This is a genomic window from Methylorubrum subtropicum (assembly GCF_038442325.1).
Classification (GTDB): Bacteria; Pseudomonadota; Alphaproteobacteria; order Rhizobiales; family Beijerinckiaceae; genus Methylobacterium; species Methylobacterium subtropicum.
This window is the reverse complement of the sequence record NZ_JBBXMW010000003.1, coordinates 337,311-392,450: the sequence shown is the minus strand read 5'-3', so window position 1 is coordinate 392,450 and position 55,140 is coordinate 337,311. Positions and strand designations below refer to the sequence as shown.

Here is a 55,140-nt window from a genome sequence, read left to right as displayed (position 1 = left end):
CCATGACGGGGGCGCTTCCGCTGCCGCGCAAAGCCAGCGGGGCAGCACGCTCCGGCACCGGTATCGGATCGAACCGGCGCGAGGCCGGCACGCTGGTGCCGACATCGAGCTGGCCCACGGCCGCCGCGAGTTGCAGGCTCAGGGCGTCGCGCTCCGTCGTCACCGCCGCCACCGCGACTTCCGCTTCGGCGAGTTCGGCGCGGATGTTCAGCTCATCGAGCACGGTGCGGAAACCCGCGCCGCGCTCGATCTCGAAGCCCCGCATGGTCGCCCGCAAGTAGCCGACCCGCTCGGTCAGCCGGGCGAGCTGCGCGCCGATGCCCGCCCGCTTGGCGTAGGCGGTGCGGGCGGCGGTGACGCGGGTCAGTTCCTCGTCCTGCACCTCGTAGCCGCGCTGGCGCGCGACAGCGGAAGCCTCGGCGAGCCTGGGGAAGGCGCCGGGCTCGTAGAGCGGCATCCGGGCGATGACGCGGGTGGTGGTGTCGGCGAGCCGGTCGAGCGCCGGGCTGTAGCGCGACTGCGCCGTATGGCCGAACACGAGATCGACCTTCGGCATCAGCGCGCCGACGCTGGCCTGCGCCTGCCACTGCGCCGATTCCGCGTCGAGCCGGGCGGCGGCGAGCGCCGGGTTGTTGGCCAGCACGAGGTCGGCATAAGCGTCCTCGCTGCGGGGCACTTGGTCGGGGAGCCGCGGCGGCACCATCCGCTCGGGCTCGATCCGGGTCAGCCGTTTCAGCTCCAGCCGTGCGGCGGCGAGTTCGATCCGGGCGCGCTCGCGGGCGGCCTCAGCCTCCTGCACCCGCGACAGAGTCAGGGCCACGTCGGTGCGGGTGGCGTCGCTGAACTCGAACTGGCGCGTCGTCGCCTCGTTGATCCGCCGGATCGCGGCGACCTGCGCCTCGCGCGCCGCGAGGATGCGGGTGTCGCGCAGCACCGCGATATAGGCCACCGCGGTGTCGAGCAGCACCTGCTGGCGCTGGCTCAGGGTGATGAAGCGCCCGGCCTCGCTCAAGGTGCGGGCGGATTTGAGGTTGTTCCAGCGCTGGAAGCCGTCGAACAGCGGCAGCTCGGCGGTGAGGCCGAACTGGTCGGGCGCGCGCCGGGGCGTCGCGTCGAGGCCCACTTGGATCGGCTCGATCTGCGGCGAATAGGTGTAGCGGCTCTCCAGCGGCCGATCGATGACGACGCCGACCTTCGGCATGAAGGCATCGATCGCGCCGCGCAGCCGCGCATCGACGGCATCCTGCCGTGCCTTGTCGGCTCGCAGCACGAAGCTCTGCTCCAGCGCGGAGGCCGAGGCCTCCTCCAGGCTCTGCGCCGCGGCGGGACCGCCGAGCACCGGCATCAGGCACAGCCACGCGGCGGATCGAGCCGATATCGGACGCTTCGATGCCACAGCCGCCGGCCGCCTCCCGCACCGCATCCGAATCCGGCGCGGCAACGGCATGGTTATCGGCGGGTTATGCTTAACATTGATTTACCCGGTGCCGCGCGGTGCAGCACTCACCCGAGCTGCGCCGCCCCGAACGCCCGCAGCGCCGCGTCGCCGGCCGAACCCGCATCCTCCGGCGAGGCGTAGGATTCCGGCGAGACGCGGACGGAGACGCCGTCGCCGTCGGTCAGGTGCCAGCGGTAGCGCTCGAGACTGTCCGGACAGGTCTCGACGGTGACGGCGACGGGGGTAGGATCATCCATGGGGTGCGGTCTCGGGGTGCGGGATGGAGGGAGCGGCCGTCCCCGGCCGCTCCGGTCGGCATTGATGGACTGGGCCTCAGCTGTCCGCCTTGGCGCCGCTGAGCGTCAGGTCGAGGTAGGTCTTCGTCACCGGCTCGATCAGCGCGGCGATCTCCTCGGCGGCCTTCGTCTCCTCCTCGACCGCGGCGTGGAAGAAGGCGACCTGATCGGACCGACCGGCCCGCTCCGCGATCACGGCGAGCGAGCGGTAGGCCGCCACCTGATCGTACTGGTAGGCGTAGCCCGCGTAGAGGTTCTTCAGCGTCTCGTCCTGGGCGGTGGCGTGGACGGCCGCGCCGATGGAGCCGGCCACGCTCGTGACGGCCTCCTTCAGCGTCGAGCGGCTCTCGCCGATCGCCTCCAGCGCCGAGTCGAGCCGATCGAGCTGCACCTTCGTGGTCTCGACATGGCGGCGGAGAACCGCGGCGTAATCGGGATAGCGCTCGAGACCCGAGAGCTGGCGCTCCATCTGCTCCAGGCCCTGCTTTTCGAGGGCGCGCGTGTTGCGCAGAGCCCCCGCGTAGATCGTGCCGATATCGGTCGTGGCCATGCCGTCGTCGCTCCAAATGATGGTGTGATCGGGCGGCAAACCCGGGCGACGGGGAGCCGTTTCCCGCATGTCCCTGCGACGGAAGCGCCTCATTCCAAGAGAGCCGCCGGCCGGCCATCCGGCGAAGCCGCCATGCGTCAAGTGGCGCGGCAACCGGACCGCCGGAGCGCCGGTTGCCGCCCGACACCGACCCCATCGACGCGAGGCGCACCGCATGTCCGAGACCAGCCACAGCCGATCCGCCAAGGCCCAAAAGGCCGAAGAGGTGCAGGCCGCCGGCAGCGCCAAGGCCGGGGCCGGCCATCCGGTCGTCACCGAGGGCGGCCCGGCCCCGTCGCCGACCGATGGCAAGGGGCACCCGAAGCCCGCCGCCTCCACCGCCGACACCGACGGCTCGTTCGAGGCCGGCACCTCGTCGGCCACCGCCGGCAAGGCCGAAAAACTGGCCGCCGCCGAGAACGCCGCCCTGACCAAGGACCAACACGGCCGCGGCCGCCGCAAGGCCGAGGAGGCGTGAGCCGGATCGTCCGGCTCGGCTTCGGGCCGGAGGAGCGGGTCGCGTGACGCGTCGCGTGCTGATCGTCGGCGCCTCGCGCGGGCTCGGCCTCGGGCTGACGGCGCGGTTCCTCGCCCGCGACTGGGATGTGACCGCCACCGTCCGGCAACCCTCGGCGCCCCTCGCCGACCTCGCCACGGGCGGTCGCCTGCGGATCGAGGCCGGCATCGACATCGACGACGACGCGGCCGTCGCCGACCTGCGCGCGCGGATCGCCGAGGTGCCGGACTTCGACATCGTCTTCGTCGTGGCCGGGGTCGCCACCCAAGCCGGCACGCCTGCCGCCCTGCTGCCGCGGGAGGTCGTCGGCGCGGTGTTCCAGACCAACGCGGTCAGCCCGATCCGCTTCGCCGAAGCCTTTCACCGCCGGGTCGCACCGGGCGGGCTCATCGTGCTGATGACCTCGAAACTCGGCTCGGTCTCGCTGAACCGCGGCGGCGGCTGGAGCAGCTACCGGGCGAGCAAGGCGGCGCTCAACACCCTGGCGCGCTCCTTCGTCGGCCAGCACAAGGGCGCGGATTGGGGCGTCGTGCTCATGCATCCGGGCTGGGTGCGCACCGATCTCGGCGGACACCGCGCCACCCTCGATGTCGAGACGAGCGCCCGCGGCATGGTCGGGGTGCTCGAATCCCGACTCGGCCAGCGCGGCTGCGTCTATCTCGACTACACCGGGGAAACTGTGCCCTGGTGAGGCGGCCCACCTGCGGCATCGGGGCCCGCGAACCCGAGCAGGACCCGCCGGTTGATCGTCCATGAGCGCATCGGACCCGACCCAAACCCCTTCCGCCACCGCCGAGGTGATCGCCGCCCGCCGCCGCGAGATGGCGGTGGAGCACATCCTTTTCGGCGCCCTGCGCCATCTCGCCGGCCGCCATCCCGAGATGCTGGACGAACTCGACGCCAGCCTTCCACATCTCTGGGATCGGTCGGAAGGCACGGAGCGCGACGACGAGGCGGTACGCGAGATCGCGCGGCGGTTCATCAAGAGCCTACGCGCCGAGGCGTAGACGGCAAGCCGCCCGCACGCGTGTTCGGGTAGAAGACGCAGCTTCTACCGGCGCGACACTCGCCAGCCCGCGTCTCCTGCTTATGCCGCCCGCACCGTCCCGAGGAAGCGCCCCACCTCGCTCGCGAGATGCTCCGATTGCCGGGACAGTTCGGACGCCGCGCCGAGCACTTGGCTCGCAGCCGCTCCGGTTTCGTCGGCGGCGCTGGCGACGCCCGCGATGTTGCTCGTGACCTCGCCGGTTCCCATGGCCGCCTGAGCGATGTTGCGCACGATCTCCTGCGTCGCCGCGCCCTGCTCCTCCACCGCCGCCGCGATGGAGGTCGCCACCTCGTCGATCTCGCGAATCCGCCCCGTCATCCCGGTGATCGACGTGACCGCGAGCGTCGTCGAAGACTGGATCCGCGCGATCTGGCCGGAAATGTCGCTCGTGGCCCGGGCGGTCTGCTCGGCGAGCATCTTAACTTCGCTCGCCACCACGGCGAAGCCCTTGCCGGCGGCGCCCGCGCGGGCCGCCTCGATGGTCGCATTCAGAGCCAGCAGGTTCGTCTGGCCGGCAATCGTCGAGATCAGGCCGACCACGTCGCCGATGCGCGACACCGCGACGTTCAGGTCCTGCACGAGGGCGCCGGTCCGGTCGGCCTCGCCGACGGCGAGGCGCGCCAGTTCCGCCGAACCACCCACCTGCCGGCCGATCTCCTGCACCGACGAACCCAATTCCTCGGCCGCCGCCGCCACGGTGTTGACGTTCGAGCCGGCCTGCTCGGCCGCCGCTGCGACCGTGGTCGATTGCGTCGCGGTCTCGGTCGCCGTGGCCGTCATGGTCTGGGCCGTGGCCTGCAACTCCGTGGCCGAGGCGGACACCATGGCGATGATGCCTCCGACCGCCCCCTCGAAGCGATCGGCCAGTTGCCCCATCTCCACGCGCCGACGCGCTTCCGACGCCTCCCGCATGGAGACGACCTCCCGTTCCAGTTCGACATTCCGGACGAGGTCGTCCTTGAAGCCGGAGATGGCCTTGGCCATGGCTCCGATCTCATCGCCCCGTGCGGTGAAAGGAATGGTGACGGCGAGGTCGTCGGCGGCGAGCTTCGTGACGGAGGCGGTGAGAGCCTGCAGCGGGCTCACGATGATCCGGCGCAGCACGACGGCGATCGCCAACGATGCGAGCAGGGCCGCAATGGCGGCCATGGGCGCAACCGTCCGCTGCCGGTCGAACGTCTCGCTGGCGATGAGGGACGCTTCCGCCAATCGGGTCTTCTGATAGTCGGTCGCCGCGTCGGTCGCCTTGATGACTTTTTCAAGCAGCGGCCAGCCCTGTCCCGAGCGCTCGATCTGCACGGCTTCGGCGCTCTTGGTCGAATCGAGGGCCAAGGCGACCTGACGCGCGTAAATGCCTCCGGTCAGATCGTGGATGGACGAACGCAGCTTGGCGCAAACGGACAGCATGGTCGCGTCGTCGGCGCTGATCCTTTGCAAATGCTCCAGCTTGTCGTTTATTTTATTGAGGCGATCGTCATAGATTGCCTTGAGATAATCGCTGCCCGTGATGGTCATGCCGCGAACGAGCGCCTGCAGATCCACGCTGTACATCTGGACTTCGCGCAGGAGCACAGTTCGCTCCCACTGGAGGCTCTGCGTCATCGCGACATCCGCAGCCTTGTACTGTGAATGAAAATTGAAGGCTGCATATAGCGCAATCAAGGCAACCAGAACGAGATTCGCTACCGCAAATTTTTTGAAAATGCTGAGGTTGCGCATTGAACTGCCGTGCCTGAATTCGGATTGTCTCCACGATACGTCTTTAGCGTTAAAATTGGATTGATCGTGGATTGTCGATGTATATGCAAATGAATTCGCTTGAATTCGGCATAGGGGCATTTTATTTTAGCTCGATCAATCAGAAGGTCTTCATCAAAAAATCGATCAATGATGGCGGAGTCGTTGATCTATGATGGGTCGCTAGCGACAAGAATGAATTCGCCAGTCGGGGTGCAGCTCACGAACGGCCGTACCAGCGCCCGCCGACCTCGCCCGTCGCGAACCTCGATCAACCAGCCCGACTCATCGGTCTTCGGCGCCCCCAACCGGCTGCGGCAGTCGACGGGATGCACGAAACGGCTGCAGATGATCGCCTGGGTCGCCGAACGGATTCCCGCGACGCGGATCACCCATGAGGATCGGTGTAGGCAGCGAGTTACGGTTGCCGAGGCGGACGCGGTGGGGAGCCCCCCGAACGGTCGCTATGGACCGTAGCGGCCGGTTTTCAGCTCTCGCACCACAGCATCGATGTCGTGACGAGAAAGGCCGATGGCGCGCCCTGCGGGAATCGAACCCGCCTTTTCAGCGTGAAAGGCTGACGTCCTAACCGATAGACGAAGGGCGCTGGCGCTGGGCCTGCGGCTCTATAATCGGCTCTAGGCCTGGGGGCAACGGCCTCGTTGCGCTCTTTCGACGTCGGAGGCTGAAAATCCGGGTGGCCGCGCCCTTGCGCCGGGGCCGTCCGGGCGCGCAGATGCCGCATGAGCTCGCGGGCAGCGGGGCGAAGGGCGGGGAGGAACGATGCGGATTCTCGTGGTCGGGGCCGGGGCGACCGGCGGCTATTTCGGGGCACGGCTCGCCGAGATCGGGCGCGACGTGACGTTTCTCGTGCGCCCCGCGCGGGCGGACAAGCTCGCCGCCGAGGGCCTGCGGGTGAAGAGCCCGGTCGGCGACGTGCACATCGCCGCGCCGAAGACCGTCACGGCCCACACGCTCGCGGGGCCGTTCGACCTCGTGATCCTCTCGGCCAAGGCCTACGACCTCGACGGCGCCGTAGCCGACCTGCGCCCGGCGGTGGGGCCGGGGACGGCGGTGCTGCCGATCCTCAACGGGATGCGCCATCTCGACGTGCTCGACGCCGCCTTTGGGCCGGAGCGGGTGCTGGGCGGCACCTGCGCCATCGTGGCGACGCTGACGAGGGCGGGCGAGATCCGCCAGATGAGCGAGCTGCACAGCCTCACCTACGGCGAGCGCGACGGCACGCGCTCGGAGCGCGTCGCGGCCATCGAGGCGCAGATGGAGGGCGTGCGCTTCCAGGCCCGGTCCAGCGACAAGGTGGCGCTGGAGATGTGGGAGAAGTGGGTGTTTCTGGCGACCCTCGCCGGTGCCACCACGCTGATGCGCGCCGGCATCGGCGACATCGTCGCGGCGCCCGGCGGGCCGGCCTTCATTGAGGGTCTGCTCGACGAGTGTCAGGCGGTGGCCGCGGCCAACGGGTACGGGTCGCGGGAGAAGGTGCTGGCCGGGGCGCGCAAGACCCTCACCGCTCAGGGCTCGCCGATGACCGCCTCGATGCTGCGCGACATTGAGGGCGGTGCGCGCATCGAGGCCGACCACATCGTCGGCGACCTGATCGAGCGCGGGCGGAAGGCCGGCATCGAGACGCCGATCCTCGCCCGCGTGCTGACCGGGCTGAAGGCCTACGAGAACCGCAAGGCCCGCGAGGCGGCGTGACTCAGTAGCGGCCCGGCGGGGGCGGGGGCGGGTTGCCGTATTCGAGCTGGGTCTTGGCGTCGGGGCGGCGCGCCGGGGGCGGGGCCGGATCGTAGGCGGGCGCGGCCGGTGCCGTCGCGCAGGCGGCGGTGGTGACGGCGATCAGGGCGGCGCCCGCGAGCAGTTTCAGGGTCGGCATCGGCGTTGTCTCCGGGGGCGTCCCACAAGGCTCTTCTTGACGGACGGCGCCATCCTGCCGTTCTGAGGGGCCAACCCGCCGGAAGCTCGGCCGTATCGTGACGGCCCTCGGGTCGAAGCGTGGCCGTATGGTGGCATGTTGAACGAACAGTTTCGGAGCCGATCCTGACCCCCTCCGCCCGCATCTCCGCCGCCATCGAGATTCTCGACGACATCCTCACGCGTCGCCGCCCGGCCGCGGATGCGCTCAAGGATTGGGGCCTCGCCCACCGCTTCGCCGGCTCCGGGGACCGGGCGGCCATCGCCAGCCTCGTCTATGACGGGTTGCGGCGGCGCGCCTCCGCCGCCTTCGTGATGGGGGCCGAGACCGGGCGCGCCGTGACCATCGGCATGCTGCGGCTGCAGCGGGGGCTGGCCGAGCCGACGATTGCGAGCCTGTTCGACGGCGCCCGCTTCGCCCCCGAGCCGCTGACCGAGGACGAGCGCGCCCGGCTGAAGGAGGGAAGCCTCGCGGACGCCCCGCCGGAGGTAGCGGGCGATGCCCCGGCCTTCGTGCTGCCCTCGCTCCGGGCGACCTTCGGCGACGACCTGATGGAGGAGTTGAAGGCGCTCGGGCGCCGGGCGCCGCTCGACATCCGCGTCAACGCCCTGAAGCGGACCCGCGAGGCCGCCGCCGCCGCGCTCGCCGATCTCGGCGCCGAGCCGACGCCGCTCTCGCCGCTGGGCCTGCGCGTGCCGATGGGCGAGGACGGGCGGGGCCCGGCGCTCCACGTCGATCCGCTGTTTCTGGAGGGCGGCTTCGAGATTCAGGACGAGGGCTCGCAGCTCGCGAGCGTCCTCGCCGGCGTGAAGGCCGGCGAGACCGTGGTCGATCTCTGCGCGGGCGGCGGCGGCAAGGCCTTGGCGCTCGCAAGCCTCACCGGCAACGGCGCCCGGCTGATCGCCACCGACGCCGACCCGCGCCGCCTCGCGCCGATCCACGAGCGCCTGCGCCGCTCGGGCGCCGCGGTCGAGGTGCGCACGCCGCGCACCGGCAAGGCGCGGGCGGACGTGCTGGTCGATCTCGACGGCACGGTCGATCGCGTGCTGGTCGATGCCCCCTGCACCGGCACCGGCACGTGGCGGCGCAACCCCGACGCCAAGTGGCGCCTTCGGCCGGGAAGTCTGGCCAACCGCACCGCCGAGCAGGCCGAGGTGCTCGACCGCGCGGCCAAACTCCTGCGACCGGGCGGCACCCTCGTCTACGTCACCTGCTCGGTCCTGCCCGAGGAGAACGACGCGGCCGTCGATGGCCTGCTCGCCCGCAGCAGCGGCGCCGTCGCCTCGGTCGCGACCGATCTCTCGGCGGTGCCGGGCCTCTCGGAAAAGGTCCGGCGGACGGGGCGCGGGGTGCAGATGAGCCCGGCGCTCACAGGCACCGACGGCTTCTATGTCGCGACGATGACACGCATTTCGTGATCGTCGCAGCGGGATCGGCCCGGCCCTTGCCTCGTTGATGGCGTGACGGCGCGCCCTGCGGACGATCCCGCGCGGCTGTCGCCGAGACGGGACCGACCATGACGAGGCTTCTTCCATGACGCTGCACCGGCGCGCGCTGCTCGCGGGCACGGCGGCGGCCCTGGCCGGCGAGCGGGCGCTCGCCCAAGGCACCCTTCAAGGCACCCTTCAGGCGCGACCGCCCGTGCGCGTCTCCGACGACGTGGTCCAGCCCCTGCCGAAATCGGCGCCGGGCGCGGACCTCGAAGTCATCGATCTCTGGCCCGATCTGCCGCCGGGCGGGGGCGGGCCCTACCGCTCCGAATACCGCTTCGACGAGACGCTGACCGGCGTCGTCACCGGCGTGGTCCGGCCCTGCCTGCTGGTGATCCGCCCGGAGCGCCCCAACGGCGCCGCCATGGTGATCGCGGCGGGCGGCGGCTACCGGCGCATCGATATCGGCAACGAGGGCCTGCCGGTCGGCCACTGGCTCGCCAAGGGCGGCATCACCGCCTTCGTGCTGATCTACCGTCTCCCGCTGGAGGGCTGGCGCGACGGCGCCGACGCCCCGCGCCAGGACGCGCAGCGCGCCATGCGGCTGGTGCGATGGCGGGCGGAGGAGTTCGGGCTCGATCCCGACCGCATCGGCGTGCTCGGCTTCTCCGCGGGCGGGCATCTCGCCGGCACCACCGCCACGGATGCCGAGCAGGACCTCTACGACGACCTCGACGAGGCCGACGGCCTCAGCGCGCGGCCGAGCTTCGCCGGACTGATCTACCCGATCATCACCATGCGGGCGCCCTACGACCGCACCATCTCCAGCCGCAAGGTGCTGGTCGGCGACGATCCGCCGGATGCGCGCCGCCGGGCCTATTCGGTGGAGGTGCAGGTGAACGCGCGCACGCCGCCGATCTTCATGGTGCAGGCCTCCGACGACAAGATCGCGATCACCGACCATCCGCTGCTGATGCACGCGGCGCTGCGTGCGGCGGGCGTGCCGGTGGAGATGCATCTATTCGAGCGCGGCGGCCACGGCTTCGGCCTCGGCGTGCCGGGCAGCCCGGCCGCGGCCTGGCCCGGCCTGTTCATGGCCTGGATGCGCGGCCACGGCCTGCTCAAGGCATGAAAAAGGGCGGCCCCGCGGGGCCGCCCTCTCCGTGTCGGACTAAAAGAATCAGAAGCAGCGGCGCTTGCGCACCACGGTCACGCGGCCGAACGGACCGCGGCGCTTGGTGATGACGGTCTTGCAGCGCGGCCCGCGGATCACCTCGCGGCGCACGACCCGAGCCTGCTGAAAGAGCCCGTCCGAGGCCGGGGCGGCGCCGGGGAAGGCACCGGCGAGGGGGATGGCGGAAGCCGGCGCGGCGGCACCGAGGCCTGCGAGCGTGACGGCAAGTCCGAAGAGAGCGGCTCTCATGGTCGGAAGTGACTCCTGTCCGTTTCGAGGGGAGGCGGGTGTCGCTTTCGCGGAGTGAACGTCCGGTTAACCGGATCGGTGCCGCACGAACCGCACGGGGGACACGACGCCGCACGCGTTGCGCCGCCGGGATGCGTCGTCTAACCGGGTCGCAAAGGGCCTGGATCGCATGACCAACGACATTCCCGCCATCGACACCTCCCACCACGACAAGATTTTGATCGTGGATTTCGGCTCACAGGTGACGCAGCTCATCGCCCGCCGGGTGCGCGAGGAGGGGGTCTATTGCGAGATCGTGCCCTTCACGAAAGCCGAGGCTGCCTTCGAGGCGCACCGGCCCAAGGGCGTGATCCTGTCCGGCGGCCCTGAATCGGTCACGACCGACCTGTCCCCGCGCGCCCCCCAAAAAATCTTCGAGGCCGGCGTGCCGGTCTTCGGCATTTGCTACGGCCAGCAGACCATGGCGGCGCAGCTCGGCGGTCAGGTCGAGGGCGGGCACCATGCCGAGTTCGGCCGCGCCGAGGTCGAGATTCTGTCCGACTCGCCGCTGTTCAAGGGCGTCTGGCATGTCGGCGAGAAGTATCCCGTCTGGATGAGCCACGGGGATCGCGTCACCAAGCTGCCGGACGGCTTCACCACGGTGGCGATGTCGCGCAACGCCCCCTTCGCCGCCGTCGCGGACGAAGCCCGGAAGTACTACGCCGTCCAGTTTCATCCGGAGGTGCATCACACCCCCCATGGCGCGCTGCTGATCCGCAACTTCGTGCGCGACATCGCCGGCTGCTCCGGCGACTGGACCATGGGCACCTACCGCGAGGAGGCCATTGCCAAGATCCGCGCGCAGGTCGGCTCCGAGAAGGTGATCTGCGGCCTGTCCGGCGGCGTCGACTCGTCGGTGGCGGCGGTGCTGATCCACGAGGCGATCGGCGACCAGCTCACCTGCGTCTTCGTCGATCACGGCCTGATGCGGATGGACGAGGGCGCGGAGGTCGTGCGGCTGTTCCGCGACCACTACAACATCCCGCTGGTCCACGTGGAGGCGCAGGATCTGTTCATCGGCGCGCTCGAAGGCGTCGACGACCCGGAGGTGAAGCGCAAGACCATCGGCCGCCTCTTCATCGACGTGTTCGAGGCGGAAGCCAAGAAGATCGGCGGCGCCGCGTTCCTGGCGCAGGGCACGCTCTACCCGGACGTGATCGAGAGCGTGTCGTTCTCCGGCGGCCCCTCCGTGACGATCAAGAGCCACCACAATGTCGGCGGCCTGCCCGAGCGCATGAACATGCGTCTCGTCGAGCCGTTGCGCGAGCTGTTCAAGGACGAGGTGCGCCTCTTGGGCCGCGAACTCGGCCTGCCCGAGAGCTTCGTTGGCCGCCATCCCTTCCCCGGACCCGGTCTCGCGATCCGCTGCCCCGGTGTCATCACCCGCGAGAAGCTGGAGGCCCTGCGCAAGGCCGACGCGATCTATCTCGACGAGATTCGCCAAGCCGGCCTCTACGACACGATCTGGCAGGCCTTCGCGGTGATCCTCCCCGTCAAGACGGTGGGCGTGATGGGCGACGGGCGCACCTACGACCACGTCTGCGCGCTGCGCGCCGTCACCTCGGTCGACGGCATGACCGCCGACTTCTACCCCTTCGACATGGCCTTCCTCGGCCGCGTGGCCACGCGCATCATCAACGAGGTGAAGGGCATCAACCGGGTGACCTACGACATCACCTCGAAGCCGCCGGGCACGATCGAGTGGGAATGAGGGCAGGTGACCATCGGCCTGTAAGGCGGTTGCAGCCTCCTCACGCCGGTCACCGCCCCACGCCGTCATTGCGAGGCGAAGCCGAAGCAATCCAGCGCTCCGCACGCGCAGGATAAAGCATCGGCCCGAAAGGTGGGAACCGGCTTTCGGAAAAAGCCGATGCGGCACAAGAATTTAGAACGCGTGCATGGCCATGTCGTCGGCTTGGTTGCCTCTTCTCCGCACAGGTCGCGCCCTGAATCGCGTCAGTTCCGCCACGCGATGACGGGGTGAAGCGGCGTCCGAAACGGTCGCCCGGAGACGGCGAGAAACAGCTGCCGATGGCGCAGCGATACCGGCTCCCATGCGATTCGAGCCACGCCGATCAGGTCCGCTCAACCCTAATCGCGGCGAGCTTGGCCGCATTGTGAAAAAAATGTGGCGCGGCGCTTCACATGCCTGACACTTCAAGTAAGCTCGGTTCCGCGCCAAGGTTGAATCGGCCGCGAGCGAATCGATCGGACCCCGTTTCAGGCGGGTAGGCGACTTCGCGCGATGCTGCGGCTCCTCGGCATTTCCCGTATCTGGAAAAGCCAACATGAGCATCGTGTCGAAGTCTTTCTTCGCCGTCGCGGCGATTCTGCTCGTCGGTATCGGGACGATGCCGCGCGCGGCGGCCAGACCTCTCGATGGACTTGCCGGCGCCGCCGTCGGATTTGCACTCGGCGCGATGGTAGCCGCACCGCGCCCACGATACTATTCGGCCCGCCCCAGAACGGTCGTCGTCTATCGCAACCGGCGCGCGCGGGGCAGCTATGCTTCCGTCCCGGCGCGACGTCAGGGCGCCAGCGTGATCCCGGCGCGCATCAACACCGCGTCCGACCCGTTCGCGGGCTCGGCCCAGCCGATCGCGGTGCGCGGCAACTAGCGCATCGTCCTGGATATCGTATCCAAGACGACGCGCTAGGTTCTTGTGCCGCATCGGTTTTTTCCGAAAGCCGGTGGCCACCTTTCGGACCGATGCTCTAAGCCTCGCTTGGTCCCGCAACCCCGCTCACGGGCATCCGCACGCATGCGCAGCGCACTCGCCGCCGCCTTCGGCCTCCTGTTCGCGGGCGCCGCGCAGGCGGGCCCGGTCCTGAACATCGACAAATCGATCGAGAAGGTCTCCGGCTGGTCGATCGGCGTCAGCAAGGCGTTGAACGGCTGCCTCGCCGCCGCCACCTACCAGGACCAGACGACGGTCTGGATGGGGTTCGACGGGGACAAGGACGAGGCCTTCCTCGCCTTCACCAACCCGCGCTGGAAGTCGATCGAGACCGACCGCGTCTACCGTCTCGCAATGATGACGGGGCGCGGCCGGTGGAAGGGCCCGTTCACCGGCGTCGAGCGGACGAACGAGCGGGGCCTGTACGCCTCCGGCCTCAAGAAGGGCTTCGTCCTCGACATCGCCCGGGCGGGCGCCATCGATGTGATCTTCGAGCAGAAATCGATCGCGCGCCTGTCCCTGTCCGGCTCGTCCGACGCGATCGATGCGATGAACGATTGCCAGAAGGCCGTCGTGGAGGCGAAAGCGTCAGCGGGCAAGGAGGGCGCCAAGGCCGAGGCGTCGCCGAAGAAGAGCGGCGGTTCGTCCGGCACGGGCTTCTTCGTATCCGATGTCGGGCACGTCCTGACCAACCACCACGTGATCGAGAATTGCAGCGAATTCTACGTCGCGAAGTTCGGAGTGCCGTCGATACCCGCGCGCTTGGTCGCGAGCGACGCGCAGAACGATCTGGCCGTACTCGGCACAGGCATCGAGAAGCCCGTGGTGCCGGCGATGTCGCTGCGTCCGCGGATCGGCGAGAGCGTCTACGCCTACGGCTTTCCGATGCTGCATCTGCTCGCGGCGTCGGGCAACTTCACCGTCGGCAACATCACGGCGTCGGCGGGGCTCGGGGACGACACGCGCATGCTGCAGATCTCGACGCCGATCCAGCCCGGCAACAGCGGCGGCCCGCTCCTCGATCAGTACGGGGCGGTCGTGGGCATCATCAACTCGAAGCTGAACGCCCTGAACGTCGCGCTGGCGGGAAAGGGCGACATCCCGCAGAACATCAACTTCGCGATCAAGACGATGATCGCCCTCAACTTCCTCGACGCCAACGGCATCCCGCCCACGGTCGGCACAAAGAGCCCGACCCCGCTCGACGCCGCCAGCGTCGCCGAACAGGCCAAGCTCTTCACGGTCCACGTCACCTGCCGCTGACAGGGACCGGCGCGCGTTCCGTCATTCGACCCACGTCTCTTTCGAGCCGGCGTGACCGGGCCGGAAGCGCCGGCGCTCGACCGGGCGAAGGCCGTGGCCCTGCTCGGTCGCTGCCGCTACAAGAAGACCGGCAGCCCCTGAGGTCGAACGACGGCAGCCGCTCGATGAGACCCGCTCCATGATCGTCGCACGTTCGGCATCCCTGCGTCTCGCGGCGACGGGCGCTCTCGTGGCGGCCGTGATCGCGGGTGGCGCGTTGACCCTGCCGGAGGCCGCCTCGAGCCTCGGCCTTCTTCAGGCCGCCGACGACCCGGCCCGCCTCTCGACCCTTCGTCTCGCCTCCGTCGCCACCGAACAGCGGATCGCCGCCGAGATCGACGACGCCGTGAGCCGGGGCGATGGCGATCTCGCGCGCAGCTTCCTCGAACTCGCCGCCGCTCAAGGCACGACGGTCGATGCGGATCGCCGTGCAAGGGTCGCGGCCCTGGCCGTGCCCGCGGAGGGGAGCCCCGCAGCGGCGTTTCTCGACGGCGCCGTGACCGGCGCCTCCGACACGTGGATCGGGACGGCGGGCTCGCTCTCGGCCGACCTCGTCGGGATCGGCGACGTGCGCGACCTCTGGCAGGAGGGGGGCAAGCTGATCCAGGGCGAGCCCTACGACACCGTCATTCTCGGGCTCTCGACGGCCGGTCTCGCCCTGACCGGCCTGACGGTGGCCGCGTTGTTGCCGAGCGGCGGCACCAGCCTCGCCGCCAAGGCGCCCGCGACACGGGGCCTGAGCTTGCTCAAGGGCGCGCGTCGCGCGGGGCTTCTGTCGCGTGAGTTGATCGAGAAGATGGGTGGGATGGCGGTCGCGGCCCTGGACAAGGCCGCCCTCAGGCAAGCGGTTGCGGGCGCGCGCGCCCTCGACCTTCCCGCTGTGCGGTCGGCGGCCCAGCGGGTGCTGCGGCCCGGCGCCGTTCGCACGATCTCGGGCATGGGGCAGGATGTGGTCGCGCTGGAAGCGCGGATCGGCCAGCGCGGCGCGGCCCAGGTTCTCGGTGTGGCGCGCAATGCCGGAGATCTCGGACGCGCCCGCCGTCTGGCCGAGGCCATGGGCGGGCGAACGCGGGCGACGCTCAAGCTGCTCGGAACGGCCGCGCTCGTTCTCGGCAACGCCGTGGGGCTGCTGCTTCAAGCCGTCTGGCTCGCCGTGGGCTGGATGGTGATGGCGGCGCTGACCGCGCGCAGGCTGGGGCTGACGCTCGGGCGTCTGATCTGGGGCCCGGCTTCGGCGCGTCGATCGCCCCCTCGGTCCAACCCGTAAGCCACGGGTGGAAAAGACGATCTTCAAAGAAGGAAGTGGTGCCGCAAGAGGGATTCGAACCCCCGACCCCCTCATTACGAATGAGGTGCTCTACCAGCTGAGCTATTGCGGCGTCGATGGCCGGACGGGCCCGGGGGCGGTCCGCTATCGTGGCCGGGTCTTAGACGGATGGGGCGTTCTTGGCAAGCCTCGGCGTGGCGTTCGACGCGCTCAGGCGGCGCCCGGCGGGAGGATGGTCCAGGGCTCCTCGAAGACGTGTTCTTCGAGGTTCGAGCCGGGGCCGCCACGGTCGATCACGAGGAAGTCTTGGGGCGCGTCGAGCGGCGTGAGGACGCCGTGCCAGATGCCCAGACCGTAGCAGACGCCCTGGCCCGGCGCGGTGAGGAAGGCGCGCGGCGTGCCGGGGCGGCCGTCCTCGTCGGGGCAGACCACGACGAGGAAGGGGGCCGGGCTCAGCGGCACGAAGGCCTGGGCGCCGAGCGGGTGGCGTTCGACGAGGCTCAAGCGGAGGGGCAGCGCGTAGGGCTCGGCCTCGACATGGCCGATCACCACGCGGCTTGCCTCGCCCGCGACCGGCACCGCGGCGAGGTCGTGGTAGCGACGCGCCTTGCCGGCATTCATCGGGCGGGGCGCGACCGAAGTCTTGTCGATCACCGTGCCGAACAGGGCGAAGACCTCCGCCGTCAGCGGCACGATGGGGATATCTCGGGCGCTCATCGGGCTGACCGGAACGGCGAGAGGGCGGGGTGGCGGTTCACGTCCTTGTAGAGCAGATAGCGGAACGGGCCGGGGCCGGCGGCGTAGCAGGCCTGCGGGCAGAAGGCGCGAAGCCACATGAAGTCGCCGGCCTCGACCTCGACCCAGTCGCGGTTGAGCCGGTAGACCGCCTTGCCCTCCAGCACGAACAGGCCGTGCTCCATCACGTGCGTCTCCTCGAACGGGATCGAGCCGCCGGGCTGGAAGGTGACGATGTTGACGTGCATGTCGTGGCGCACGTCCTCGGGCGAGACGAAGCGGGTGGTGGCCCAGGCGCCGTCCGTGCCCGGCATCGCGATGGGGGTAATCTCGCGCTCGTCGGCGACGAAAGCCGGCGGCACCTCGATGCCCGGCACCCGCTCGTAGGCCTTGCGGACCCAGTGGAATCGGGCGGGCTCCGTGCCGTCGTTGCGCAGGCTCCAGGCGGCACCCGGCGGCAGGTAGACGTAGCTGCCGGGATGCAGCGCGTGCGCCTTGCCGTCGAGCACGAGGCGCAGCGCGCCGCCGACGACGAACAGCACGCCCTCGGCCTGCGGATCGGGTTCCGGCCGCTCGCTGCCGCCGCCGGGCGCCACCTCCATCAGGTACTGCGCGAACGTCTCGGAGAAGCCGGAGAGCGGGCGCGACAGCATCCAGGCCCGCGTGCCCTCCCAGAACGGCAGCACGCTGGTGACGATGTCGCTCATCACGCCCTTGGGGATCACCGCGTAGGCCTCGGTGAATACGGCGCGGCCGGTCATCAGCGTGGTCTGGGGCGGGAGGCCGCCGCAGGGCGGGTTGTAGGGGGAAGCGGTCATCGGAAGGGCTCCGGGATTTCCAGGGCTGTCGCGTTCACGCATCGCATGGCGAGCCGGATAGGGCACCCTCCTTCCCCTTGCGGGGAGGAGGCAGGAGGTGGGGGTCGGGCAGAAGGCACCGTACTGGTCCCTCCTGAACCACCCCCACCCCTACCCCTCCCCGCAAGGGGGAGGGGACGCACCTGCCTTCAGCGCGCCTCGTTCCGCACGAGGTCGGCGGCGAGCGCGTTGTGGCGGGCGGCGAGTGTCCGGGTATCGACGGTGGTGAGCCGCCCCTCGCGGACCACGACGCGGCCGTTGATGACGCTCCAGGCGACCCGCTGCGGCGCGCAGAAGACCAGCGCGGCGACCGGATCGTGCAGGGCGCCCGCCGTCTCCAAGCCGCGCATGTCGAAGGCGACCACGTCCGCCGCCATGCCGGGGGCCAGCGCGCCGATGTCGTCGCGGTCGAGCACCTGCGCGCCGCCGCGGGTGGCGATCTCCAGCGCCTCGCGGCCGGTCATGGCGGCGGGGCCGAAGCCGACGCGGGCGAGCAGCATGGCTTGGCGCGCCTCGCCCAGCATGTGCGAGCCGTCGTTCGAGGCCGATCCATCGACGCCGAGGCCCACGCTGACGCGCTCGCAGCGCATCTGCCCGACCGGGGCGATACCGGAGGCGAGCCGCATGTTCGAGCAGGGGCAGTGGGCGACGCCGGTGCGCGTCTTCCCGAACAGCTTGATCCCCGCATCGTCGAGCTTGACGCAGTGGGCGTGCCAGACGTCGTGCCCGGTCCAGCCGAGTTCGGCCGCGTACTCGGCCGGCGTCATCCCGAATTTTTCGCGGCTGTAGGCGACGTCGTCGGCGGTCTCGGCGAGATGCGTGTGCAGGCCGACGCCGTAGGCGCGGGCGAGCACGGCCGATTCCCGCATCAGGTCGCGGCTCACCGAGAAGGGCGAGCACGGGGCCACCACGATGCGGCGCATGGAGAAACGTTCGGCATCGTGCCAGCGCTCGATCAGGCGGCGGGTCTCGGTGAGGATCGCGTTCTCGTCCTCGACCACCGCATCGGGGGGCAGGCCGCCCTTGCTCTCGCCGACGCTCATGGAGCCGCGCGCCGCGTGGAAGCGCATGCCGATGCCGTCCGCCGCCTCGATCGAGTCGTCGAGCCGGCAGCCGTTGGGGTAGATGTAGAGGTGGTCGCTCGACGTGGTGCAGCCGGACAGGATCAGTTCGGCCATCGCGGTCTGGGTCGAGACCCGGATCATCTCCGGCGTCAGGCGCGCCCAGATCGGGTAGAGCGCCTTCAGCCAGCCGAAAAGCTCGGCGTCCTGCGCGCCCGGCACCGCCCGGGTCAGGGTCTGGTACATGTGGTGGTGGGTGTTGACGAGGCCGGGCAGCACCACGTGGCCGGCCATGTCGATCACTTCGTCCGCGGTCTCCGGCAGCGTATCGGCGGCACCGACCGCGACGATCCGGTTGTCCTCGATATAGACCCCGCCGCCGCGGATCTCGCTCCGCCCCTCGTCCATCGTGACGAGGACATCGGCGTTCTTCAGAAGCAGCGAGCTCATCGCGTGGTGTCCTTGAGCCAGTCGGCGAGAACCTGCCGCTCGTCCGCGGTCATCTCGGTGATGTTGTTGGGCGGCATGTTGTGGGTCAGCACCGCGTGGCGGCGGATCGCCTCCGCCTGACGGCCGATGGCGGGGCCGGTATCGAGCAGAACCCCCTTCGGTGCGACGCCGATCCCCTCCCAGGCGGGCTCGGCGGCGTGGCACATGGCGCAGCGCCCGGCCACCAGCTCGACCACGTGGTCCGGCGGGCTGGCCTTCGCCAGCGACACGGCGGCATCGGCCGAGGCGAGCTTGACCTGCGCGGGCGCCTCCGCCTGGGGCGGCAGGCCGAGGATCGAGCGCCCCCCGGCGGTGCCGGCGAGCGCCACCGCGAAGGCGGCGCCGAGCCCTGCGGTCGCCGCGGCCCAGGCCCACCAGGGCGAGCGGGCATGGTCGGCGTGGCGGACGTTGTAGAAGAAGCGGATCACCGCGCCGGAGGCCGTGATCAGGGCGACGATCAGCGGGATCGTGGCGTTCGAGGAAAACAGCATCGGGTAGTGGTTGGAGATCATCAAGAGCACGACCGGCAGGGTCAGGTAGTTGTTCTGCGCCGAGCGCTGCTTGGCCTGCTTGCCCAGGTTCGGGTCCGGCCGCTCGCCCTTCATCAGGGCGGCCACGACCTTGCGCTGGTTCGGGATGATGACGAGGAAGACGTTGCCGGCCATCCAGGTCGCCATCAGGGCGCCGGTATGGATCAGCGCGCCGCGCCCGCTGAACACCTGGGCGAAGCCGAAGGCGGCGGCCGTGATGACAACGAGCCCGACCGCCGCGAGGCCGGATTCGTTTTTGCCTACCGGCGAGCGGCAGATGCGGTCGTAGATCACCCAGCCCAACGCCAGCGCGCCGATGCCGACCGCCGTCGCGGCGGGCGCCGAGAGGTCCATCACCGCGGGATCGACCAGATAGAGCTTCGACTGCGCGTAGTAGATCCAGGCGAGCAGCACGAAGCCCGAGAGCCAGGTCGTGTAGGCCTGCCACTTGTGCCACGTGAGATCGAGCGAAAGGTGCTCGGGCGCGACGAAATACTTGCGCATCTCGTAGAAGCCGCCGCCATGCACCTGCCACGCGGCCGCGCCTTCGCCCGCCGGGATGTCCGGCGTGCGCTTCAGCGAGGCGTCGAGATGCATGAAGAAGAACGACGAGCCGATCCACGCCATCGCGGCCACGATGTGCAGCCAGCGCAGCAGCAGGCTACCCCACTCCCAGACGAAGCTCTCCATGGCCGACCCCTCCGAATGCTTTCCCCGATCCTAGCGATGCCGGGCCGCTTGTATGCCCGCGGAATTCCTTGTCAGTTTTCGAATTTTTCGTAAGCTGACACGGGGCCAGGATCGTCCGCCCATGCGATTGTCCTGCCACGGCCTGGCGCCGTCGGAGTCTGCGGGGCCGCAATGTTGTCGCTGGAATCGATCCGCATCTTTATGCGCGCGGCCGATACGGGCAGCTTTTCCGCGGCCGGGCGCTCACTGCGGCTTTCGCCATCGGTGATCAGCTACCGCATCCAGACGCTTGAGGAGCATCTCGGCTGCCTGCTGCTGACGCGCACGACCCGGCGGATGAACCTGACCGAGGCCGGCCGCGTCTTCTACGACCGCTGCCTCGATGTCGCGGCTTCCGTAGAGCGGGCCGAGAAGAGCGTCGAGACGCAAGGTGCGGCGCCGCGCGGCACGCTGAAGGTCACGGCTCCCTTGAGCCTCGGGCGCCGCGTGGTGGCGCCGCTGATCCCGGCCTTCCGCGAGCGCCATGCCGAGGCCGACGTGCATCTGCGCCTGTCCGACCATCTGCTCGACCTCGTGCAGGAGGCGGTGGACGTGGCGGTGCGCCTGTCGCAGATGCGCGATTCGACCTTCACCCTGCGCAAGGTCGCCGATGTCGAGCGAATGCTGTGCGCGTCACCGGCCTATCTCGACGCGAACCCCGCCCCCGAGACCCCGGCCGACCTTTTGGACCATTCCTGCCTGCTCCTGCGCTTCCCCGGCTCGGAGCAGTTCCGCTGGACCCTGCTCGATGGCGACGAGGCGCTGACGATCCCGGTCTCCGGCCGCATCGACGCCGACGACAGCGACGTGCTGACCGAATGGGCGCTCCAGGGCCAGGGCATCGTGCTCAAACCGGTCTACGAGGTGGCCCCCTACCTCGCCGACGGGCGGTTGGTGCCGGTTTTGCCGGAGACGCCGCCGACTTCGGTGACACTTGGGGTGGTGTACCCTTCGCGAAAAATGCTGCCGAACCGGGCTAAGACGTTTGTCGAGATGACGGTGGAGGCTTTGCGGGGGTATGTTGGGGGGCAGTTGGGGTTGGTGGGGAAGCGGGTGGTGCGGTAGGGCACAGCATTCACACAGCTCGGTCGTACAAATGGCGTCTGATTTCCATATTCGAACCGGAAGAGGCAGAATATTCATAGGGTGAATCGATGCGTGAAGTTCCGCAATGGGAGTTCGATTTTTACACGCTATCACTCCCACGAGGCCACGACTTTGGGGACGAACAGGCGATCGCCGCTTGGTGCGGCGCCAACGGGCGCAGTTGCGGCATTGTAACCAGCGGAAATACTGCCAACACATTCGGCATTACCGTAATGCGACGTCGATTAGACTCAGTATGGTCTATCGTTCGCAAGGAAATCGGGTTTTTATCTATAGATACTGCGGTTGCCGCGATGAAGCCAGATCTGGACGACAATCTGCCTGCGGCACCAATACAGCCGGGTTCTCCTGCGCGGCCCCCTTTGTTTGATATCGGAGAGCGCGAACCCAGCGAGATATTTCGACTATTGGCAACCCGAGAGCGGACACCTGCAGCATGGGCTTTAAACCAGCTTTACCTCGCCTTGCCGAAGCCTGACCGCAATTGGGTTAGCGACTGCCAGACTATGAATTTTCATACACGATTATGGGAAGCACACCTTCTCGCCTCGTTTCGCGAACAAGGCCTGCTCGTCGAACAGCCATTTGAGTCGCCAGATTTTCGGATTGAGAACGCTCTTGGCTATGAAGCCTGGGTCGAAGCCGTGACAGCCAACCCACCAGTGCCCTACAATCACGTAAATGCACCCTTCGCAGATGTACCGACGGAGCGCGAAGAGGTTTTCTTTGGCAACGCCTCGCTACGGTTTGCCAAAACAATTGGCAACAAACTGAGGCGAGGCTACGACTCGCTTCCTCATGTTTCGGGAAAATTATTCATCTTAGCTATCGCAGATTTTCATGCATCAGGCTCAATGCTGTGGAGCCGAGAGGGATTATTAGGCTATTTGATGGGATTAGGGGCGAACGTAGCCAAAATTGATGGCGAGATGCAAGCGGTGCCATTTTATAGAAAGACGCTTCTTGGACCGACTCAATTTTCAGCTGGATTATTTGCCAACGACAGTCATGCTGAGCTTTCGGCGATTATTTTCTCCAATGCCTGTTCCATAGCAAAATTAAACAGAGTAGCGATCTCCGGCGGCGGGGCACCAGCGGGCTATCGATATACTAGACGAGGGAAATTTTTTGATAGAAAGCCTGGCGCCCTTGAGGGTATTCCATTTTGCTTGGACATTACAAGCGATGAATATCGAGGATTATGGCCTCATGGCTATGAACCATGGACAGCTGAGATAGAAGTTTTTCACAACCCCTTTGCGCTCCATCCAGTCTCTTTCGATCTGATGCCAGAGGCTCAACACTGGTTTTTCGAAAATAATGAATGGCAGTGTATTTCTGTGTTTGAAAAATCAATTTTATGGTCACAGACCTTGATTACGGACATGGACAAACCCGCGCCTACACTGCAGGCATGGCTTAATTCAAGAAAATTATCTCGCGAAGATCAGGTCGAGCAATGATATCTAAAACGACTTTGATTACCTTGCCAGCATTATAATTTTTACGCAAATGGATTACGTGCAGCTCGCATCAATTTGTCTCATGGAGCAACGTTGCCTAGTATCCCGCGTCATGGATCGCTTCGGCTCCGCCTCGCGATGCCAGCGTGAGGCGAAAGCCAAAGCGATCAAACGAACAAAAATCACCCCGCCGCCGGCAACCGATCCTTCAACCGCAGCCACGCAATCCGCTCAATCTGCCGCAGCGCCTCCGCCAACTCCTGCTCCGCATCATTCCGCAGACGGTCCTCGAACGCGGCCAAAATCTCCTCACGCGTGCGGCCCTTGATCGCCATGACGAAGGGCAGGCCGAAGCGGTCGCGGTAGGCGGCGTTGAGGCGTTCGAACTGGGCGAGTTGCTCGGGCGTCAGCGCGCCGAGGCCCGCGCTGCTCTGTTCGGCGGTGGAGGCGTCGGTGAGGCCGCCGGATTGGGCGAGGCGGCCGGCGAGTTCGGGGTGGGCGAGCACCAGGGCGCGCTGGTTCTCCGCCGGCTGGTGGCGGAGCGCCTGGACCAGGGCGGCGTGCAAACCCTCGGCCGTGTCCTCGCGGGCGGTGAGGCCGGAGGCCCAAGCCTGGAGCGCGATCTCCGGCGTGTCTTCGAAGATGTCGCCGAAGCGGGTGAGGAACTGCGACGCGCTCATCGTGCTGGGCTTGAGAGCCGGGGCCGGGTGCCGCTCGGCCCAGTGGCGGGCGATGTCGATGCGGCGGGTCAGCCACACGCCGTCATGGGCGGCGACGTGGTCGAGGAAGCGGGTAATCGCCGCGATGCGTCCCGGCCGGCCGACGAGGCGGCAGTGGAGGCCGACCGACATCATCTTCGGCGCGGTGGCGCCCTCAGTATAGAGCGCGTCGAAGGTGTCGCGCAGGTAGGTGAAGAAGTGCTCGCCGGTGTTGAAGCCCTGGGGCGTGGCGAAGCGCATGTCGTTGGCGTCCAGCGTGTAGGGCACCACGAGCCCGGTGCCGGCCTTGCCGTGCAGCCAGTAGGGCAGGTCGTCGGCGTAGGCGTCGGAGAGGTAGGCGAAGCCTCGCTCCAGGCCGAGTTCGAGCGTGTTGACCGAGGAGCGGCCGGTGTACCAGCCGAGCGGGGCCGAGCCGGTGACTTCCTCGTGGAGCCGAATCGCCGCGTCCATCTGCGCGGCTTCCTCGGCGCGGGTCATGTCGCGGTGGTCGATCCACTTGAGGCCGTGGCTGGCGATCTCCCACTCGGCCTCGCGCATGGCGGCGACCGCGTCCGGGTTGCGGGCGAGCGCCGTGGCGACGCCGAACACGGTAACCGGCACCTTGCGCTCGGTGAAGAGCCGCCACAGCCGCCAGAAGCCGGCGCGCGAACCGTACTCGTAGAGCGACTCCATGTTCATGTGGCGCATCCCCGGCCAGGGCTGCGCGCCGACGATCTCGGACAGGAACGCCTCGGAGGCCGCGTCGCTGTGCAGGAGGCAGTTCTCGCCGCCCTCCTCGTAGTTGAGCACGATCTGCACCGCGATCCGGGCGCCGCCGGGCCAATCCGCCTTCGGCACCTCGCGGCCGTAGCCGATCATGTCGCGGGTGGTGTGAAGCGATGCGTGCATGAGGGTCCCCGTTGAGTGCAGCCGGCGGAACGGTTCGTGCAAGCACGATACCGCCGCGGGCGCGATCGCATTGTTCGGAGTTTTTCGAAGCTGTTCCCGAAAAGCCGGGATGGTGCGCGCGGCCCGATCTGCAAGTGTCGCAGAGCAGGTTAGCCGACATCGCATGCCTGCCGAGCTTGCCGCCGCCGGGCGGCCACCACAGGGGGAACCGGCCGATGAGCACCGCATCGAACGAGACGCAAGCCACCCGCCGGCTCACGACCCACGTGCTCGACACCTCGACCGGCCGCCCGGCCGCGGGGGTGACGCTGCATCTCACCCGCATCGAGGGCGAGGCGCGCACCCATCTCAAGACGGTCGCGACCAATTCGGACGGGCGGTGCGACGCGCCGCTGCTTTCCGGCGACGAGATGGCGCCCGGCGCCTACGAAATCGCCTTCGAGGTCCAAAACTATTTCGGCGGCGATGACGCCTTCCTCGACATCGTGCCGGTGCGCTTCCGCATCGCGGCGCAAGGCCCGGCCCATCTGCACGTGCCGCTCCTGATCTCCCCCTACGGCTACAGCACCTATCGCGGAAGCTGAGCCGCCTAGCGGATCGCCAGAGGCGCGAACGAAAAGACGCCCGACGATCCACCGCGCATCCGTGAGCCCGGATGCTCTGCGCCAAGACGCCAAAAAACCTTGGCCCACCAGCGAGGAACGTCCCATGACTGACGCCCCCAAGGCGGCAGCGGAGACCAATGCGGTCGACGCGATGCTGCCGATCCCCAAACTCGCCGCCTACGGCATGCAACACGTGCTGGTGATGAGCGCCGGCGCGGTGGCGCCGCCGCTGATCATCGGCGCGGCGCTCAACCTCTCGGCCGAGACGGTCGCCTTCCTGATCAACTGCGATCTGTTCGTCACCGGCCTCGCCATCCTGATCCAGAGCCTCGGGATGCCGGGCTTCGGCGTGCGCCTGCCGATCATCATGGGCGTCAGCTTCGCCTCGGTCGGGCCGATGGTGGCCATGGCGCAGGACCCGGCCATCGGCTTGCCCGGCATCTTCGGCGCCACCATCGCGGCGGGCCTGTTCGGGCTGGCCATGCGGCCGTTCTTCTATCGCCTCGCGGCGTTCTTCCCGCAGCTCGTGACCGGCACGGTGATCCTGATCATCGGCGTCACGCTCTTACCCGTAGGCATCAAATGGGCCGGCGGCGGCGCGGCGGCGACCGATTTCGGCGCGCCGGTGCATCTCGCGGTCGCCGGCCTCGTGCTCGGCGTGATCCTCTTGGTCAGCCGCTACGCCAGCGGGTTCGTGGCCAACATCGCCGTGCTGATCGGCCTCGTTGCCGGGCTGCTCGTCGCTTGGCCGCTCGGGCTGTTCAACCTGGAGGGCCTCGCCGCCCGCCCCGTCATCGAACTCGTCGCGCCGTTCAAGTTCGGCTGGCCGACCTTCCATCTCTCGGCGGTGGTGGCGATGTGCATCGTCATGATGGTCACGCTGGTCGAATCGACCGGCATGTTCCTCGCGGTCGGGGACATCGTCGGCAAGCCGGTCGATAAGCCGACCCTGACCCGCGGCCTGATGGCCGACTCGCTCTCGACGCTGATCGCGGGCGTATTCAACACCTTCCCGCACACCTCGTTCTCGCAGAACGTCGGCCTCGTGAACATGACGCGGGTGCGCAGCCGCTACGTCACGGCGGCTTCCGGCTTCATCATCCTCGCGGTCAGCCTGTTTCCGAAGCTCGCCTTCGTCGTCGCCTCGATCCCGCCGGCCGTGCTCGGCGGCGCCGGCATCGTGATCTTCGGCATGGTAGCGTCCGCCGGGCTCAAGATCGTCGGCGAAACGGATCTCGGGGATCGTCGCAACCAGATCGTCGTCGCCGTCTCCATCGGCCTGTCGCTGATCCCGATGGCAGCGCCGAACTTCTTTGCCGCCACCATGCCGGACTGGACCGGGCCGATCCTGCACAGCGGCATCACGCTCGGCTGCATCAGCGCGATCCTCTTGAACCTGTTCCTCAATTCCGACCGCCTCGGCCAGCCTTCCAAGACCCACGACGCCAACGGCGCGCCGACGCCCGCCAACTCGCCGACGCCGGGTCCGGCCGCGCTCGGCCGCGCCGCCTGAGGGAGAGCATCATGGAAGCCTCGACCCCCCACCTGTCGCGCCGGGGCTTCCTGCGCGGGAGTGCCGCCGCCGGCATCGCCATCAAGGTGTCGCTCCTGCGCGGCACCCCGGCCGAAGCCCGCCTCGTCGAGGCGGCGCCGGGCCCCGGCTGGATCGCGGGGGGCAAGCCCCGCACCCGGCTCGATGCGGTCGCCAAGGTGACCGGCGCCAAGACCTTCACCCGCGATTACCGCGCCCGCGACATCGCCGGCTGGCCCGACAATCAGGCCCACGCCTTCCTGATCGCCGCGACCAAGGCGGATCGCCGCTTCGAGGGGCTCGACCTCTCGGGGCTGGGTGACGCGCTCCAGCCCGACCGGCTGGTCCTGCACGAGGACCTCGTCAAGGACGGGCTCGCCGTGCCGCCTCACCCGGACTTCTTCGGCGACCGCTTCCTGGTGCCCAAGGGCGAGACCCCGCGGCTGCTCGGCCAGCCGGTGGCGCTGCTGATCTACCACGACTACCCGCGCTACGCGGCGGCCAAGCGGACTTTGCGCTTCGACGAGGACGTGGTGCGCTACGGCGAGACCACGGCCTACGCCGCGCCCGCGCATTACGGCGCGACCCGCTGGGTGCGGATCGAGGGCGACGGGCCGGAGGGCGACGACCGCTTCTCGCCCTACCGCGACGCGCCGATCTTTGCCAGCTTCAAGGGCGACGCGCCGGCCTGGCCCGCGGCCGGAACGGACGGACCGTTCGCCCGCGGCATGGCGGCGGCGGACGAGATCGCCGCCGAGATCGCGGCGGCGGGGCCGGACGCGCTCGTCCTCAAGCGCTCCTACTTTTCGCAATCGGTCGATGCCTCGGCGATGGAGGCCGACAACGGCAACGTCTGGTACGACGCAGGGACCGGCACGCTCCACCTGATGATGGCGACGCAAGGCCCCTACGAGGTGGCCGAGCAGGCCGCCGCCCTGGTGAAGGCCTCGCGTTTCCCGGTCTCCGCGATCGACCTGAAGGCCGGTTATACGGTCGGCTACGGCACCAAGGACCACCACCTCCATCCGCTGCTCTGCGTGCTCGCCGGCCTCTACGGCGAGGGCCGGCCGGTGCGGCTCGCCAACGACCGGTTCGAGCAGTTCCAGAACGGCCTGAAGCGCCACAGCTTCCGGATGGACACCGCCCTGATGATCGACCGCGCGAGCGGCCGGTTCGGGGCGATGACCGGGCGCTACGTCTGCGACGGGGGCGGGCGCCCGAACTTCTCGATGTCGGTGTCCTTCGTCGGCGCGACCGCGGCGCAGTCGATCTACTATCTGCCCAAAAGCGACTTCCAGGCGGTGGCTTTGGCGTCGCGCGCGGTCGAGGCGGGCTCGACGCGGGGCTACGGCACGCTCCAGACCATGTCGGCCACCGAGATGCTGGTGGACGAAGCCGCCGAGCTGCTGGGCCGCGACGCCATCGAACTGCGGCTCGCCAACGTGTTCCGCACCGGACAGCGCAACAGCCAGGGCGCGGTGCCGGCGGGCGCGCTGCGCAACGACGAAATCCTGGAGAAGGCCGCGGCCCATCCGCTCTGGCGCGAGCGGCAGGCGAAGAAGGCGGCCTACGAGGCGGCGAATCCGGGCAAGCGCTACGGCGTCGGCTTCGCCCAGGTCCACAAGGATTACGGCACCGGCGCCGAGGCCGCACTCGCCTCGCTCGAGATCGACCCGCAGGGCCGCCTGACGCTCCGCCACGTCGCCCACGAGATGGGGCCGGGCGTCACCACCTCGCAGGCCGTGATGGTCGGCGAGATTCTGGGGCGCGTGCCGGAGACGACCGAGTTCGGCGTCGTGCGCTGGCCGCAGATGCCGCTGGAGACGAGCGACCAGCCCTACACCACGCCTCAGGCAGAGGAGGATCGGCTGTCGAAGAACCCGCGCTGGACGCCGCGCTTCACCTCGCCGATGAGCGCGACGAATTCGGCCTACTACCTCGGCCACGCCACGCGCAGCGCCGCCCGCATCTTACGCGATCACGCCCTCTGGCCCGCCGCGCGCTCGCTCTGGGGCCGCGGCTTCGGCGGCGGTTCGCTCGCCTCGTACCATACGATGCGGCCGGACGAACTGCGGCTCGCCGACGGCAAGGTCTCGGGTTCGGGCCTGCCGCCCCTGAAGCTGGAGGCGGTGGCGGCGGAGGCCCACCGGCTCGGCCTGCCGGTCGGCGTCACGCTCCACACCTTCAACCGCTGGCAATGGACAGAGGCCGAGTTCGAGCTTCCGGGCACCGGCCGCACGCGGCTGCCCATCGATGCCCTGGCGCTCCGCTACGGCGCGGGCGCCCCACCCGAGCGGCAGGCCCTGATGACCACCGGCGGCTGGCACTTCGTCGAGCGCGCGGCGGTGTTCTATCCGCCCACCCAGCGCAACAACGTCGGCACCACCTACTACGCGCCGATGGCGACGCTGGCCGAGGTCGCCGTCGATACCGGCAGCGGCACGGTGACGATCCTCTCGCACCACTCGATCCTCGAATGCGGGCGGCAGATCGTGCCCGAACTGGTCTCGGGCCAGATCCAGGGCGGCCTCGCCATGGGCATCGGCCACGCGCTCAAGGAGTTCCTGCCGCTCTACGAGAATGGGCCCGGCGACGGCACGTGGAACTGGAACCGCTACGAGCTACCCCGTTCGAAGGACGTCGCGGTCTGGAACCAGACCGTCGAGATCCTCCCCCCGCTCTCCGAGACCGATCCGCCGAAGGGCATCGCCGAGGTGGTGATGATCGCCGTCGTGCCCGCGCTCGCCAACGCGGTGGCGCACGCCATCGGCCACCGCTTCCACAGCCTGCCCATCCGCCCCGAGCACATCCGCGAGGTGCTGGCATGACCGCCCTGCCGAAATCCCAAACCCTCTCGCTCACCGTCAACGGCAAGCCGGTGACCATGCCGGTGCCGCAAGGCGTCTCGATGCAGGAATTCCTGCACGAATGGCTTGGCCTCACCGGGGCCCGCATGGGCTGCGGCCAGGGCATCTGCAACGCCTGCACCGTGATGGTGGAGGAGCCCGGCAAGCTTCCGCGGGAGGTGCGCACCTGCATCACCGGCGCCCACTGGTTCGAGGGCAAGACGGTCCGAACCGTCGAGGGCCATGCCCGGCAGAACCCCGACGGCAGCCTGACGCTGTCGCCGGTGCAGCAGGCTTTCGTGGAGGGCTTCGCGTTCCAGTGCGGCTACTGCACGCCGGGCTTCGTCACCGCCGCGACCGTGCTGATCGAGCGGCTGAAGGCGGCCCCCGTGCCGCGCGAGGCGGTGGAGCGCGTCGTCACGGAAGCGCTCGACCCGCATATCTGCCGCTGCACCGGATACGTCCGCTACCACGCGGCCGTGCGCGACCTCGTGCTCGCCACCCCCGGCCTCGTGACTGCGTGAGGCCGCCGATGCGCAAATTTTTTCTGACTTTCGCCGGTCTGGCTGTCGGCGGTACTGCGTTGGCCGGCCTCGTGTTCTCCGGCGCGCTCAACCGCAGCGTCGTCTCAAGCGCCGTCGAGACGCCGCTCACCGCCGAGCAGATCAAAGCCTTGGCGCCCCACGGCGCCAAGGTCGCGGCGGCGGCCGATTGCTACGCCTGCCACACCGCCCGCGGCGGTGCCCCGTGGGCCGGTGGCATGCCGTTCGAGACGCCGTTCGGCGTGATCCACGCCACCAACATCTCGCCGAGCCGCGAGGGCATCGGCGGCTGGAGCCGGGCCGAGTTCCACCGGGCGCTGCGCGACGGCATCGCGCCGGGCGGGCGTCACCTCTACCCGGCCATGCCCTACACGTCCTATCGCGGCATGAGCGAGGGCGATGTCGATGCGCTCTATGCCTACATGACGACCCGCGCGCCGATGCCGGTGGGCAACCTCAAGAACGGCCTCGCCTTCCCGTTCGACCAGCGCTGGACCCTCGCCGCCTGGAATTTTTTGAACCTCCCCGCCTCGGTCGCAGAGCCCGATCCGAAGCGCTCCGAACTATGGAACCGCGGCCGCTACGTCACCGAAGCGCTCGGCCATTGCGGCGAGTGCCACACCCCGCGCGACCTCACCCAGGGCCTTCGCACCAGCCAAGCGCTCACCGGCGCGGTGATCGAGGGGCTGGAGGCGCCCGACATCACCCCCGCCGGGCTGACCCGGATGGGGTTTTCGCCCGCGAGCCTCGCGACCTTCATGGGCTCGGGCCTCTCGGCGCAGGGCTCGGCGACGCACCAGATGTTCGACGTGGTGCATTTCTCGACCCGCCACATAGACCGGGCCGACCTCACGGCGATGTCCGCCTACCTGTTCGACCGCGACTCTCTACCGGAGGAGGCGCCGCCCGCCCTGCCGACCCCTGCGCCGGTGGCGGCCGACGTCACGGCGCGCGCGGAAAAAACCTATGCCGGCCTCTGCGCCGGCTGCCATGGCGCGAAGGGGGAGGGCATCCCACACGTCTCGGTGCCGATGCGCGGCAACGCCTCCCTGCGCACCGCCAGCGCCTCGGGCTTCATCCGCGCGGTGCTCGCCGGCCTGCCGGCCCAGAGCTTTCCGAACGGCGAGCGCATGGAGGCGATGCCGGGCTTTTCCGCCGACCTCGACGATGCGGCCATGGCCGATCTAACGAACTGGATGCGGGCCGAGTGGGGCGGCCAGGCGCCGACGGTGCGGGCGCAGGATGTGGCGAGCGTGCGCACGACGCTGACCACGCGCCACGCGGCGGGCGAGTGATGTCCCTCCCGAAAAAATCGCCACGCGAAACCCTCCCCCCTCTGCGGGGGAGGGTGCCCGCGGAGCGGGCGGGAGAGGGGAACCACGCTTCCGGAGAATCCGAGTCGAGCGCGGCCAAGCTGAACCGTCGCTCCCCTCACCCGACCCCCTTCGGGGGCCACCCTCTCCCGCGGAGGGGAGAGGGAAGGTTCGGCCCGTTGTTGGAGCCCCTGCCATGGACCAACTGACCGGCATGCGCGTCTTCGTCCGCGTGGCGGAGCTGAACAGCTTCTCCCGCGCCGCCGAGGATCTTGAGATCGCTCAATCCACCGTCACCAAGACGGTGGCGTGGCTGGAGAACCGTCTCGGCACGCGGCTGATCAACCGCAACACTCGCGGCCTCACCCTCAACGAGGCCGGCAAGCTCTATTACGAGACCTGCCGCGCCATCCTGCGCCAGATCGAGGAGGCGGAAGGACTGGTCCGCCGGCACGACGCCGAACTCGACGGCACGCTGCGCATCTCCACCTCGGTCGCCTTCGGTGAGGCAGTGCTGGGGCCGATGCTGCTGCCGTTCATCGCGGCCAACCCGCGGCTCCGGGTCGATCTCACCTGCGAGGACGCTTACGTCGATCTCATCGCCCGCGGCATCGACGTGGCGCTGCGCATGGGCCGGCTCACCGATTCCTCGCTCGGCGGACGCTATCTCGGCGCCAATCCCTGGGTGATGGTGGCGGCGCATAGCTACCTCGCCCGCGCCAAGCCGCTGGCTACGCCCGACGACCTCCGGGGGCACGATTGCATCGTCTATTCGAGCGTGCAGGGCGACGCCGTCTGGCAGATGCGGACCGCTGACGGGCGCACCCACGCGGCGAGCGTGCGCGGCTGCCTGCGCTCCAACAACCTGCCGACCCTGCTCTCGGCGACGCGCTCCGGCCTCGGCGTGGCGATCCTGCCCCGCTACGTCGCGCAAGGGGCGATCGAGACGGGCGACCTCACGGAGTGCCTGCCCGGCTACGTCCTGCCCGATCAGGAACTCTACGCGGTGTTCCCCTCGCCCAAGCTCGTGCCGCGCAAGGTCACGGCGCTGATCCGCCATCTCGCCCCGCGCCTGCGCGGCGCATGGTGGCAGGAGCGGGACGGCAATATTCGGTTATTCTCGGACGGAATAAATCAAATCGAACCGCCGGTCTTCAGCGATCAGTCCAAGTAGAGTAAAAACAAAAAGTCATAAAAAAGGAGGACGCCGTGCCCAAGATGCGCGCGATCGATGCCGCGGTTCTCGTCATGGAACGCGAGGGCGTGAATTGTGCTTTCGGCGTTCCGGGCGCCGCGATCAACCCGCTCTATTCGGCGCTGCGGGCACGCGGCACGATCCGCCATGTGCTGGCCCGCCACGTCGAGGGCGCCTCGCACATGGCCGAAGGCTACACCCGGGCCAAGGCCGGCAATATCGGCATCTGCATCGGCACCTCCGGCCCCGCCGGCACCGACATGATCACCGGTCTCTACTCGGCGTCGGCCGATTCGATCCCGATCCTGTGCATCACCGGGCAGGCGCCGCGGGCCAAGCTCCACAAGGAAGACTTCCAGGCCGTCGATATCGAGTCGATCGCCAAGCCCGTCACCAAGTGGGCCGTCACGGTCCGCGAGCCGGCGCTGGTCCCACAGGTGTTCCAACACGCCTTCCACCTGATGCGTTCGGGCCGCCCCGGCCCGGTCCTGATCGACCTGCCGATCGACGTTCAGGTCGCCGAGATCGAGTTCGACGCGGAGTCCTACGAGCCGCTTACGCCCTACAAGCCCGCCTGCTCGCGCCGTCAGGCCGAGCGCGCGATCGCCATGCTCCAGGCGGCCGAGCGCCCGCTGATCGTGGCCGGCGGCGGCATCGTCAACGCGGATGCCTGCGACCTGCTGGTCGAGTTCGCCGAGCTGACCGGCGTGCCCGTCATCCCGACCCTGATGGGCTGGGGCGCGATCCCCGACGACCATCCGCTGATGGCCGGCATGGTCGGGCTGCAGACGAGCCACCGCTACGGCAACCGCACCTTCCTCGAATCCGATTTCGTCCTCGGCATCGGCAACCGCTGGGCCAACCGGCACACCGGCTCGGTCGAGGTCTATACGAAGGGCCGCACCTTCGTTCACGTCGATATCGAGCCGACCCAGATCGGCCGCGTCTTCGGCCCCGATCTCGGCATCGTCTCGGATGCCGGCGCGGCTCTGCGCGAATTCATCGCCGTCGCTCGCGACCTGAAGGCGCGGGAAGAGCTGCGCGACCGCGCCGTCTGGGCCTCTTCCTGCGCCCACCGCAAGCGGGCGATGCTGCGCAAGTCCCACTTCGATCAGGTGCCGCTGAAGCCCCAGCGGGTCTATCAGGAGATGAACGAGGCGTTCGGCCGCGACGTCTGCTACGTCACCACCATCGGCCTGTCGCAGATCGCGGGCGCGCAGTTCCTGCACGTCCACCATCCGCGCCACTGGATCAATTGCGGCCAGGCCGGCCCGCTCGGCTGGACCCTGCCCGCCGCGCTCGGCGTGCGCGCCGCCGACCCGGACCGCAAGATCGTCGCGCTGTCGGGCGATTACGACTTCCAGTTCCTAATCGAGGAGCTGGCGGTCGGGGCGCAGCACAAGCTGCCCTACCTCCACGTCGTCGTGAACAACTCGTATCTCGGCCTGATCCGGCAGTCGCAGCGCGGCTTCGGGATGGATTTCGAGGTCAGCCTCGCCTTCGACAACATCAACGCGCGCCCTGAGGGCGACGCGGTGCCGGGCTACGGCGTCGATCACGTCGCGGTCGCCGAAGGCTTAGGCTGCAAGGCGATCCGGGTGAAGAGCCCCAACGAGTTCAAGGACGCCTTCGCCCGCGCCGAGGCGCTGATGGCGGAGCATCAGGTCCCGGTCGTGCTCGAATTCATCTTGGAGCGCGTCACCAACATCAGCATGGGCACCGAGGTCGACGGCATCAACGAGTTCGAGGAGATTCTCTGCCTCGATCCGGAGCTGTCGCTGAAGTCCAGCCAGACGCTTCCCGCGCCCGTCGCGGCCTAGAAAAACTCAACCCCGTCATTCCGGGGCTCGCCGCAGGCAGGAACCCGGAATCCACGGTCAAGCGCCGCGCCCCATCGTGGATTCCGGGTTCCGCTTCGCGGCCCCGAATGACGGCAGAGACGAAAGTCGGATCATGCCCCAATTTGCCGCCAACCTCACCATGCTCTACACCGAGCACGACTTCCTCGACCGTTTCGGCGAGGCCGCCCGCGCGGGCTTTCGCGGCGTCGAGTTCCTGTTCCCCTATGCGTTCACGAAGGAGGCGATCCACGAGCGCCTCGTGCGCCACGAACTGAGCCTCGTGCTGCACAACCTGCCCGCGGGGAATTGGGACGCGGGCGAGCGCGGCATCGCCGTGCTGGGCGAGCGCCGGCAAGAATTCCGCGAGGGCGTGGCCCGCGCCATCGACTATGCCGGCACGCTGGGCTGCCGGCAGATCAACTGCCTCGCCGGCATCGCGCCCGAAGGCGTGGAGCACGCCCGCCTGCACGACACCCTGCGCGAAAACCTCAGCCATGCGGCAGGCGAGCTGAAGAAGGCCGGCATCCGCCTGCTGATCGAGCCGATCAACACCCGCGACATCCCGGGCTTCTTCCTGACGAACACGCGTCAGGCCGCGGCGCTGATCGAGGAGGTCGGCTCCGACAACCTTTTCGTGCAGTACGATGCCTATCACATGCAGATCATGGAGGGCGATCTCGCGCGGACGATTCAAGAGAACCTGCCGCGCATCGCCCACATCCAGCTCGCCGACAATCCCGGCCGCAACGAGCCCGGCACCGGCGAGATCAACTATCCGTTCCTGTTCCGCCACCTCGACGCCATCGGCTACCGCGGCTGGATCGGCTGCGAGTACCGCCCCGCCACGACGACCAGCGACGGCCTCGGCTGGTTCGCGCCGTACCGGGGCTGAGAACCCGCCTCTCCCACCCGACCCCCTCATCCTGAGGTGCTGAGCGTCAGCTCAGCCTCGAAGGAGGGCTCCAGAAGTCTCAGCGATCCCTGGAGCCCTCCTTCGAGGCTCCGCTGCGCGGAGCACCTCAGGATGAGGGGGAGGGTGGGAGAGCCGCAGCCATCGCACCGGTTCGGCCTCGAGCTGCCTCCCATTCCAAGGACACATCACATGGCAACCATCGGATTCATCGGCCTCGGCATCATGGGCCGCCCCATGGCGGAGAACCTGATCAAGGCGGGCCACACGCTCTTCCTCAAGAGCCGCCGCGCGGTGCCGCAAGACCTCATCGCCGCCGGCGGCACGGCCTGCACTTCCGCCCGCGAGGTCGCCGAGCGGGCCGACATCGTCATCACCATGCTGCCCGACACGCCGCAGGTGGCCGAGGTCCTGTTCGGGGCCGATGGCGTCGCCGAGGGCCTGGGCAACTCCAAGAAGATCGTGATCGACATGAGCTCGATCGACCCCATCGCCACCCGCGGCTTCGCGAAGCGCATCGACGAGTTGGGCTCGGCCTATCTCGACGCGCCGGTCTCCGGCGGCGAGGTCGGCGCGCGGGCCGGCAGCCTCACCATCATGGTCGGCGGGCCGGAAGACGCCTTCGCTAAAGCCAAGCCCCTGTTCGAGGCGATGGGCAAGAACATCACGCTCGTCGGCGGAAACGGCGACGGCCAGACCACCAAGGTCGCCAACCAGATCATCGTCGCGCTCACCATCGAGGCGGTCGGCGAGGCGCTGGTCTTCGCCTCCAAGGCGGGCGCCGATCCGGCCCGCGTCCGAGAAGCGCTGATGGGGGGGTTCGCCGCCTCGCGCATCCTCGAAGTGCACGGCGAGCGGATGGTGAAGCGCACCTTCGACCCCGGCTTCCGGATCGACCTGCACCGCAAGGACCTCGGTCTCGCGCTCCAGGGCGGGCGCACGCTCGGCGTGGCGCTCCCCAACACCGCGACTGCGCTGGAGCTGTTCAACGCCTGCGCGGCGAACGGCGGGGGCGATCAGGACCATTCGGCGATGGTGCGCGCGCTGGAGCGGATGGCCGCGCACGAAATCGGCCAGGGCAAGTGATCACGACCGCTCGGGCGGCGTGACGACGCCGCCCGAGCCAGGAGGGGGACCGGCAAAGCCGGCACAACGGGAGGGGGATTTCATGCTCGCACGCTGGCTCGCGGCCGCTTCGCTCGCGCTTTTCTCGGTCGTCCGCGCAGGGGCCGCCGACCTCCCCTCCGGGATCGTGCCGCCGGACGCGGCCCCGGTGAAGGAAATCCCGTTCTTCGTCTTCAGCGACACCCAGATCAGCTACCGCTACCAGTACCCGGCGGCGAACCCCGGCAGCCAGGTGCGGGAAGCCGACGGCAGCTTTCGCAACCGCGACGCCCCCAAGCACATCCTCGGCATCGCGCATGCCGACGCCTGGGCCTACGGCACCAACTTCTTCGCCCTCGACATCCTGAAATCCGGCTCGCAATTCCCCGCCGGCACCACCAACGCGCCGGGGGGCTTCGCGGCCTACGATTACGGCAACACCGAAGCCTACGGCCTCTATCGCGGCACGCTGAGCCTCAACGCGCTGTCGGGCACCAAGACCTTCACGATCCCCGGGATCGTCAAGGACGTGTCGCTGTCCTTCGGGTTCGACGCCAACGCGCAGAACTCGCCGTTCGGCCCGAAGAAGCGCGACGTGGTCGGCGGCCTGAACTTCGCCTTCGACGTGCCGGTCGGCTTCCTCAACCTGTCGGTCCACGCCTACAAGGAGTGGAACCGCAACGGCTTCAACGTCGCCCCCGACCGCGCGGTGAGCTTCGACACCGTGCCGGAATTCGAACTCGTCTACAGCTTCCCGCTCACCTTCACCGGCCTGCCGCTGCGGATCGCGGGCTTCAACAACGTCGTCCTGCCGAAGGGCCGCGGCGTCACCAACCCGGCGGCCTTCGCCTTCAACCCGAAGACCGGCCTCGAATTCCTGTCGCGCACCAACCTCGTGCTCGACATCGGCCAGCTGTTCTACGACCAGCCGAATCGCGTCGATGCCTTCATCGGCTTCCAGTACTGGCACAACAAGTTCGGCAACATCGAGCGCGTCGATTTCAAGGGCACGGAAGAGAAGAGCTTTCTGGCGGGCGTGTCGTTCCACGTGTTCTGAGCCGCCCTACCACTCCCCCTCGCAGAGGCGGCCCCCCCGGCCGAGCCAACCATGCGCCGTCACCGCTACGCCAAGATCGTCGCCACCGTCGGACCGGCGACCCACACGCCGGAGATGCTGAAGGCCCTGTTCCTGGCCGGCGTCGATACCTTCCGCCTCAACTTTAGCCACGGCGTCCAGGCCGACCACGCGCGGGTCCACGCGGCCATCCGTGCGCTGGAGGCCGAGGTCGGGCGCCCGATCGGCATCCTGCAGGATCTGCAGGGCCCGAAGATCCGCGTCGGCACCGTGCGCGACGGGCGCCTTGATCTAAATGCGGGCGAGCGGGTGCGCTTCGTGCTGGAGGGCGCGGAGGGCGGCAAGGACGCGATCCCGCTGCATCACCCGGAAATCTTCGCCGCCGTGGTGCCGGGCCAGGACCTGCTGATCGACGACGGCCGGGTGCGCGTGCGCGTCGTCGTCGTCGAATCCGATACCATCGAGGCCGAGGTCGTCACCGCGGGCATCATCTCGAACCGCAAGGGCGTGAACCTGCCCGGCACGCTCCTCGACCTCTCGCCGCTCACGGAAAAGGACCGCGCCGACCTCGCCTTCGGCCTGGAACTCGGCGTCGATTGGGTGGCGCTGTCCTTCGTGCAGACGCCCTCCGACGTGCTGGAGGCCCGCGGCCTGATCGGGGACCGGGCCGGCATCATGTCGAAAATCGAGAAGCCGCAGGCGCTCGACCGGATCGAGGACATCATCCGCCTCTCCGACGCCGTGATGGTCGCCCGCGGCGATCTCGGCGTGGAGATCCCGCACGAGGACGTGCCGGGCCGCCAGAAGGAACTGATCCGCGCCTGCCGGCTCGCGGTGAAGCCGGTGGTGGTGGCGACCCAGATGCTCGACTCGATGGTGAACGCCCCGGCCCCCACCCGCGCCGAGGCCTCGGACGTGGCGACCGCGATCTACGACGGCGCGGACGCCGTGATGCTCTCGGCGGAATCGGCCACAGGCCGCTATCCGGTCGAGGCGGTGGCGATGATGGACCGCATCATCCGCTCGGTGGAGGGGCACAAGCTCTACCGCTCCATCGTCGCGGCCTCCGAGCCCGGCGAGGAGGAGACCCCGCCGCATGCCGTCGCGACCGCGACCGCGGTGCTGGCCGAGGCGATCCAGGCGAAGGCGATCGCGGCCTACACCACGAGCGGCACCACCGCGGCGCGGGTGGCGCGCAAGCGCCCGGCGGTGCCGATCCTGGCGCTGACGCCCAGCCGCGAGACCTCGCGCCGCCTCAGCCTGCTCTGGGGCACGCACAGCGTCCACACGGCCGACGTCGATTCCTACGAGGAGATGACGAACGAGGCCGCCCGCCACGCCCGCGAGGAGGGGTTCGCCAAGGAGCACGACATGATCGTGGCCGCCGCCGGCATCCCGTTCCACACGCTCGGCAACACCAACAACATCCGGGTGATTCAGGTGTGATGGCGGGAAGGGGGCCGTGGGAGCCCTCAGCTCCCCCGCGGCGCGAACAGGATCACCGCCATCCCGATCAGGCAGATCGCGCCGCCCGCGAGGTCGAACCGGTCGGGCCGGTGCCCCTCGACCAGCCACAGCAACAGGATCGAGGCCGCGACGTAGACCCCGCCATAGGCCGCGTAGGCGCGGCCCGCGGCCTCGCTCTCGACGAGCGTCAGCAGGAACGCGAACAGAGCGAGCGAGGCGAGGCCCGGCGCCACCCACCAGACCGAGCGGCCGAGCCGCAGCCAGGCCCAGAACGCAAAGCATCCGCCGATTTCGGCGAGCGCGGCGGCGGAGAAGGCGAGGAGCGAGCGGGTCATCGCCCCGCTCTCCCGCGCCGACGCGCCGCGATCAACCGCATCGCGGGCATTTTCGCGGGTGACGGCTCCGGGGCGGGACGCATGGGACTGAACTCATCGCCGCCGAATGCTCTGCAGAACCGGCACGACAACTTGGCACGGCCCGCAAGCGGGTCCATGATCGTCAGACAAGCCGTCGGAGCACACGGCGGCATCGGAGGGTCGTCCCATGCTTGCCGCCAACCGCCTCGTCAAAGCCGCCTGGATCGCCGTCGACGTCACCAAGGAGCGGGCCGAGCGCGTCCTCGTGGTCGAGGCCTACATCGCCGTCAGCCCGCTGGAGAAGAACTACGATTCCGAGCGCTATTCGCTGCTGGTCGAGGACGTGCGCCGGGTGCTCGCCGCCAATCCCGAGATCGACCGCGCCTCGATCCTGAGCATGCATCGCGACACCGGCTGCGCCGCGCTGTTTCGCGCCAAGCCCGCGGCGGTGGCTTAGACAATCGTCCTGGACATGAAATCCAGGACGATTGTCTAAGTTGTTATGCCGCATCGGCTTTTTTCCGAAAGCCGGCATCCACCTTTCGGGCCGATGCTCTAGAGCGCATTCCGACGAAGTGGATACCGGTTCGTCGAAAGAATGCGCGGCAAAACAAGATCTTAGAGACGCCGACCTGATGCAATCAGGTCGGCGTCTCTAAGGCTCAGTCCAGCGGAGCCTGCGCCGGATCGAGGGGCAGGCCGGCCTCGGCCCGCTCGCGCCGCATTCCCGGCGGGGTGACGCGCCCGACCGGAGCGCCGTCGACGCCGCCGCAGCCGTTGCAGATCGAGCGGGCGGCGCGGGCGCCGCGCTCGGCGATGCGCCGGTCGAACGCGCCCTGGCGCGCCGCCGATTCCTCGGCCTGCTTCTGGGCGGCCTCGGTGAAGCGCTCGTCCAGGAGCGGCCGGGTCGCGGCGCGCTCGGGGGGAGCGGCTTGCGGCTGCGCGAGCGCGGCGCCGGGGAGCATCAGGGCAAGCAGGCAGAGGAGGGGTCGCATCGCTGGCGCGCTCCGTTCCGTCACGGCCGGCGACCTGCCGACGCTCCCGAGGTTAACGCGCGCCTGCCCGCAGGGATAGCGCGCCGACGACACGGTCGACGAGCGTTGAGGGCTTGCCGCCGCCATTGTCGAGGAACAGCCGGTAGGCCGGGTTGTCGGTCTCGTCGAAGCAGGGGTAGCCGAGCGCGTCGAGCGCCGCGTCGAACCGGGCGCGCTCGGAGGCCGGCACCTCGATGCCGGCGAGCACCCGGCCGTAATCGGCGCCGTGGTTGCGGTAGTGGAACAGGCTGATGTTGAAGCCGTCGCCGAGCGCGTCGAGGAACTTCATCAGCGCGCCCGGCCGCTCCGGGAACTGGAAGCGGTAGAGCCGCTCGTCGGACAATCCCGTGGCCCGGCCGCCGACCATGTAGCGGACATGGACCTTGGCCATCTCGTTGTCGCTCATGTCGGTGACGGCATAGCCGCCCCGCTCCAGGGCGGCGATGAGCTCGCGTTTTTCGGAGAGACCGCCGGGCAGGTTGATGCCGACGAAAATGCGGGCGTCCGAGCCCCTGGCGTAGCGATAGTTGAACTCGGTGATGGCGCGCGGGCCCAAGGCCGCGATGAAGGCGCGGTAGGCGCCCGCCCGCTCGGGGATGGTGACGCCGAGCAGCACCTCGCGCTGCTCGCCGATCTCCGCCCGCTCGGCGATGTGGCGCAGGCGGTCGAAGTTGAGGTTGGCGCCCGACGAGATCGCCACCAGCGTGCCCGCGCCGGGGTTCTTCTCCGCCCAGGCCTTGGCGCCGGCGAGACTCAGCGCGCCGGACGGCTCGGAGACCGCGCGGGTGTCGTCGAACACGTCCTTGACGGCCGCACACATCGCGTCGGTATCGACGGTGATCACCTCGTCCAGCAGTTCGCGGCAGATGCGAAAGGTTTCCTCGCCGGCTTGGCGCACGGCGACGCCGTCGGCGAACAGGCCCACCGTCGGCAGCGTCACGCGGTCCCCCGCCTCGATCGCCGCCTTCATGCAGGCGGCGTCGTCCGGCTCGACGCCGATCACCTTGGTCTCGGGGCGCAGATACTTCACGTAAGAGGCGATGCCCGCGGCCAAGCCCCCGCCGCCGATCGGCACGAAGATCGCCTCGATCGGCGCGCTGTGCTGGTGCAGGATCTCCATGCCGATGGTGCCCTGGCCGGCGATCACCTCGGCGTCGTCGAACGGGTGCAGGAAGGTGAGGCCCCATTGCGCCTCCAGGCGGCGCGCCTCGGCCAAAGCCTCGTCGAAGGCGTCGCCGTGCAGCACCACCTCGGCGCCGCGCGCGCGGCAGGCATCGACCTTGATGGCGGGCGTGGTGCGCGGCATCACGATCACCGCGCGCACCTCCAGCTTGGCCGCCGCCAAAGCCACGCCCTGCGCGTGGTTGCCGGCCGACGCGCAGATGACGCCGCGTTCGAGCTGCTCGGCCGAGAGCGAGGTCATCTTGTTGTAGGCGCCGCGCAGCTTGAACGAGAAGACCGGCTGGAGATCCTCGCGCTTCAGCAGCACCGGCCGCTCCAGCCGCTTGGTCAGCCGCGGCATCGGGTCGAGCGGGCTCTCGATCGCCACGTCGTAGACGCGGGCGGAGAGGATTTTCTTGATGTAATCGGTCACGGGGCAGGCATCCGGCCGCTTCGGACAGGACCGGAGACGATTCTCCGGCCCACACGCTTCGCGCGACCGGGTCTGACGGGAAGAAAGGCCTCGGAACGCGACGCGGGAATCGGGTCCGTTTAGACCTTTGCGCCGCGGGAGGCGAGGGGCGAAGACTCGAACGTCCGGCGGACGACCGCCGCCCCGCCGTCGGCCGGTCTCATAATCGGATACCGGAATCGAGCCGCGCCGGGTCGAGGGCGTCGTCGAAGGCCACGCCGATGCAGTCGGTGAACAGGCGCACCACCCGCCCCGTGGTCGAGCCGAGGGTGACGTTCGTGCCCAGCGCCATCGGGCGGGCCAGGAACACGGCGGCGCCCGAGGCCGAGACGTTGACGATCCGCCCCGGCACGACGCCGCCGTCGGCCAGCGTCACGAGCACGTCCCGGCGCCGCGGTGTGATCCGGCGATGGCGGCGCACCGCGGCGATCCTGTGCTCCTGCCCGCGGGCGAGTTCCACCATGGTCCGGGCGATCTCCGCGGCCCGCCCCCGCGACACCGACAGGCGCACGCCGAACGTGCTCGGCCCGTTGGCGACGACCCGCGTCTCGACCGTGCCGATGAGGCTGATGCTGCAGGTGATCCGCGCGTCGATCTCCGGCACCACCGACGAGCGGAAGCCGATGCCCTGGGCGGTGATGTCCTCGGTGACGGCGTAGAAATCCGCATGCTGCCGCCCCCAGCACAGGGCCGGGAGGATCAGCGCGTGGCGGTCGGCGGCAGGGCTCGCGGGCGGGCTGGTCGTCATGGTTCCGGCATCGTGGCCCCCGGACCATGAGGCCGCGCGTCTGAACGGAAGACGGACCGGATGCGGACAGTTTTCGGCAAAATTCTTTCGGTTTTGCAGAGGGATAGGGTGCCGCTCTGTCCTCGCGACGATGGTGCGCGCGCGGCAAAGCACGCGATTCCGCGCCGGACGTAGACCGCCACCGCAAGATCGGCTTTCGTCCGATCACCCGGAGTATCGAGAAAAAATTCTTCTGCCGACATGCCTGGGACGGCGCCCGACGCGTGTCCAAGACCGCATCACAACTGTCGGCAAAGTGACATTTGATCGATTTCGGGCGTAACCGCTTGTCACGATGCGTGAAACGCATAGGGTGCCCGCCGCGAGGACATGGCGTCGCAGCGGCCGGAAGCGGACCCTTGTCAGCGCCCGCGCGCGGTGGGCATGGTCGGGGCATGAGCGACACGCCGTCCGAGCCCGACCGCCTCGCGCGCCTCGAAATCCGCCTCACCGAGCAGGAGGCGGTGATCGAGGACCTGAACGCCGCAATCACGGCGCAATGGAAGGTCATCGACCGCCTCACCCGCCAATTGGCGCGGGTGCAGGAGCAACTCGAGGATAGCGCCTTCCGCGGCGCCAGCGGCGCGCCGGAACCACCGCCGCCGCACTATTGAGCGGCCATTCTCCTACCCAACCCCCTCATCCTGAGGTGCGCAGCGTAACGGAGCCTCGAAGGAGGGCTCCAGGGATCGGGCGACTTCTGGAGCCCTCCTTCGAAGCTGCTGCGCAGCACCTCAGGATGAGGAGATGGGGTGGGATGGCGGAAAGTCCCGGATGGCGCCGCCGTCTTTCCGCGCGGTCCCATCCACCGCTATGCTGCGGACAACCGCAAAGCGAGGAACCTCGGCCATGAATCGATCGGTGCAGCGAGCCATCGTCGGCCTCGGCCTCGCGCTGGCCCCGGGGACCGTGTTCGCCCTGGATCGGGCGCCGCTGCCGTCAGAGGCGCCGATGGAGGCGTGTCCCGAGCAGGGCGCGGGCTTCGCACGCATTCCCGGCACCGCGACCTGCCTACGGGTGTCGGGCCGGGTGGCGGCGGGGATCGATGCGGGGACGCACGGCAGCGCGGCGCCGGTGCGCGGGCGGTTCTCGGTCGATACGCGCTCGGCGACCGATCTCGGGCCGATGCGCTCGTTCCTGCGGCTCGATGCCGGCCATCGCTGACCGGTAGAAACCTCAATCGTCGCGATAGACCCGCTCGCGGCGCTCGTGGCGCTCCTGCGCTTCGAGCGACAGGGTGGCGATGGGGCGGGCGTCGAGGCGCTTGAGGGAGATCGGCTCGCCGGTCTCCTCGCAGAAGCCGTAGGAGCCGTCCTCCAGCCGGGCCAGGGCCGCGTCGATCTTGCTCGTCAGCTTGCGCTGGCGGTCGCGGGCGCGCAGTTCGATCGAGCGATCGGTCTCCGACGAGGCGCGGTCGGCGAGATCGGGATGGTTCTCGTTCTCGCTCTGGAGCGCGCTGAGGGTGCCCTGCGCCTCGCGCAGGATCTCGCTCTTCCACGAGAGCAGCTTGCGCCGGAAATACTCGCGCTGCCGCTCGTTCATGAAGGGCTCGTCGTCGGAGGGCCTGTAGCCGTCCTCGATCGTGACCTTCGCCATCGTCTAAGCCCTCGCGCTCCCTGCCGGTCAGCGGCGATCTCGGGCAGGGCTATAATCGAGCCGGGCGGGCTCCACAACGCGCGGATGCTGCCCTGCACCCCATCGCGTGAATTGCGTTCGGCGTTGCGGCAAACACGTCACGGTCCGGGAGCGTACGGAGCCCGCGCCCGCAGGCCGTTCAGCGAGGCGGCGATCTCGTCGGCGAGCGCGCGGGCGAGGTCGTGGCGGTAATGGGAGCGGTCGAAGAACAGGGCCGGATCGTGCAGGGCCGGCCGGTCCCGGCGCCCGTCGACGACGGCGCTCAGGGAATGGCGCGCCAGGGCGGCGCGCATCGCCGCGCGGCAGGCGGCCTCGGCCCGCGCACGCGGGCTCCCGTCCCGCGGAAGGGCGGAGGCGTAGACCGGCGGGAACACCATCACCACCGGGGTCTGCGGCGGCAGGTCGGCCAGGACCGCGCCGAGCTTTTGGGCCGCGGGAAAGCCGGGGCCGGCCCGGCCGGGATCGGCGGTCTCCGGCACCGGCGTCTCGCGCGAGGCGTGCAGCCGCTCGGGGTCGAGACCGGCGTAGTCGGGCCCGTAATCCCAGTAGCCGTCGGGCCGCGCGGTCTTACGGCGCGCCCCGACGAGCCAGCCGAGGCGGCCGACGACCTCCTGGGCCACCGGCCAGCGCAGGAGCCCGCGGAGATAAGACAGGGTGTCCGGGCTGTAGAGCCAGAACGGGAACGGCTTCTCGTTGGGCAGCGCCGGATCGTCGGTGCACCACAGGTCGTCGATGGCGAGCACCAGGGCGTCCGGCCGCGGATGGTGGCGCAGGAACCAGCCGAGCAGGGCAAGCTGCTCCCCCGGCCCGGTCGCCGGCACCGAGAGCTGCACGAACGGGATGCCGGTCGCCGCGGTGAGGCGGGCGGGCTCCACGAGCTGGATGTGCGAGTTGCCGAGGACGGCGCCGGTGAAGGCGGGATCGCGCCCGCGCCACGCGGCGGCCGTGCGCGGGCCCTGCTGGCGCACGGCGCCCGCCGACAGGAGGGGGGAGCGCCCGCTGTCGTAGGGATCGACCAGAGCGGCGAGCGCCAGGTAGCCGAGGAAGAGACCCGCCGCCGTGCCGACGAACAGCCGCGCGAACCCCGCCCACGCCCGCTCGGTCTCGCGATGGAAAGCGCCTGCGATCATGATCAGAACTGGAAGTAGATGAACTCGTAGTTCGCGTCGTCCCCGATCTTGAGGAGGATGACGACGAACAGGACGGCGCAGGCCACGGCAAGGGGGCGGCGCGGCGGCAGGCCGTGGATCGCGGCCCAGGCGCTGGGGCCGACGATGGCGACCAGGGCGGCGAACAGGATCGTGCGCCACTTGAAGCCGGCCCCCGGCTCGGCGAGGCCGAACAGCCCCTTGTAGATCGTCAGCGCCGCCTCGAACGTCGGCGCTCGGAACAGCACCCAGGTCAGCACCACGAAGGCGGCGGTCAGGGCCCAGCCGAGCGGCGCCGGCATCCGGCCGCCCGCGCGGCGCCACAGCACGCCCGCGCCGAGGCCGAGCCCATGGGCGGCGCCCCAGGCGACGAAGGTGAGCCCGGCCCCGTGCCACAGGCCGCCGAGCGTCATCGTGACGAACAGGGCGCCGACCTGCATGGCGAGGCCGCGCCGGTTCCCGCCCAGCGGGATGTAGAGGTAGTCGCGCAGGAACCGCGACAGCGTCATGTGCCAGCGCCGCCAGAAGTCGCGCAGCGACGTGGCGCGGTAGGGCACGTCGAAGTTCTGCGGCAGCACGATGCCGAACAGCAGCGCGATGCCGAGCGCCATGTCGGTGTAGCCGGAGAAGTCGAAATAGATCTGGAAGGTGAAGCCGAGCGTCGCCTGCCACGCCTCGGCCGCGGTGACGGACTGACCCGCGGTCGCCGCCTGGAACACCGGGTTGACGTAGGCCGCCAGCGGATCGCCCAGAAAGACCTTCTTGGAGAGGCCGACGACGAGCAGCACCAGCCCGCGCCCGATCCGCTCGGCGGCATCCGGCCGCCGGTAGGGGCGCTCGTCGAACTGGTGGACGATCTCGCTCCAGCGCACGAGCGGGCCGGCGAGAACCTGCGGGAAGAAGGCGATGTAGAGGGCGTACTTGGTCAGGCCGAGCGCAGGCGCGCGGCCCGCGCGCAGGTCGGACAGGTACATGATGTGGTGGAAGGTGAAGAACGAGATGCCGAGCGGCAGCACGAGATCGAGGTGCGGCAGGCTCAGGCCCGGGATCAGGTTCGCGAGGTCGGCGAGGAAGCCGAGATACTTGAAGGCGGCCAACACCACGAGGTTGCCGGCGAGCGCCGCCGGGAACAGCCAAGTGTAGGCCCGGCGCGGGAGGGCGCGGGCGATCAACCAGTTGAGCGCGATCGATACGACGAGCAGCGGCAGGAAGCGCCAATCCCACCAGCCGTAGAACACCAGCGAGAGCGCGAAGAGGAGCGGCAGGCGCCAATCGGGCCGATAACGCTCGACGCCCGCATGCAGCACCAGGGCGGTGGGCAGGAACGCCAGCAGAAAGACGAAGGAATTGAACAGCATCGCGCGCGGGCCGGGTCGTCCTAGAGCATCGGCCCAAAAAGGTGGGTACCGGCTTTTGGAAAAAGCCGATGCGGCAGAGGAACCTAGAGCATCCCCCTAGATCTCGTATCCAAGGGGAATGCTCTAGCTGGCGAGACCGGTGCCTTCCGCTCACGCGGGGGCCTTGTGGGGAATCGCGGCGGGGGCGTCAACGCCGGGGCCGGATGCCCGAAACCCGCCGCGATCGCGTCAGCCAAGGTTCACCAGGACCGGCCTAACCCTACCTCTGCGACGGGCCGCCCGGCCCGAACGGAGAGGATCGTACGATGACGCACGCGAAGGCGTTCGCATGGGCTGCGGTGGTCGCCGGCAGCCTCGGATGGGTCGGCGGCGCGCAGGCCGCCCCGTTGAGCCCGGCGCCGCTCGGCGCGACGAGCCCGGTGGAGCGCACGGCCGGCGGCTGCGGCCCCGGCTTCCATCCCAATCCCTGGGGCATCTGCCGCCCGAACCTCTATGGCCCGCGGCCCTATTGGGGTCGGCCGGTCTATGGCGGGCCCTACGGCTACTACCGCCCGCGGCCGGTCTACCGGCCCTACGGCTACGGCCCGCGGCCGTTCTACGGACCGCCGCGCCCGTTCTACTGAGTTTTCGCCGCGCGCGGCCGGCTCAGACGCCGCGCGCGGCCTCCAGCTTGGCGAGTTCCACCGCGGCCCGCAGCTCGATCTCGGCGACGAGTCCGTCGAGGCGCGGGTCGCCGCTCTCCGGCATCCGCTCGGCCAGCCGCCCGGCGATGGCGCGCAGATCGCCGGGCGCCACCCGTCCGCCGATCAGCGCGGCCTTCAGCCGGTCGAGCCCGTCCAAGAGGTCGTGCCCGCGCTGCACCGAGCGGCGGCGGCGTTCCTGCGGCGTGTCGGCGCTGTCCTGCCCCTGAAGCGTCAGGATCGCGTCGAGGCCCGCGAGCATGCCGGTCTGGGCCGCGCCCGCCGTGCTCGCCCGCGGCGGCTCGGCCTCGCCGGCCGAGAAGGCACCCGGCGCGGCGGCGCGGCGCGGGCCCGAGAGGGCGCCCGCGGCGGCGGCGGCAAAGCGGGGATCGACGCGCATGGTCCGGCCTCTCGAAGACGCCTACGAGAAGCGGCCACCATGGTTAAGCGCGGGTAAACATCCCGGCAGAAGCTGCCGCCCCGGCAGGAATGCGCCCGGCGACGGATGCGGTGCCGAAGAGGCCGCGGCTCTCACACCCCATACGGATCAACGGCTTAGCGAAAGCGCCCAGCTGGCACGGCCCTGGCACTGGACGATGGCATGACGCCCGATCCGGTCGAAGCCCCCGCGATGCCGCTGCCCCAGCGCTCCTCCCTGTCCTCCTTGCCGTTCCGCCTCCTGGCCGTGCTCGCCTGCTGGCTCGCGGTGCTGCCCGGCCCGGCCTTCGCCCTATCGCGGGTCAAGGACCTCGCCTCGATCGAGGGCGTGCGGGCGAACCAACTCGTCGGCTACGGCATCGTGGTCGGCCTCAACGGCACCGGCGACACGCTCAACAACATCCCGTTCACCAAGCAGTCGCTTCAGGCGATGCTGGAACGGCTCGGCGTCAACACGCGCGGCGCTACCATGCGCACCCAGAACCTCGCCGCCGTGATGGTGACGGCGAACTTGCCCCCCTTCTCGACGCAGGGGACGCATATCGACGTCACCGTCTCCTCGCTCGGCGACGCGAAGTCACTCCAGGGCGGCACGCTGCTGGTGACGCCGCTGCTCGGCGCCGACGGCGAGGTCTACGCGCTGGCGCAGGGCTCGGTCGCTATCGCGGGCTTCGCCGCGGAAGGCGAGGCGGCCAAGATCACCCGCGGCGTGCCGACCAACGGGCGCATCTCCAACGGCGCGCTGATCGAGCGCGAGATGGCGTTCAAGCTGAACGAGGCGCGATCTTTACGCCTGTCGCTGCGCAACCCCGACTTCACGACTTCGAAGCGGATCGCGGCGGCCATCAACGACTTCATGGGGGCCGACACCGCGGAGCCCACCGACCCGGCCACGATCACGCTGCAGATTCCGGCGAAATACCGTGGCAACATGATCCGCCTCATCACCGAGGTGGAGCAACTCAAGGTCGAGCCCGACCAGACCGCCCGCGTCGTCGTGGACGAGCGCTCCGGCATCATCGTGATGGGCCGCGACGTGCGCGTCTCCACGGTCGCCATCGCGCAGGGCAACCTCACGGTGACGATCACCGAGCAGCCGATGGTGAGCCAGCCCGGCCCGCTCTCGAACGGCCAGACCGCCATCGTCCCGCGCACCGGCGTCAAGGTCGATACCGGCGACGGCAACAAGCTGGCGCTCGTCAAGGAAGGCGTGACTTTGCGCGAACTGGTGGACGGCCTCAACGCGCTGGGCGTCGGCCCGCGCGACCTGATCTCGATCCTGCAAGCGATCAAGACCGCAGGCGCGCTGCAAGCCGACATCGAGCTGATGTGATTCTTTTTCGAACAGGGGACGAAGCCATGCTGCCTCTCGCGACCTTCGCGGCCTCCGCCGCCGCCGGCGTCGGCAAGAACCTGCTGCAATCGCTGTCGAAGACCGACACGAATACGATGGACACCGCTCAGGCCTCGGCCCAAGCTTCGGCCAAGGCGCGCAAGACCGCCAACGAGTTCGAGAAGATGTTCCTGGAGGACAGCCTGGAGCGGATGAACCAGAGCGAGGGCACTGAAGGCCCGCTCGGCGAGAACGGCCATGGCGGCGGGGTGTGGCGCTCGATGCTGACCAAGGAATACGCCAACGCCATCGTTAAGAGCGGCGGCGTCGGCATCAGCAATCAGGTCTATTCCGAGATGATGCGGATGCAGGAGGCCGGTCGTGGCGGCCGGTGACCCTCTCCGCCTTACCGACCGCGCCGGGGCGCAGGCCTTCGTGCAGGGTCTGCTCGCCGTGATGCGCGATCTCGAAGCGGTGCTCGCCCGCGAGAGCGAGGGCGTGCGCGCGGGCCGGATCGCCGAGGCGATGACCGGCACTCCGGCCAAGACGGAACTGGCCGCCGCCTACATGACCGGGCTGGAGGCGGCCAAAGCCAACGCCATCGCGCTCGCCCGCTTCGCCCCCGAGGGGCTGGACGCCTTGAGGGCCGCCCAGAAGCGCTTCGCCGCCGTGCTGGAGGTGAACCAGCAGGTGCTCGCCACCGCCCGCACCGTCTCCGAAGGGCTGATCAAGGCGCTGGCCGACGAGGTGGCCAAGACCCGCACGGCTTCCGTCTACGGCCGCCCCTCGCACGCGCCGTCGCCCTATGGCCGGGCTGGGGCGAACAGCGGGCCGCTGGTTCTGTCGCGCAACCTGTAAGGGTCGGGCCGCAGGGTGCGACAACGACGACAGGATGGGACGTGTTAAGGCGTAAACGCGCGCTGCGTGGCCGCGCGAAATCTGAACTTTTCGCGGGTCTCTGTCGCGCTCAAGCTTCCGGAACTTTCGCCCCTGCCGTTGTTTGCCCCCGAAATCAATCATCGGAGGTGCCGGCCATGTCGAACGACGTGCTGATTCCGCTGCTCGCCGTCTTCACCATCGTGGCCGTCGCGGCCTTCGCCCTCTGGCAGCGCGGCCGGGTGGCGCAATCGAAGGGCGACACGAAGCGTTCGAGCTTCACCCAGGTCCACGGCGAGGCGCCGCGCCCGAACCGGCCGGGTACGGATCACTGAGGCGACTACGCCGCCTCTTCGAGAAATATTTAAGCGCTCATCCCACCCCACCCCCCTCATCCTGAGGTGCTGCGAAGCAGCGTCGAAGGAGGGCTCCAGGGATCGCGCGATCCGCTGGAGCCCTCCTTCGAGGCTTCGCTACGCTTCGCACCTCAGGATGAGGGGGTGGGGTGGGATCGATGGGGAGGGCGGGTCGCCTCAGGCGAGCCGGGTCGCTTCGACCCACCAACCCGGCTGCGCCGCCCGTACCGCCCTCGCCGCCGCCTCGGCGGCCGGGGCATCGGTGAACAGCGCGAACACCGTCGCGCCCGAGCCCGACATCCGGGCGAGCCGGCAACCACCCTGCGCCCGCAGCAGCGCCAGCGCCGCGCCGATGACCGGGGCGACGGTGAGGGCCGGCGGTTCGAGATCGTTGCAGGCGGGCCGGATCGCGGCGAGCACGCCGTCCGCGTCGAGGCCGGCAACGATGGGGGGATGCTCGGCGCCCGCCAAGGTCTGGCCGACCGCGAGGCCAAGCGCCTTGAACACCGGCGCGGTCGAGACCGGCACGCCGGGATTGACCAGCACCGCGGGAAGCGCCGCGAAACCGAGCGCCGGGCCGACCGCCTCGCCCGCGCCGCGCATCATCCGGCCGCGCGGATCGAGGCAGACCGGCACGTCGGCCCCCGTCGCCCGTGCCGCCGCGACGACGGCCGGGTGATCGAGGGACAGCCCGTTCCGCTCGGACAGCAGGCGCAAAGCGGCCGCGGCATCCGACGAGCCGCCGCCGATCCCGGCCGCGACCGGGAGTTCCTTGTGAAGATGGAAGGCGCCGAGTTCCAGACCGGGCACGCCCGCGGCGAGATGGCGGGCGGCGCGCAGGACGAGGTTGTCGTCGAGCGGGCCCGCCGGACCGGCGGTCGGGCCCGCGACGCTGAGCGTGAGGTCGGGACCGGGATCGAGCGTCAACACGTCGGCCACCTCGGCGAAAGCCACGAGGCTCTCGAGCACATGGTAGCCGTCCTCGGGCCGGCGCCCGAGCACGTGCAGGGTCAGGTTGATCTTGGCCGGAGCGCGGGTGGTGAGACGGGACACGGGCTCTCGGGCGGACGAGAAGGGAGGGGCCTGCCTTACGGGCGCGGGGCGCCCCGGGCAAGCCGCCCTCCGGGGAGAGCGTCGGCGCGGACGCATCCGCGCCGACGCCGCTCGCTTACCAGCGGTGGTGCCAGCCGCCGTAGCCGCCGCGCCAGCCGACGTGGCGATAGCCCCACGGGCGCGCGAAGCCGACGTGACGGTAACCCCACGGACGGCCGAAGCCGACATGGCGGTAGCCCCAGGGGCGGCGCCAGCCGTAGCCGTAGCTGCGATAGACGACCGGGCGGGCGTAGATGACGGGGCGATAGGCGTAGGGGCGCCAGTTCGGCTTGCACCAGCCCGACCAGCCGCGATGGAACCCGGGCCCGCACCCGTCACGGGCCTCGGCGGTGCCCGCCGTTCCGGCGACGGTGCCGAGAGCAAGAAGGGTAGCGGCAGCGATCTTGAATCGCACGATTGTCCTCCTTCGGTCTTGAGTGGATGCCCCAGGAACGACGGTGCCGAAGCCTTCATTGCCGCATTACGAAAGTTTAATATTCCTTCTGGAACAAGGACTTATGGCAGCATAAGGCCAAGCCGGATTGTTTCTATAGTGTGTCCGGCTCGGGCGGCCCGATTCAAATACTTGTGAGGCCGGGCCGCCTCCCACCCACACCCTCATCCTGAGGTGCCGTAGCGAAGCGTCGCCCTTGAAGGAGGGGTCCAGCGAATCGCGCGATCCCTGAAGCCCTCCTTCGAGGCCGCTTCGCGGCACCTTAGGATGAGGGGATTGGGTAGGATTCGGTTATTCGACAGAGCGGCGAGGCTGCGCCTCGCCGCGGGCACGGAGAAAAACTAGCCGCCCGGCTTCTTGTCGGCCGAGCCCGGCGCGTCGCCCGGCGCCGGGGCGCCCTTGGGCAGTTCCGGGTTCTCCGGGTTGTGCGGCGCCGCCACGGGGGCGGGGACCGGCTCGGCCGGAGCCGGCGGGTTCTCGGCGGTGGCGGTCGGCTTGTCCGGCTCGGGCAGACCGTCCTTCAGCTTGGCGTTGATCTTTTCGAGATCGTCCGGCTCGGGGTTCAGGTCCTTGGCGTGCTGCCACTGGAACTTGCCCTCCAGCCGGCGGCCGGTGCGCCAGTAGGCGTCGCCGAGATGGTCGTTGATGGTCGGGTCGCCGGGCTTCAGCTCGACCGCCTTCTCCAGCTCGCGCACCGCGTCGTCCCAGCGGCCGAGGCGGTAATAGGCCCAGCCCAAGCTGTCGATGATCATGCCGTCGCGGGGCGACAGATCGACGGCCTGCTTCAGCATCTTGAAGCTCTCGTCGATGTTCATGTTCCGATCGACCCAGGAATAGGCGAGGTAGTTGAGCACCTGCGCCTTGGCGTTCGGCTGGGTGGGCGGCAGCAGGGTCAGCGCCTTCTTCAGATCGGCCTCGGCCTCGTTCCACTTGCCGGCGCGCTCGTAGGCGGTGCCGCGGAAGTAGTAGAGCGTCCAGTGGTTGGCCTCGCTGCCCGCCGGGATCAGCTTGATCGCGCGGGTGTAGGTCTCGGTCGCCTCGGCGAATTTCTTCCGCGAGCGCTGGACGTTGCCGAGCGCCGAGATCACGTCGATGTTGTCCGGATTGGCCTTGAGCACGCTGTCGAGGTGCTGCAGCGCCTCCTCCCCCCGGCCCATCTGCTCGAGGTTGAGGCCGATCTGGATGTCGGCGTTGAGCTTGAGCGGGGAGTTCGCCGGGATCTGGGCGTAGGCCTCGTTCGAGCGCTCGGTCTGCTTCATCCGGTCGAGGGTGTCGGCGAGCGTCAGGCGCGCCACCGCGTGCTCGGGGGCGAGGTAGAGGGCAAGGCGCAGATAGACGACCGCAGGCAGCTCGTCCCCTTGCGTCGAGCCGGCAGAGCCGAGCCCGTAGAGCACCTCGGCCGCGCCCTCCTGCGCCGAGGCGATCAGCGGCGGCAGCGGCTTGCCGGCCTTCAGCTTGTCGAGGGCATCCACCACCATCGGGTGGCGCGGCATGGTCTTCTCGAACTGGCTGTAGGCGTCGATGGCGACATCGGTGCGGCCGATGCCGGCGGCGAAGCGGGCATAGGCATCGACGATGCGCAGCGTGTTGTGGTCGGCCTCGAACGCGGCCTTGAGCTTGCGCTCGGCCTCGGCCTTGTCACCGACCAGAGCGGCGATCAAGCCGGCATGGTAGTCGCGGAAGACGTTGAAGTAGCGCTCGCCGCGCAGGCGGTTCAGCGTCTCGTTGGCACGCTTGCCGTCGCCCGCGCCGGCATAGGCCCAGGCGGTCAGCAGCGTCGCGGTCAGGTCGGCGGCCGCACCCTTGCCGCTGCGGGCAAAACTCTGGCGGGCGGGGGCGTATTGCCCGGCCTTGAGCTGGCGCACGCCGAGCGCGAGCTGAGCGAGCCCGTTCGAGCCCTCGCGGGTGGTGAGCCGCTCGGCGGCGCGGAAGGCGTCGGTCATCGCGCCGTCGGCGAGCAGCGAGACGAAGGCCCGCTCCAGAAGCTCGGCGTTGCGCGGATCGCCCTTCACCGCCTCACGGTAGAAGCTCGCGGCGGCCGCCGTGTCCTTCGAGGCGCCGGCGATGTAGGCCGAGAGGAAGTTGCCTTCCAGCGATTCCGCCGGCTCGTATTCGGAGATCGGCGAGGATTCCCGCGGCTGCAGGGCGGCGGCCGGCAGGCTGCCGGCGACCGTGCCCGAGAGCATCAGGGCGAGCGCGGCGGCGCTCCGGCGGGCGGTGGTTCCGTTCATGATCACCAGACGCGGCTCCTGCGGCGCCGCGCGAGGGTTGCCCCCTGTCGTCGGCCGGCGCCGTTTCGGCGGGGGACACTGGACTCCTTCCGCCATCACCGCAAGGCGAAAGGATGGCGCGGGGAGAGAGCCGAATTGCCGCTTACGCGTCGCCGGCGATCTCGGCTTTCGCGTCTTCGACCAGCCCGGCGAGGCCGGTATCGACCTCGGAGCTCAGCAGCGCGCGCTCGGCGTCCGTCAAATCCTTCGCCCAGGCGCCGCTGCCGAACCCATCGCGGCAGCGAGCGCGCTCGGCTTCGATCGCCGCTTCCGTGCCCGCGGGGTCGGCCCGCATCGCCGCAATGATCCCGAACCACGCCGCGCGCTCGACCACGGCGAGGCGCGCCCGCAGCCGCATCTCCACCGCGCGGGTCGGATCGACCGCGCCCTCCTCGTTCCCGGCCATTGTCAGCCCCCGTTGCGCCGCTGCTCGCAGCGCGTCTTCACGTAGGTCTTCGTATCGTTCGGGGTATGCCCGGCGCTCGCAGCGAGCACCGGCCCCTGGATCAGGCATTCCTGCAGGGTGTGGGCCGGCCCGACGATGATGTCGAGCGCCGTCTCGCGGGAGCAATCGGGCACCTGCACCGTGGAGGCGCAGACGAGGGCGACGACGAGGATCGGGTTCATGCGGGGCCGGCCTCCGGGCGGGGTCCGACCCTGAACGGCCGGGATGAGAAGGTAGAACGGGGGAGCCGCAGGAAGCTCCCGAAAAGTCCCTTGCGGCGGCTGCGTCACAGCCGCGCGCCGAGGCTCAACCGTGGCGCGAAAACCTTCTGCCTAAAAAAAGACGCAAGATCGGCCTGTCTTCCGCGACCCCGGACAAGGTCGTTGCAAGGAGGCGACAATGTCTTTCGACGTGATCCTGACGAAATCGGCCCAGGAACTCGGCGAGAGCCGCGGTGTTCTGCCCGACCTCGAAGAGCGGACCCGCGACGAGATCGCGGACTTGCCCGGCGAAGGCCTGGAAGAACTGGAGCGGCGGCTGT

General features: G+C 69.2%; 56 protein-coding genes and 2 tRNA genes (2 of these 58 running past the window's edge). 32 read left to right on the top strand and 26 right to left on the bottom strand.

The window, feature by feature from the left end; genetic code table 11:
- The 3 genes from AAHG03_RS06825 to AAHG03_RS06815 form a co-directional block, all read right to left on the bottom strand.
- Positions 1–1,345 carry the 5' portion of a TolC family protein gene (locus AAHG03_RS06825; protein ID WP_342149694.1) on the bottom strand. The gene continues 146 nt to the left of window position 1, outside the view, so the window shows 1,345 of its 1,491 coding nt (coding positions 1–1,345); its start codon is at positions 1,343–1,345; its stop codon lies beyond the left edge, outside the window.
- Between the two features lie 158 nt (positions 1,346–1,503).
- A complete protein-coding gene (locus AAHG03_RS06820) occupies positions 1,504–1,695 on the bottom strand; it encodes a hypothetical protein (protein WP_342149692.1) in 192 nt (63 codons plus the stop codon).
- Positions 1,696–1,771: 76 nt separating this feature from the next.
- Positions 1,772–2,284: a DUF892 family protein gene (locus tag AAHG03_RS06815; RefSeq protein ID WP_342149691.1), complete on the bottom strand. Its 513-nt coding sequence runs from the start codon at positions 2,282–2,284 to the stop codon at positions 1,772–1,774.
- A gap of 214 nt (positions 2,285–2,498) precedes the next feature.
- On the opposite strand from AAHG03_RS06815, the gene AAHG03_RS06810 reads away from it, so the two are divergent.
- The 3 genes from AAHG03_RS06810 (at position 2,499) to AAHG03_RS06800 (ending at position 3,847) form a co-directional block, all read left to right on the top strand.
- Positions 2,499–2,801 carry a hypothetical protein gene (locus AAHG03_RS06810; protein ID WP_342149690.1) on the top strand — a complete coding sequence of 101 codons (303 nt, stop codon included), beginning with the start codon at positions 2,499–2,501 and terminating at the stop codon, positions 2,799–2,801.
- 43 nt (positions 2,802–2,844) lie between these two features.
- Entirely contained in the window at positions 2,845–3,531 is a 687-nt protein-coding gene (locus AAHG03_RS06805; RefSeq protein WP_342149688.1) for an SDR family NAD(P)-dependent oxidoreductase, read from the top strand.
- A 61-nt stretch (positions 3,532–3,592) separates the two neighbouring features.
- Positions 3,593–3,847 (top strand): hypothetical protein, encoded by a 255-nt coding sequence (locus AAHG03_RS06800; RefSeq protein ID WP_342149687.1) that lies wholly within the window; start codon positions 3,593–3,595, stop codon positions 3,845–3,847.
- Between the two features lie 80 nt (positions 3,848–3,927).
- Here the strand turns inward: AAHG03_RS06800 and AAHG03_RS06795 are convergent, their stop codons facing one another.
- Both AAHG03_RS06795 and AAHG03_RS06790 read right to left on the bottom strand, forming a co-directional pair.
- A complete protein-coding gene (locus AAHG03_RS06795) occupies positions 3,928–5,607 on the bottom strand; it encodes a methyl-accepting chemotaxis protein (RefSeq protein WP_342149685.1) in 1,680 nt (559 codons plus the stop codon).
- Positions 5,608–6,157: 550 nt separating this feature from the next.
- Positions 6,158–6,232, bottom strand: a tRNA-Glu gene (locus tag AAHG03_RS06790).
- Positions 6,233–6,408: 176 nt separating this feature from the next.
- Between AAHG03_RS06790 and panE the strand changes: the two genes are divergently transcribed.
- On the top strand, positions 6,409–7,341 hold the full coding sequence (gene panE / locus AAHG03_RS06785; protein ID WP_342149683.1) for a 2-dehydropantoate 2-reductase: 933 nt from the start codon (positions 6,409–6,411) through the stop codon (positions 7,339–7,341).
- 1 nt (position 7,342) lies between these two features.
- Here the strand turns inward: panE and AAHG03_RS06780 are convergent, their stop codons facing one another.
- Positions 7,343–7,519, bottom strand: a complete 177-nt coding sequence (locus tag AAHG03_RS06780; protein WP_342149682.1) for a hypothetical protein — start codon at positions 7,517–7,519, stop codon at positions 7,343–7,345.
- Positions 7,520–7,683: 164 nt separating this feature from the next.
- Between AAHG03_RS06780 and AAHG03_RS06775 the strand changes: the two genes are divergently transcribed.
- Complete coding sequence (locus AAHG03_RS06775; RefSeq protein WP_342149768.1) at positions 7,684–8,976, top strand: RsmB/NOP family class I SAM-dependent RNA methyltransferase; 1,293 nt, start codon at positions 7,684–7,686, stop codon at positions 8,974–8,976.
- Positions 8,977–9,091: 115 nt separating this feature from the next.
- Entirely contained in the window at positions 9,092–10,120 is a 1,029-nt protein-coding gene (locus tag AAHG03_RS06770; RefSeq protein WP_342149680.1) for an alpha/beta hydrolase, read from the top strand.
- A gap of 48 nt (positions 10,121–10,168) precedes the next feature.
- Here the strand turns inward: AAHG03_RS06770 and AAHG03_RS06765 are convergent, their stop codons facing one another.
- Positions 10,169–10,411 carry a hypothetical protein gene (locus AAHG03_RS06765; protein WP_342149679.1) on the bottom strand — a complete coding sequence of 81 codons (243 nt, stop codon included), beginning with the start codon at positions 10,409–10,411 and terminating at the stop codon, positions 10,169–10,171.
- 169 nt (positions 10,412–10,580) lie between these two features.
- Between AAHG03_RS06765 and guaA the strand changes: the two genes are divergently transcribed.
- From guaA to AAHG03_RS06745, 4 genes are all read left to right on the top strand, one after another.
- Positions 10,581–12,161, top strand: coding sequence for a glutamine-hydrolyzing GMP synthase (gene guaA, locus AAHG03_RS06760; RefSeq protein WP_342149678.1), 1,581 nt, complete (start codon positions 10,581–10,583; stop codon positions 12,159–12,161).
- A gap of 577 nt (positions 12,162–12,738) precedes the next feature.
- Entirely contained in the window at positions 12,739–13,068 is a 330-nt protein-coding gene (locus AAHG03_RS06755) for a hypothetical protein (RefSeq protein WP_342149676.1), read from the top strand.
- 144 nt (positions 13,069–13,212) lie between these two features.
- Positions 13,213–14,391, top strand: coding sequence for a S1C family serine protease (locus tag AAHG03_RS06750; protein ID WP_342149675.1), 1,179 nt, complete (start codon positions 13,213–13,215; stop codon positions 14,389–14,391).
- Between the two features lie 178 nt (positions 14,392–14,569).
- Entirely contained in the window at positions 14,570–15,697 is a 1,128-nt protein-coding gene (locus tag AAHG03_RS06745) for a hypothetical protein (RefSeq protein ID WP_342149674.1), read from the top strand.
- A gap of 36 nt (positions 15,698–15,733) precedes the next feature.
- Here the strand turns inward: AAHG03_RS06745 and AAHG03_RS06740 are convergent.
- The 5 genes from AAHG03_RS06740 to AAHG03_RS06720 form a co-directional block, all read right to left on the bottom strand.
- A tRNA-Thr gene (locus AAHG03_RS06740) sits at positions 15,734–15,809 on the bottom strand.
- 98 nt (positions 15,810–15,907) lie between these two features.
- Positions 15,908–16,414, bottom strand: a complete 507-nt coding sequence (locus tag AAHG03_RS06735; RefSeq protein ID WP_342149673.1) for an ureidoglycolate lyase — start codon at positions 16,412–16,414, stop codon at positions 15,908–15,910.
- Entirely contained in the window at positions 16,411–17,250 is an 840-nt protein-coding gene (locus tag AAHG03_RS06730; RefSeq protein WP_342149672.1) for a bifunctional allantoicase/(S)-ureidoglycine aminohydrolase, read from the bottom strand. Before AAHG03_RS06730 ends, AAHG03_RS06735 begins: the two co-directional genes overlap by 4 nt.
- A gap of 188 nt (positions 17,251–17,438) precedes the next feature.
- On the bottom strand, positions 17,439–18,800 hold the full coding sequence (locus tag AAHG03_RS06725) for an 8-oxoguanine deaminase (RefSeq protein ID WP_342149671.1): 1,362 nt from the start codon (positions 18,798–18,800) through the stop codon (positions 17,439–17,441).
- Positions 18,797–20,059 carry a urate hydroxylase PuuD gene (locus AAHG03_RS06720; RefSeq protein WP_342149670.1) on the bottom strand — a complete coding sequence of 421 codons (1,263 nt, stop codon included), beginning with the start codon at positions 20,057–20,059 and terminating at the stop codon, positions 18,797–18,799. Before AAHG03_RS06720 ends, AAHG03_RS06725 begins: the two co-directional genes overlap by 4 nt.
- Positions 20,060–20,230: 171 nt before the next feature.
- On the opposite strand from AAHG03_RS06720, the gene AAHG03_RS06715 reads away from it, so the two are divergent.
- Both AAHG03_RS06715 and AAHG03_RS06710 read left to right on the top strand, forming a co-directional pair.
- On the top strand, positions 20,231–21,163 hold the full coding sequence (locus AAHG03_RS06715; protein WP_342149668.1) for a LysR family transcriptional regulator: 933 nt from the start codon (positions 20,231–20,233) through the stop codon (positions 21,161–21,163).
- Positions 21,164–21,252: 89 nt separating this feature from the next.
- The gene (locus tag AAHG03_RS06710) at positions 21,253–22,668 is read left to right on the top strand and encodes a hypothetical protein (RefSeq protein ID WP_342149667.1); all 1,416 of its coding nucleotides are present in this window, start codon (positions 21,253–21,255) and stop codon (positions 22,666–22,668) included.
- Between the two features lie 182 nt (positions 22,669–22,850).
- On the opposite strand, the gene puuE is transcribed toward AAHG03_RS06710, so the two are convergent.
- Complete coding sequence (gene puuE / locus AAHG03_RS06705; RefSeq protein WP_342149665.1) at positions 22,851–24,275, bottom strand: allantoinase PuuE; 1,425 nt, start codon at positions 24,273–24,275, stop codon at positions 22,851–22,853.
- 215 nt (positions 24,276–24,490) lie between these two features.
- Here puuE and uraH point away from each other — a divergent pair, with 215 nt between their 5' ends.
- From uraH to pyk, 11 genes are all read left to right on the top strand, one after another.
- On the top strand, positions 24,491–24,859 hold the full coding sequence (gene uraH / locus AAHG03_RS06700) for a hydroxyisourate hydrolase (protein ID WP_342149663.1): 369 nt from the start codon (positions 24,491–24,493) through the stop codon (positions 24,857–24,859).
- A 124-nt stretch (positions 24,860–24,983) separates the two neighbouring features.
- Positions 24,984–26,393 (top strand): nucleobase:cation symporter-2 family protein, encoded by a 1,410-nt coding sequence (locus AAHG03_RS06695; RefSeq protein WP_342149662.1) that lies wholly within the window; start codon positions 24,984–24,986, stop codon positions 26,391–26,393.
- 11 nt (positions 26,394–26,404) lie between these two features.
- Complete coding sequence (locus AAHG03_RS06690; RefSeq protein WP_342149660.1) at positions 26,405–29,239, top strand: xanthine dehydrogenase family protein molybdopterin-binding subunit; 2,835 nt, start codon at positions 26,405–26,407, stop codon at positions 29,237–29,239.
- Positions 29,236–29,781, top strand: a complete 546-nt coding sequence (locus AAHG03_RS06685) for a (2Fe-2S)-binding protein (protein WP_342149659.1) — start codon at positions 29,236–29,238, stop codon at positions 29,779–29,781. The genes AAHG03_RS06690 and AAHG03_RS06685 overlap by 4 nt, the downstream gene beginning before the upstream one ends.
- An 8-nt stretch (positions 29,782–29,789) precedes the next feature.
- On the top strand, positions 29,790–31,094 hold the full coding sequence (locus AAHG03_RS06680) for a cytochrome c (protein ID WP_342149657.1): 1,305 nt from the start codon (positions 29,790–29,792) through the stop codon (positions 31,092–31,094).
- A 214-nt stretch (positions 31,095–31,308) separates the two neighbouring features.
- Entirely contained in the window at positions 31,309–32,286 is a 978-nt protein-coding gene (locus tag AAHG03_RS06675) for a LysR family transcriptional regulator (RefSeq protein ID WP_342149655.1), read from the top strand.
- A 35-nt stretch (positions 32,287–32,321) separates the two neighbouring features.
- On the top strand, positions 32,322–34,127 hold the full coding sequence (gene gcl / locus AAHG03_RS06670; protein WP_342149653.1) for a glyoxylate carboligase: 1,806 nt from the start codon (positions 32,322–32,324) through the stop codon (positions 34,125–34,127).
- 133 nt (positions 34,128–34,260) lie between these two features.
- Positions 34,261–35,040 carry a hydroxypyruvate isomerase gene (gene hyi / locus AAHG03_RS06665; RefSeq protein ID WP_342149652.1) on the top strand — a complete coding sequence of 260 codons (780 nt, stop codon included), beginning with the start codon at positions 34,261–34,263 and terminating at the stop codon, positions 35,038–35,040.
- Between the two features lie 210 nt (positions 35,041–35,250).
- A complete protein-coding gene (locus AAHG03_RS06660) occupies positions 35,251–36,144 on the top strand; it encodes a 2-hydroxy-3-oxopropionate reductase (RefSeq protein WP_342149651.1) in 894 nt (297 codons plus the stop codon).
- An 82-nt stretch (positions 36,145–36,226) separates the two neighbouring features.
- Positions 36,227–37,219 carry a hypothetical protein gene (locus AAHG03_RS06655; RefSeq protein WP_342149650.1) on the top strand — a complete coding sequence of 331 codons (993 nt, stop codon included), beginning with the start codon at positions 36,227–36,229 and terminating at the stop codon, positions 37,217–37,219.
- A 51-nt stretch (positions 37,220–37,270) separates the two neighbouring features.
- The gene (pyk, locus tag AAHG03_RS06650) at positions 37,271–38,683 is read left to right on the top strand and encodes a pyruvate kinase (protein ID WP_342149649.1); all 1,413 of its coding nucleotides are present in this window, start codon (positions 37,271–37,273) and stop codon (positions 38,681–38,683) included.
- Between the two features lie 26 nt (positions 38,684–38,709).
- Here pyk and AAHG03_RS06645 read toward each other — a convergent pair whose 3' ends face one another.
- Entirely contained in the window at positions 38,710–39,039 is a 330-nt protein-coding gene (locus AAHG03_RS06645) for a YnfA family protein (protein WP_342149647.1), read from the bottom strand.
- Positions 39,040–39,247: 208 nt separating this feature from the next.
- On the opposite strand from AAHG03_RS06645, the gene AAHG03_RS06640 reads away from it, so the two are divergent.
- Positions 39,248–39,517 (top strand): hypothetical protein, encoded by a 270-nt coding sequence (locus AAHG03_RS06640; RefSeq protein WP_342149645.1) that lies wholly within the window; start codon positions 39,248–39,250, stop codon positions 39,515–39,517.
- 205 nt (positions 39,518–39,722) lie between these two features.
- On the opposite strand, the gene AAHG03_RS06635 is transcribed toward AAHG03_RS06640, so the two are convergent.
- The 3 genes from AAHG03_RS06635 to AAHG03_RS06625 form a co-directional block, all read right to left on the bottom strand.
- On the bottom strand, positions 39,723–40,055 hold the full coding sequence (locus AAHG03_RS06635; protein ID WP_342149644.1) for a hypothetical protein: 333 nt from the start codon (positions 40,053–40,055) through the stop codon (positions 39,723–39,725).
- Between the two features lie 52 nt (positions 40,056–40,107).
- The gene (gene ilvA / locus AAHG03_RS06630; protein WP_342149643.1) at positions 40,108–41,688 is read right to left on the bottom strand and encodes a threonine ammonia-lyase, biosynthetic; all 1,581 of its coding nucleotides are present in this window, start codon (positions 41,686–41,688) and stop codon (positions 40,108–40,110) included.
- A 199-nt stretch (positions 41,689–41,887) separates the two neighbouring features.
- Positions 41,888–42,475, bottom strand: a complete 588-nt coding sequence (locus AAHG03_RS06625; RefSeq protein ID WP_342149641.1) for a PilZ domain-containing protein — start codon at positions 42,473–42,475, stop codon at positions 41,888–41,890.
- Between the two features lie 434 nt (positions 42,476–42,909).
- Between AAHG03_RS06625 and AAHG03_RS06620 the strand changes: the two genes are divergently transcribed.
- Together AAHG03_RS06620 and AAHG03_RS06615 are read left to right on the top strand one after the other, a co-directional pair.
- Positions 42,910–43,128, top strand: a complete 219-nt coding sequence (locus AAHG03_RS06620; protein ID WP_342149639.1) for a SlyX family protein — start codon at positions 42,910–42,912, stop codon at positions 43,126–43,128.
- A 235-nt stretch (positions 43,129–43,363) separates the two neighbouring features.
- On the top strand, positions 43,364–43,678 hold the full coding sequence (locus tag AAHG03_RS06615) for a porin (protein ID WP_342149637.1): 315 nt from the start codon (positions 43,364–43,366) through the stop codon (positions 43,676–43,678).
- A gap of 12 nt (positions 43,679–43,690) precedes the next feature.
- Here AAHG03_RS06615 and dksA read toward each other — a convergent pair whose 3' ends face one another.
- From dksA to AAHG03_RS06600, 3 genes are all read right to left on the bottom strand, one after another.
- Positions 43,691–44,110, bottom strand: coding sequence for an RNA polymerase-binding protein DksA (gene dksA / locus AAHG03_RS06610; protein WP_342149636.1), 420 nt, complete (start codon positions 44,108–44,110; stop codon positions 43,691–43,693).
- Positions 44,111–44,247: 137 nt separating this feature from the next.
- Positions 44,248–45,279 (bottom strand): hypothetical protein, encoded by a 1,032-nt coding sequence (locus AAHG03_RS06605; protein ID WP_342149635.1) that lies wholly within the window; start codon positions 45,277–45,279, stop codon positions 44,248–44,250.
- A gap of 2 nt (positions 45,280–45,281) precedes the next feature.
- Positions 45,282–46,655, bottom strand: a complete 1,374-nt coding sequence (locus tag AAHG03_RS06600; RefSeq protein WP_342149634.1) for an MBOAT family O-acyltransferase — start codon at positions 46,653–46,655, stop codon at positions 45,282–45,284.
- Between the two features lie 305 nt (positions 46,656–46,960).
- Between AAHG03_RS06600 and AAHG03_RS06595 the strand changes: the two genes are divergently transcribed.
- Positions 46,961–47,278, top strand: coding sequence for a GCG_CRPN prefix-to-repeats domain-containing protein (locus AAHG03_RS06595; RefSeq protein WP_342149633.1), 318 nt, complete (start codon positions 46,961–46,963; stop codon positions 47,276–47,278).
- Between the two features lie 22 nt (positions 47,279–47,300).
- Here AAHG03_RS06595 and AAHG03_RS06590 read toward each other — a convergent pair whose 3' ends face one another.
- On the bottom strand, positions 47,301–47,735 hold the full coding sequence (locus AAHG03_RS06590; RefSeq protein ID WP_342149632.1) for a flagellar assembly protein FliX: 435 nt from the start codon (positions 47,733–47,735) through the stop codon (positions 47,301–47,303).
- Positions 47,736–47,966: 231 nt separating this feature from the next.
- Between AAHG03_RS06590 and AAHG03_RS06585 the strand changes: the two genes are divergently transcribed.
- The 4 genes from AAHG03_RS06585 to AAHG03_RS06570 all read left to right on the top strand — a co-directional run bounded on the left by AAHG03_RS06585 (position 47,967) and on the right by AAHG03_RS06570 (position 50,317).
- The gene (locus AAHG03_RS06585; protein ID WP_342149766.1) at positions 47,967–49,106 is read left to right on the top strand and encodes a flagellar basal body P-ring protein FlgI; all 1,140 of its coding nucleotides are present in this window, start codon (positions 47,967–47,969) and stop codon (positions 49,104–49,106) included.
- 26 nt (positions 49,107–49,132) lie between these two features.
- Entirely contained in the window at positions 49,133–49,501 is a 369-nt protein-coding gene (locus AAHG03_RS06580) for a rod-binding protein (protein WP_342149630.1), read from the top strand.
- Positions 49,488–49,964 (top strand): hypothetical protein, encoded by a 477-nt coding sequence (locus AAHG03_RS06575; protein WP_342149628.1) that lies wholly within the window; start codon positions 49,488–49,490, stop codon positions 49,962–49,964. The genes AAHG03_RS06580 and AAHG03_RS06575 overlap by 14 nt, the downstream gene beginning before the upstream one ends.
- A gap of 176 nt (positions 49,965–50,140) precedes the next feature.
- Positions 50,141–50,317 carry a hypothetical protein gene (locus AAHG03_RS06570; protein WP_342149627.1) on the top strand — a complete coding sequence of 59 codons (177 nt, stop codon included), beginning with the start codon at positions 50,141–50,143 and terminating at the stop codon, positions 50,315–50,317.
- 198 nt (positions 50,318–50,515) lie between these two features.
- Here the strand turns inward: AAHG03_RS06570 and AAHG03_RS06565 are convergent, their stop codons facing one another.
- The 5 genes from AAHG03_RS06565 to AAHG03_RS06545 form a co-directional block, all read right to left on the bottom strand.
- Positions 50,516–51,391, bottom strand: a complete 876-nt coding sequence (locus AAHG03_RS06565) for a 4-(cytidine 5'-diphospho)-2-C-methyl-D-erythritol kinase (protein WP_342149626.1) — start codon at positions 51,389–51,391, stop codon at positions 50,516–50,518.
- Between the two features lie 115 nt (positions 51,392–51,506).
- Positions 51,507–51,845, bottom strand: a complete 339-nt coding sequence (locus AAHG03_RS06560; protein WP_342149624.1) for a GCG_CRPN prefix-to-repeats domain-containing protein — start codon at positions 51,843–51,845, stop codon at positions 51,507–51,509.
- A gap of 380 nt (positions 51,846–52,225) precedes the next feature.
- Entirely contained in the window at positions 52,226–54,115 is a 1,890-nt protein-coding gene (locus AAHG03_RS06555; RefSeq protein WP_342149623.1) for a tetratricopeptide repeat protein, read from the bottom strand.
- A gap of 142 nt (positions 54,116–54,257) precedes the next feature.
- Positions 54,258–54,560 carry a hypothetical protein gene (locus tag AAHG03_RS06550; RefSeq protein WP_342149621.1) on the bottom strand — a complete coding sequence of 101 codons (303 nt, stop codon included), beginning with the start codon at positions 54,558–54,560 and terminating at the stop codon, positions 54,258–54,260.
- Between the two features lie 2 nt (positions 54,561–54,562).
- On the bottom strand, positions 54,563–54,781 hold the full coding sequence (locus tag AAHG03_RS06545) for a hypothetical protein (RefSeq protein WP_342149619.1): 219 nt from the start codon (positions 54,779–54,781) through the stop codon (positions 54,563–54,565).
- Between the two features lie 217 nt (positions 54,782–54,998).
- On the opposite strand from AAHG03_RS06545, the gene AAHG03_RS06540 reads away from it, so the two are divergent.
- Positions 54,999–55,140, top strand: partial view of a hypothetical protein gene (locus AAHG03_RS06540; protein ID WP_342149618.1) — the 5' portion only. Its footprint extends 101 nt past the window's final position; 142 of the gene's 243 nt are visible here — the first part of the coding sequence; it begins with the start codon at positions 54,999–55,001; the stop codon falls past the right edge of the window.

Coding starts and splice junctions, on each gene's coding strand:
- AAHG03_RS06625 (WP_342149641.1), bottom strand. CDS start 42,475: ATGACGACCAGCCCGCCCGCGAGCCCTGCCGCCGACCGCCACGCGCTG.
- AAHG03_RS06720 (WP_342149670.1), bottom strand. CDS start 20,059: ATGGAGAGCTTCGTCTGGGAGTGGGGTAGCCTGCTGCTGCGCTGGCTG.
- AAHG03_RS06635 (WP_342149644.1), bottom strand. CDS start 40,055: ATGCGACCCCTCCTCTGCCTGCTTGCCCTGATGCTCCCCGGCGCCGCG.
- AAHG03_RS06555 (WP_342149623.1), bottom strand. CDS start 54,115: ATGAACGGAACCACCGCCCGCCGGAGCGCCGCCGCGCTCGCCCTGATG.
- AAHG03_RS06810 (WP_342149690.1), top strand. CDS start 2,499: ATGTCCGAGACCAGCCACAGCCGATCCGCCAAGGCCCAAAAGGCCGAA.
- AAHG03_RS06795 (WP_342149685.1), bottom strand. CDS start 5,607: ATGCGCAACCTCAGCATTTTCAAAAAATTTGCGGTAGCGAATCTCGTT.
- AAHG03_RS06755 (WP_342149676.1), top strand. CDS start 12,739: ATGAGCATCGTGTCGAAGTCTTTCTTCGCCGTCGCGGCGATTCTGCTC.
- AAHG03_RS06745 (WP_342149674.1), top strand. CDS start 14,570: ATGATCGTCGCACGTTCGGCATCCCTGCGTCTCGCGGCGACGGGCGCT.
- AAHG03_RS06620 (WP_342149639.1), top strand. CDS start 42,910: ATGAGCGACACGCCGTCCGAGCCCGACCGCCTCGCGCGCCTCGAAATC.
- guaA (WP_342149678.1), top strand. CDS start 10,581: ATGACCAACGACATTCCCGCCATCGACACCTCCCACCACGACAAGATT.
- AAHG03_RS06580 (WP_342149630.1), top strand. CDS start 49,133: ATGCTGCCTCTCGCGACCTTCGCGGCCTCCGCCGCCGCCGGCGTCGGC.
- AAHG03_RS06820 (WP_342149692.1), bottom strand. CDS start 1,695: ATGGATGATCCTACCCCCGTCGCCGTCACCGTCGAGACCTGTCCGGAC.
- AAHG03_RS06735 (WP_342149673.1), bottom strand. CDS start 16,414: ATGAGCGCCCGAGATATCCCCATCGTGCCGCTGACGGCGGAGGTCTTC.
- AAHG03_RS06550 (WP_342149621.1), bottom strand. CDS start 54,560: ATGGCCGGGAACGAGGAGGGCGCGGTCGATCCGACCCGCGCGGTGGAG.
- AAHG03_RS06570 (WP_342149627.1), top strand. CDS start 50,141: ATGTCGAACGACGTGCTGATTCCGCTGCTCGCCGTCTTCACCATCGTG.
- AAHG03_RS06590 (WP_342149632.1), bottom strand. CDS start 47,735: ATGCGCGTCGATCCCCGCTTTGCCGCCGCCGCCGCGGGCGCCCTCTCG.
- AAHG03_RS06800 (WP_342149687.1), top strand. CDS start 3,593: ATGAGCGCATCGGACCCGACCCAAACCCCTTCCGCCACCGCCGAGGTG.
- AAHG03_RS06725 (WP_342149671.1), bottom strand. CDS start 18,800: ATGAGCTCGCTGCTTCTGAAGAACGCCGATGTCCTCGTCACGATGGAC.
- AAHG03_RS06615 (WP_342149637.1), top strand. CDS start 43,364: ATGAATCGATCGGTGCAGCGAGCCATCGTCGGCCTCGGCCTCGCGCTG.
- AAHG03_RS06685 (WP_342149659.1), top strand. CDS start 29,236: ATGACCGCCCTGCCGAAATCCCAAACCCTCTCGCTCACCGTCAACGGC.
- uraH (WP_342149663.1), top strand. CDS start 24,491: ATGAGCACCGCATCGAACGAGACGCAAGCCACCCGCCGGCTCACGACC.
- AAHG03_RS06695 (WP_342149662.1), top strand. CDS start 24,984: ATGACTGACGCCCCCAAGGCGGCAGCGGAGACCAATGCGGTCGACGCG.
- panE (WP_342149683.1), top strand. CDS start 6,409: ATGCGGATTCTCGTGGTCGGGGCCGGGGCGACCGGCGGCTATTTCGGG.
- AAHG03_RS06730 (WP_342149672.1), bottom strand. CDS start 17,250: ATGACCGCTTCCCCCTACAACCCGCCCTGCGGCGGCCTCCCGCCCCAG.
- AAHG03_RS06750 (WP_342149675.1), top strand. CDS start 13,213: ATGCGCAGCGCACTCGCCGCCGCCTTCGGCCTCCTGTTCGCGGGCGCC.
- AAHG03_RS06645 (WP_342149647.1), bottom strand. CDS start 39,039: ATGACCCGCTCGCTCCTCGCCTTCTCCGCCGCCGCGCTCGCCGAAATC.
- AAHG03_RS06655 (WP_342149650.1), top strand. CDS start 36,227: ATGCTCGCACGCTGGCTCGCGGCCGCTTCGCTCGCGCTTTTCTCGGTC.
- AAHG03_RS06585 (WP_342149766.1), top strand. CDS start 47,967: ATGCCGCTGCCCCAGCGCTCCTCCCTGTCCTCCTTGCCGTTCCGCCTC.
- pyk (WP_342149649.1), top strand. CDS start 37,271: ATGCGCCGTCACCGCTACGCCAAGATCGTCGCCACCGTCGGACCGGCG.
- AAHG03_RS06600 (WP_342149634.1), bottom strand. CDS start 46,655: ATGCTGTTCAATTCCTTCGTCTTTCTGCTGGCGTTCCTGCCCACCGCC.
- AAHG03_RS06660 (WP_342149651.1), top strand. CDS start 35,251: ATGGCAACCATCGGATTCATCGGCCTCGGCATCATGGGCCGCCCCATG.
- AAHG03_RS06680 (WP_342149657.1), top strand. CDS start 29,790: ATGCGCAAATTTTTTCTGACTTTCGCCGGTCTGGCTGTCGGCGGTACT.
- AAHG03_RS06690 (WP_342149660.1), top strand. CDS start 26,405: ATGGAAGCCTCGACCCCCCACCTGTCGCGCCGGGGCTTCCTGCGCGGG.
- AAHG03_RS06780 (WP_342149682.1), bottom strand. CDS start 7,519: ATGCCGACCCTGAAACTGCTCGCGGGCGCCGCCCTGATCGCCGTCACC.
- AAHG03_RS06605 (WP_342149635.1), bottom strand. CDS start 45,279: ATGATCGCAGGCGCTTTCCATCGCGAGACCGAGCGGGCGTGGGCGGGG.
- AAHG03_RS06640 (WP_342149645.1), top strand. CDS start 39,248: ATGCTTGCCGCCAACCGCCTCGTCAAAGCCGCCTGGATCGCCGTCGAC.
- AAHG03_RS06675 (WP_342149655.1), top strand. CDS start 31,309: ATGGACCAACTGACCGGCATGCGCGTCTTCGTCCGCGTGGCGGAGCTG.
- AAHG03_RS06815 (WP_342149691.1), bottom strand. CDS start 2,284: ATGGCCACGACCGATATCGGCACGATCTACGCGGGGGCTCTGCGCAAC.
- AAHG03_RS06545 (WP_342149619.1), bottom strand. CDS start 54,781: ATGAACCCGATCCTCGTCGTCGCCCTCGTCTGCGCCTCCACGGTGCAG.
- puuE (WP_342149665.1), bottom strand. CDS start 24,275: ATGCACGCATCGCTTCACACCACCCGCGACATGATCGGCTACGGCCGC.
- AAHG03_RS06765 (WP_342149679.1), bottom strand. CDS start 10,411: ATGAGAGCCGCTCTCTTCGGACTTGCCGTCACGCTCGCAGGCCTCGGT.
- hyi (WP_342149652.1), top strand. CDS start 34,261: ATGCCCCAATTTGCCGCCAACCTCACCATGCTCTACACCGAGCACGAC.
- AAHG03_RS06770 (WP_342149680.1), top strand. CDS start 9,092: ATGACGCTGCACCGGCGCGCGCTGCTCGCGGGCACGGCGGCGGCCCTG.
- dksA (WP_342149636.1), bottom strand. CDS start 44,110: ATGGCGAAGGTCACGATCGAGGACGGCTACAGGCCCTCCGACGACGAG.
- AAHG03_RS06710 (WP_342149667.1), top strand. CDS start 21,253: ATGCGTGAAGTTCCGCAATGGGAGTTCGATTTTTACACGCTATCACTC.
- AAHG03_RS06595 (WP_342149633.1), top strand. CDS start 46,961: ATGACGCACGCGAAGGCGTTCGCATGGGCTGCGGTGGTCGCCGGCAGC.
- AAHG03_RS06715 (WP_342149668.1), top strand. CDS start 20,231: ATGTTGTCGCTGGAATCGATCCGCATCTTTATGCGCGCGGCCGATACG.